Annotated in this window: 46 protein-coding genes, 3 tRNA genes, 4 pseudogenes and 1 CRISPR repeat array; of the genes and pseudogenes, 21 read left to right on the top strand and 32 right to left on the bottom strand. The window is 34.1% G+C overall.

Features of this window, described 5'->3' with window-relative positions:
* Positions 1-397: 397 nt before the first annotated feature.
* From EKM00_RS05735 to EKM00_RS05715, 5 genes are all read right to left on the bottom strand, one after another.
* A complete protein-coding gene (locus EKM00_RS05735; protein WP_126515543.1) occupies positions 398-1,300 on the bottom strand; it encodes an N-acetylmuramoyl-L-alanine amidase in 903 nt (300 codons plus the stop codon).
* Between the two features lie 35 nt (positions 1,301-1,335).
* Positions 1,336-1,815 carry a hypothetical protein gene (locus tag EKM00_RS05730; RefSeq protein ID WP_126515542.1) on the bottom strand — a complete coding sequence of 160 codons (480 nt, stop codon included), beginning with the start codon at positions 1,813-1,815 and terminating at the stop codon, positions 1,336-1,338.
* Positions 1,816-1,853: 38 nt separating this feature from the next.
* Positions 1,854-3,167 carry a 30S ribosomal protein S12 methylthiotransferase RimO gene (gene rimO, locus EKM00_RS05725; RefSeq protein WP_126455041.1) on the bottom strand — a complete coding sequence of 438 codons (1,314 nt, stop codon included), beginning with the start codon at positions 3,165-3,167 and terminating at the stop codon, positions 1,854-1,856.
* A gap of 253 nt (positions 3,168-3,420) precedes the next feature.
* Complete coding sequence (locus EKM00_RS05720; protein WP_126515541.1) at positions 3,421-5,001, bottom strand: OmpP1/FadL family transporter; 1,581 nt, start codon at positions 4,999-5,001, stop codon at positions 3,421-3,423.
* A 53-nt stretch (positions 5,002-5,054) separates the two neighbouring features.
* Positions 5,055-6,095, bottom strand: coding sequence for a hypothetical protein (locus EKM00_RS05715; protein WP_126515540.1), 1,041 nt, complete (start codon positions 6,093-6,095; stop codon positions 5,055-5,057).
* Between the two features lie 101 nt (positions 6,096-6,196).
* Here EKM00_RS05715 and proS point away from each other — a divergent pair, with 101 nt between their 5' ends.
* From proS to rpsT, 5 genes are all read left to right on the top strand, one after another.
* Entirely contained in the window at positions 6,197-7,675 is a 1,479-nt protein-coding gene (proS, locus tag EKM00_RS05710; RefSeq protein WP_126455034.1) for a proline--tRNA ligase, read from the top strand.
* A gap of 78 nt (positions 7,676-7,753) precedes the next feature.
* Positions 7,754-7,825 (top strand) — tRNA-Glu (locus EKM00_RS05705).
* A 45-nt stretch (positions 7,826-7,870) separates the two neighbouring features.
* Positions 7,871-7,942: transfer RNA gene (locus EKM00_RS05700), tRNA-Glu, on the top strand.
* 42 nt (positions 7,943-7,984) lie between these two features.
* Positions 7,985-8,056 (top strand) — tRNA-Glu (locus EKM00_RS05695).
* Positions 8,057-8,089: 33 nt separating this feature from the next.
* Positions 8,090-8,341 (top strand): 30S ribosomal protein S20, encoded by a 252-nt coding sequence (gene rpsT, locus EKM00_RS05690; protein WP_091166799.1) that lies wholly within the window; start codon positions 8,090-8,092, stop codon positions 8,339-8,341.
* Positions 8,342-8,411: 70 nt separating this feature from the next.
* Here rpsT and EKM00_RS05685 read toward each other — a convergent pair whose 3' ends face one another.
* Together EKM00_RS05685 and EKM00_RS05680 are read right to left on the bottom strand one after the other, a co-directional pair.
* Positions 8,412-8,813, bottom strand: coding sequence for a response regulator (locus EKM00_RS05685; RefSeq protein ID WP_126515539.1), 402 nt, complete (start codon positions 8,811-8,813; stop codon positions 8,412-8,414).
* 1 nt (position 8,814) lies between these two features.
* A complete protein-coding gene (locus EKM00_RS05680; RefSeq protein WP_126515538.1) occupies positions 8,815-10,527 on the bottom strand; it encodes a PAS domain-containing sensor histidine kinase in 1,713 nt (570 codons plus the stop codon).
* Between the two features lie 162 nt (positions 10,528-10,689).
* Here EKM00_RS05680 and typA point away from each other — a divergent pair, with 162 nt between their 5' ends.
* On the top strand, positions 10,690-12,486 hold the full coding sequence (gene typA, locus EKM00_RS05675) for a translational GTPase TypA (protein ID WP_126456299.1): 1,797 nt from the start codon (positions 10,690-10,692) through the stop codon (positions 12,484-12,486).
* A 350-nt stretch (positions 12,487-12,836) separates the two neighbouring features.
* Here the strand turns inward: typA and EKM00_RS05670 are convergent, their stop codons facing one another.
* From EKM00_RS05670 to EKM00_RS05655, 4 genes and pseudogenes are all read right to left on the bottom strand, one after another.
* Positions 12,837-17,783: a T9SS type B sorting domain-containing protein gene (locus EKM00_RS05670; protein ID WP_126515537.1), complete on the bottom strand. Its 4,947-nt coding sequence runs from the start codon at positions 17,781-17,783 to the stop codon at positions 12,837-12,839.
* A 72-nt stretch (positions 17,784-17,855) separates the two neighbouring features.
* Positions 17,856-18,200, bottom strand: a pseudogene (locus tag EKM00_RS05665) (ATP-binding cassette domain-containing protein); the annotation flags it as partial.
* A gap of 192 nt (positions 18,201-18,392) precedes the next feature.
* Positions 18,393-18,794: a response regulator gene (locus EKM00_RS05660; protein ID WP_126515536.1), complete on the bottom strand. Its 402-nt coding sequence runs from the start codon at positions 18,792-18,794 to the stop codon at positions 18,393-18,395.
* Positions 18,784-20,613, bottom strand: a complete 1,830-nt coding sequence (locus EKM00_RS05655; RefSeq protein WP_126515535.1) for a PAS domain-containing sensor histidine kinase — start codon at positions 20,611-20,613, stop codon at positions 18,784-18,786. The genes EKM00_RS05660 and EKM00_RS05655 overlap by 11 nt, the downstream gene beginning before the upstream one ends.
* Before the next feature lie 231 nt (positions 20,614-20,844).
* Between EKM00_RS05655 and EKM00_RS05650 the strand changes: the two genes are divergently transcribed.
* Positions 20,845-21,909 carry a hypothetical protein gene (locus EKM00_RS05650; RefSeq protein ID WP_126515534.1) on the top strand — a complete coding sequence of 355 codons (1,065 nt, stop codon included), beginning with the start codon at positions 20,845-20,847 and terminating at the stop codon, positions 21,907-21,909.
* A gap of 17 nt (positions 21,910-21,926) precedes the next feature.
* Here EKM00_RS05650 and EKM00_RS05645 read toward each other — a convergent pair whose 3' ends face one another.
* The 8 genes from EKM00_RS05645 to EKM00_RS05610 form a co-directional block, all read right to left on the bottom strand.
* A complete protein-coding gene (locus tag EKM00_RS05645; protein WP_126515533.1) occupies positions 21,927-22,121 on the bottom strand; it encodes a hypothetical protein in 195 nt (64 codons plus the stop codon).
* Between the two features lie 160 nt (positions 22,122-22,281).
* Positions 22,282-23,340, bottom strand: a complete 1,059-nt coding sequence (locus EKM00_RS05640) for a nucleoid-associated protein (RefSeq protein ID WP_126460403.1) — start codon at positions 23,338-23,340, stop codon at positions 22,282-22,284.
* Between the two features lie 47 nt (positions 23,341-23,387).
* Positions 23,388-23,645, bottom strand: coding sequence for a four helix bundle protein (locus tag EKM00_RS05635; protein WP_370453922.1), 258 nt, complete (start codon positions 23,643-23,645; stop codon positions 23,388-23,390).
* Between the two features lie 160 nt (positions 23,646-23,805).
* Positions 23,806-24,345, bottom strand: a complete 540-nt coding sequence (locus EKM00_RS05630) for an IS1096 element passenger TnpR family protein (RefSeq protein ID WP_126455183.1) — start codon at positions 24,343-24,345, stop codon at positions 23,806-23,808.
* Positions 24,346-24,526: 181 nt separating this feature from the next.
* The gene (locus tag EKM00_RS05625; RefSeq protein WP_126460409.1) at positions 24,527-25,132 is read right to left on the bottom strand and encodes an HPP family protein; all 606 of its coding nucleotides are present in this window, start codon (positions 25,130-25,132) and stop codon (positions 24,527-24,529) included.
* Positions 25,133-25,138: 6 nt separating this feature from the next.
* A complete protein-coding gene (locus EKM00_RS05620) occupies positions 25,139-26,419 on the bottom strand; it encodes a chloride channel protein (RefSeq protein ID WP_126455188.1) in 1,281 nt (426 codons plus the stop codon).
* A 158-nt stretch (positions 26,420-26,577) separates the two neighbouring features.
* The gene (gloA2, locus tag EKM00_RS05615) at positions 26,578-26,967 is read right to left on the bottom strand and encodes an SMU1112c/YaeR family gloxylase I-like metalloprotein (RefSeq protein WP_126515532.1); all 390 of its coding nucleotides are present in this window, start codon (positions 26,965-26,967) and stop codon (positions 26,578-26,580) included.
* Between the two features lies 1 nt (position 26,968).
* The gene (locus EKM00_RS05610) at positions 26,969-27,529 is read right to left on the bottom strand and encodes a sugar O-acetyltransferase (protein ID WP_126455241.1); all 561 of its coding nucleotides are present in this window, start codon (positions 27,527-27,529) and stop codon (positions 26,969-26,971) included.
* A 361-nt stretch (positions 27,530-27,890) separates the two neighbouring features.
* Here EKM00_RS05610 and EKM00_RS14900 point away from each other — a divergent pair, with 361 nt between their 5' ends.
* Positions 27,891-28,022, top strand: a complete 132-nt coding sequence (locus EKM00_RS14900; RefSeq protein WP_233592239.1) for a carboxypeptidase-like regulatory domain-containing protein — start codon at positions 27,891-27,893, stop codon at positions 28,020-28,022.
* 81 nt (positions 28,023-28,103) lie between these two features.
* A pseudogene (locus EKM00_RS05605) lies at positions 28,104-28,496 on the top strand (LytR/AlgR family response regulator transcription factor); the annotation flags it as partial.
* A gap of 93 nt (positions 28,497-28,589) precedes the next feature.
* Here the strand turns inward: EKM00_RS05605 and EKM00_RS05600 are convergent.
* From EKM00_RS05600 to EKM00_RS05580, 5 genes are read right to left on the bottom strand one after another with little or no spacing between them, the layout of a single operon-like run.
* Complete coding sequence (locus EKM00_RS05600) at positions 28,590-29,363, bottom strand: CDP-alcohol phosphatidyltransferase family protein (RefSeq protein ID WP_126455192.1); 774 nt, start codon at positions 29,361-29,363, stop codon at positions 28,590-28,592.
* Between the two features lie 54 nt (positions 29,364-29,417).
* Positions 29,418-30,437 carry a COX15/CtaA family protein gene (locus EKM00_RS05595; RefSeq protein ID WP_126515531.1) on the bottom strand — a complete coding sequence of 340 codons (1,020 nt, stop codon included), beginning with the start codon at positions 30,435-30,437 and terminating at the stop codon, positions 29,418-29,420.
* Between the two features lie 58 nt (positions 30,438-30,495).
* Positions 30,496-31,911, bottom strand: a complete 1,416-nt coding sequence (locus EKM00_RS05590; protein WP_126515530.1) for a CCA tRNA nucleotidyltransferase — start codon at positions 31,909-31,911, stop codon at positions 30,496-30,498.
* A gap of 24 nt (positions 31,912-31,935) precedes the next feature.
* Positions 31,936-32,319: a GxxExxY protein gene (locus tag EKM00_RS05585; protein ID WP_126515529.1), complete on the bottom strand. Its 384-nt coding sequence runs from the start codon at positions 32,317-32,319 to the stop codon at positions 31,936-31,938.
* A 39-nt stretch (positions 32,320-32,358) separates the two neighbouring features.
* Positions 32,359-32,952, bottom strand: coding sequence for an L-threonylcarbamoyladenylate synthase (locus EKM00_RS05580; protein ID WP_126515528.1), 594 nt, complete (start codon positions 32,950-32,952; stop codon positions 32,359-32,361).
* 254 nt (positions 32,953-33,206) lie between these two features.
* Here EKM00_RS05580 and EKM00_RS05575 point away from each other — a divergent pair, with 254 nt between their 5' ends.
* From EKM00_RS05575 to EKM00_RS05565, 3 genes are read left to right on the top strand one after another with little or no spacing between them, the layout of a single operon-like run.
* Positions 33,207-33,941 (top strand): glycosyltransferase, encoded by a 735-nt coding sequence (locus EKM00_RS05575; protein WP_158614745.1) that lies wholly within the window; start codon positions 33,207-33,209, stop codon positions 33,939-33,941.
* 49 nt (positions 33,942-33,990) lie between these two features.
* Positions 33,991-34,773: a DUF5672 family protein gene (locus EKM00_RS05570; RefSeq protein WP_126455204.1), complete on the top strand. Its 783-nt coding sequence runs from the start codon at positions 33,991-33,993 to the stop codon at positions 34,771-34,773.
* Between the two features lie 24 nt (positions 34,774-34,797).
* Positions 34,798-35,568 (top strand): lipopolysaccharide kinase InaA family protein, encoded by a 771-nt coding sequence (locus EKM00_RS05565; protein ID WP_233592238.1) that lies wholly within the window; start codon positions 34,798-34,800, stop codon positions 35,566-35,568.
* Here the strand turns inward: EKM00_RS05565 and EKM00_RS15145 are convergent.
* Together EKM00_RS15145 and EKM00_RS05550 are read right to left on the bottom strand one after the other, a co-directional pair.
* A complete protein-coding gene (locus tag EKM00_RS15145) occupies positions 35,565-37,415 on the bottom strand; it encodes a glycosyltransferase (protein ID WP_370453921.1) in 1,851 nt (616 codons plus the stop codon). The two genes, EKM00_RS05565 and EKM00_RS15145, sit on opposite strands and share 4 nt — an antisense overlap.
* A gap of 61 nt (positions 37,416-37,476) precedes the next feature.
* Positions 37,477-38,292: a 2,3,4,5-tetrahydropyridine-2,6-dicarboxylate N-succinyltransferase gene (locus EKM00_RS05550; protein WP_126455206.1), complete on the bottom strand. Its 816-nt coding sequence runs from the start codon at positions 38,290-38,292 to the stop codon at positions 37,477-37,479.
* 402 nt (positions 38,293-38,694) lie between these two features.
* On the opposite strand from EKM00_RS05550, the gene ruvX reads away from it, so the two are divergent.
* Complete coding sequence (gene ruvX / locus EKM00_RS05540; RefSeq protein ID WP_126515526.1) at positions 38,695-39,111, top strand: Holliday junction resolvase RuvX; 417 nt, start codon at positions 38,695-38,697, stop codon at positions 39,109-39,111.
* Between the two features lie 118 nt (positions 39,112-39,229).
* Positions 39,230-40,726, top strand: a complete 1,497-nt coding sequence (locus EKM00_RS05535; protein WP_126515525.1) for a malate:quinone oxidoreductase — start codon at positions 39,230-39,232, stop codon at positions 40,724-40,726.
* A 64-nt stretch (positions 40,727-40,790) separates the two neighbouring features.
* Here the strand turns inward: EKM00_RS05535 and EKM00_RS05530 are convergent, their stop codons facing one another.
* Entirely contained in the window at positions 40,791-43,004 is a 2,214-nt protein-coding gene (locus tag EKM00_RS05530; protein ID WP_126515524.1) for an FUSC family protein, read from the bottom strand.
* A gap of 195 nt (positions 43,005-43,199) precedes the next feature.
* Between EKM00_RS05530 and def the strand changes: the two genes are divergently transcribed.
* The 4 genes from def to EKM00_RS05510 all read left to right on the top strand — a co-directional run bounded on the left by def (position 43,200) and on the right by EKM00_RS05510 (position 46,769).
* Positions 43,200-43,787: a peptide deformylase gene (gene def, locus EKM00_RS05525; protein WP_126515523.1), complete on the top strand. Its 588-nt coding sequence runs from the start codon at positions 43,200-43,202 to the stop codon at positions 43,785-43,787.
* Positions 43,788-43,873: 86 nt separating this feature from the next.
* A complete protein-coding gene (locus tag EKM00_RS05520) occupies positions 43,874-44,356 on the top strand; it encodes a DUF5606 family protein (RefSeq protein WP_126515522.1) in 483 nt (160 codons plus the stop codon).
* An 81-nt stretch (positions 44,357-44,437) separates the two neighbouring features.
* Complete coding sequence (gene mazG / locus EKM00_RS05515; RefSeq protein ID WP_126515521.1) at positions 44,438-45,220, top strand: nucleoside triphosphate pyrophosphohydrolase; 783 nt, start codon at positions 44,438-44,440, stop codon at positions 45,218-45,220.
* Between the two features lie 100 nt (positions 45,221-45,320).
* Entirely contained in the window at positions 45,321-46,769 is a 1,449-nt protein-coding gene (locus tag EKM00_RS05510) for an APC family permease (protein ID WP_126515520.1), read from the top strand.
* A gap of 11 nt (positions 46,770-46,780) precedes the next feature.
* Here EKM00_RS05510 and EKM00_RS05505 read toward each other — a convergent pair.
* The 5 genes and pseudogenes from EKM00_RS05505 to EKM00_RS05485 form a co-directional block, all read right to left on the bottom strand.
* A pseudogene (locus EKM00_RS05505) lies at positions 46,781-47,318 on the bottom strand (Crp/Fnr family transcriptional regulator).
* A gap of 13 nt (positions 47,319-47,331) precedes the next feature.
* Positions 47,332-47,490, bottom strand: a pseudogene (locus tag EKM00_RS14895) (oxygen-independent coproporphyrinogen III oxidase); the annotation flags it as partial.
* A 130-nt stretch (positions 47,491-47,620) separates the two neighbouring features.
* A complete protein-coding gene (locus EKM00_RS05495; protein WP_126515519.1) occupies positions 47,621-48,097 on the bottom strand; it encodes a hypothetical protein in 477 nt (158 codons plus the stop codon).
* A gap of 116 nt (positions 48,098-48,213) precedes the next feature.
* Positions 48,214-48,561, bottom strand: a complete 348-nt coding sequence (locus EKM00_RS05490) for a hypothetical protein (RefSeq protein WP_126460509.1) — start codon at positions 48,559-48,561, stop codon at positions 48,214-48,216.
* 148 nt (positions 48,562-48,709) lie between these two features.
* Positions 48,710-50,698, bottom strand: coding sequence for a DUF349 domain-containing protein (locus EKM00_RS05485; protein ID WP_126460512.1), 1,989 nt, complete (start codon positions 50,696-50,698; stop codon positions 48,710-48,712).
* A gap of 443 nt (positions 50,699-51,141) precedes the next feature.
* Here EKM00_RS05485 and cas9 point away from each other — a divergent pair, with 443 nt between their 5' ends.
* The 3 genes from cas9 (at position 51,142) to EKM00_RS15070 (ending at position 55,071) form a co-directional block, all read left to right on the top strand.
* Positions 51,142-54,516 (top strand): type II CRISPR RNA-guided endonuclease Cas9, encoded by a 3,375-nt coding sequence (gene cas9, locus EKM00_RS05480; RefSeq protein WP_126515518.1) that lies wholly within the window; start codon positions 51,142-51,144, stop codon positions 54,514-54,516.
* A gap of 49 nt (positions 54,517-54,565) precedes the next feature.
* Positions 54,566-54,805, top strand: a complete 240-nt coding sequence (locus EKM00_RS05475) for a ribbon-helix-helix domain-containing protein (RefSeq protein WP_126515517.1) — start codon at positions 54,566-54,568, stop codon at positions 54,803-54,805.
* A 137-nt stretch (positions 54,806-54,942) separates the two neighbouring features.
* Complete coding sequence (locus tag EKM00_RS15070) at positions 54,943-55,071, top strand: hypothetical protein (RefSeq protein WP_255416623.1); 129 nt, start codon at positions 54,943-54,945, stop codon at positions 55,069-55,071.
* Between the two features lie 93 nt (positions 55,072-55,164).
* Positions 55,165-57,178: a CRISPR direct-repeat array (repeat unit 36 nt; unit sequence GTTGTGGTTTGATTAAAGATTAGAAAACACGATATT).
* Between the last annotated feature and the right edge of the window lie 493 nt (positions 57,179-57,671).

Raw genomic sequence — 57,671 nt, 5'->3', positions numbered from 1 at the left:
TTTGTTTAAAATTTCCTAAAGTACCCGTTGGGTGTAATTAGTTTTTGATGGAAATTTTCGTCAGTTCGAATGATCCCGCTTTTGGGCGGGATTATATCAAGAACTAGAAAATTAGTATTAAAAACGGTTCTCGATACACGTCACTTCAAGTGCGAAGGATATCGAGAAGCTTTGTTCCGTTTTACTCCACAAAAAACACTCGGACTGACGTTTTGAACAATTGCATCCAACGAGTGCCAATGTATGACTAAAAACTAATGCCGATTTTGGTTGTACTTCAGTACTCATTAATAATTTCGGCAGTGGTTTGGAGAAATATTAATTATTCAATTTTGGACACAAAAAACGGCTCTTTGAAAATTCAAAAAACCGTTTAGGATTGTTTTAGGGGCTTTTGCTATTGTTGTTTGTAAATAGAATAAATGGTATTTCTTGTTTTTTCATCTAAAATATCAGTAACTTCATCTTGAATATAATGAAGTTTAAAAGCAATAATAGCAGCAGATATGTTTTTAGTGTCATACCCAATAATTCGTAATCCCTGATCGACATTAAAATCAAAAGGAGCTGTTTGTAGAAATTCATCAGGCCAAATTCCAAAACCTTTTTCGGCTAAAATTTTCCAGGGAAATAAGGCGCTGGGATCTTTTTTTCTGGTTGGGGCAATATCCGCATGACCTAAAATGTTTTGAGCAGGAATGTTGTAATCTTTTTTTAACTTAGTTAGAAGGGCTAATAAGCTATTGATTTGTGATTCTGAAAACACTTCGGATCCGTTATTGTCGAGTTCAATTCCTATAGAAGCTGAATTAATATCCGTATTTTTTCCCCAAGAACCATTTCCGGCATGCCAGGCTCTTAGGTAGTCATTCAGCATTTGCACTACTTTACCATCATCTGAAATCACATAATGCGAACTTACCTGAGTTTCTGTTTTTGTAAATGTATTTATGGTTTGTTGCAATGAATCTTGCGCTGTATGATGAATAATGATGAAATTAGGCTTGCGTAAATTAAAATTGACAGTACCAATCCATTTCGTATTGATCCCATTTTCCAAAAACGTAGATCCCATTTTGAAAATAGTATCCTTATAGGTGCGTAATTGCTGCGTGTATAATGTATCTCTGTTTAATTCAACAGGGGGAACAACCGGAAGGGGTTTAGGATCCTTATTAGAAATCGTTTTTTTTAATGTTTTGAGTTTGGTGTCATATACCTTTTCAGTTTTCTTGTATGGATTTGTAGAGCAAGCAGCAATAGCAAGGGCGAAAAATAGGGCATAAAAAATATTTCTCATTAGGATTTGAGTTTTATAATGGAATAAAAAAACGATTATTTCGATTTCTTTTTAGACTTTGATTTTTTTGGATTTTTCTGCTCTTTTTTTAAAACAATGAATTTTTCCTTCTGATCTTCATTTAATAATGCCATTAATTTTCTATCGGTAACTTCAGATAGTGCCTCGATATTTTTAATTTTATCTTCCTGACTGGTTTCTGCATTTAGAAGCATTCCTTGAGTTCTGAAGCTTTCAATGAAGATATTAGACATTGCTACCACTTGTAGTTCATCCAGATTAAGTTCCGGTGTTATAGTTTCCATTATTTTAGCAACTGAAACTTCAACAGGAATTTCTTTAGGTTTTTCAGGAGTTCTGGCTTGATCCATTCCGCTATTCATCCTACGATTTCCTCCGTAACCGTTCCCGTTTCCATATCCATTATTATAACCACCGTTTCCGTATTGTGCTGAAATGGTGTGGACTGATAATAATACAAATGTGATCACTAGTACTGATTGAATTGTTTTCATGTGTAGCATTTTAAAATATTAAAAAATCGTTTAAAAAATTATACCGGTTCTCCGTACAAATCAAATTCCGTTGCTTCGATAATTTTGATCATCACAAACTCTCCTGTTTTTACATAATGTTTTGATGCATCTATTAAAACCTCATTGTCTACGTCTGGGCTGTCAAACTCAGTTCGGCCTACAAAATGGCCACCTTCTTTTCTGTCGATGATGCATCGGAACGTTTGACCTACTTTTTCCTGATTTAAATCCCATGAAATTTGTGATTGTAACTCCATAATCTCATTGGCGCGCTCTTGTTTTACAGTATCTGGAACATCATCTTCCAGTAAATAGGCATGTGTGTTTTCTTCATGGGAGTAAGCAAAACAGCCCATTCTATCAAATTTCATTTCCTGAACCCAGTCTTTTAATATATTGAAATCTTCTTGTGTTTCGCCGGGATATCCTACGATCAAAGTGGTGCGTATTGCAATTCCAGGTACTGCTTCGCGGAACTCTTTTAATAATTTTGTTGTTTTTGCTTGCGTTGTTCCGCGACGCATGGATTTCAAAATTGAATCTGAAATGTGTTGCAACGGAATATCAATGTAATTACAAATCTTAGTTTCGCGTTTCATGATTTCCAGCACATCCATAGGAAAACCGGTTGGGAAAGCATAATGCAAGCGAATCCACTCAATTCCTTCTACTTTAACTAAAGCTTCCAGTAGTTCTCCAAGCGCTCTTTTTTTGTAGATATCTAATCCGTAATACGTCAAATCCTGAGCAATCAAGATCAATTCTTTAACGCCATTTTTGGCTAGACCTTCGGATTCTTTTACCAGTTTTTCAATTGTTTGTGAAACGTTTTTTCCTCGCATTAAGGGTATTGCACAAAAACTGCATGGTCTGTCACAACCTTCGGAAATTTTTAGATAGGCATAATTTTTTGGAGTTGTAGTCAGTCGTTCTCCAAGCAACTCGTGCTTGTAGTCCGCTCCCAAGGCTTTTAATAATTGGGGTAGCTCTGTAGTTCCAAAAAATTGATCCACATTTGGAATCTCTTTTTCTAAATCAGGTCGGTAACGCTCGGACAGACATCCGGTAACAAATACTTTATCAACTAATCCTCTTTCTTTTTTGTCCGCATATTCCAGAATCATATTGACAGATTCGGCCTTGGCATTATCAATAAATCCACAGGTATTGATGACAATAATATTTCCCTCTTCGGCTTCCGGAGCTTCATGCGTAACGTCTTTGCCGCTTGCGCGTAGCTGACCCATAAGCACTTCACTATCATATACGTTTTTTGAACACCCAAGAGTGATTACGTTTATTTTATTCTTTTTTAAAGACTTCGTTCTCATAACATTAGAATCCCGATAATTTGGGAATTTTGCAAAATTACACTTTTTATTTCTAGGACCATAAATCTTTGTGTTTTTTATGGAGCCCTTCCTGCTGTACGCTACAAACAAAGTTCTCTGAACTCCTTAAAAATGACTACTAGGTGAAGAAATCTCCCGAGAAAAATCGGAAGGATTTTCACTGTCATCAGGGCTAAAAAAAAATCCGTTTCACGATCACGAAACGGATTTTTCTAATTCATTTTTCAGGACGTTACAACTCAAACAATAGTGTCAAAGAAACATTGTTGTTAATAGCATCTATACTTGCTCCATCAGTGAATCCTTGATTAAAAAATCCTTGTTGAGAATTTCTTTTGGCATAGGAATAGGCTAAATCCAGTTTGGTAGATCCAAAATTATATCCTAAACCTGCGGAATACCCAGTTAAATCACCCACGGTTACGGCATTTTTATACGGACTTTGTTCGTACCGGTATCCTGCTCTCAAACTTAATGCCTTAATTTTGTATTCGGCACCTATTCTTAGCTCTCCAGTAGTATCGAGCAATTCATTCACATCATTATTTAGGGTTCTAAAAAAGGCATCATTTTCAGGTTTAAATTTGATGTTGCTATAGTCTTTCAAGGCGTAATCAACACTGATCAAACCGGTTTTTCCAAATACGTAAGCCAAACTACCAGTTAACTTACTTGGTGTTTGCAATTTATAGGGCTCGTAAACATTAACCACTTGCGGGTCTACCACATCTTGTGGTAATTCACCGGTTGAATTGCCGCGTACCGTAATTAACCTTTGAGAAAGCTCGTCATTCAATGTATACCATGTAGAAGATTCATAGGCCATACCAAATCTAATTTCGTTAGTGATTTTTGCAATAGCACCTACTTGAAATGAGAATCCAGATCCGTAAGTATAAAGATCATTGTCAAATTGTACTCTTGTGATTTGATCATTAGTACCCAATGGGTTGCTATTGTCTTCGTAAAAGCTAGACGATTTATTAAAATCAGTAAAGTGAGAATTTAAATTTAGTCCAAAATAGAATTGGTCATTATAGGAAGTTGCTGCATTAAAGGATAATTTCCCGTTGTATCCCGTACTGTAAACGGAATTTTCTTGATAATAATTTCCTCCAGCAGGAACGTTAGATAAAAAAGTAGAGTTGTTATTGGACTCGTCTGCGGCATTTAAAACAAAGCCTTGATACCCCAAAAATGCTTGTTGAGCTGCGAAGCCACTTAAATTAGGATATTGACCATTTGGAAGATTGCTACCTAAGAAAGAATACAATTGGGATATAGATTCTCCTGGATTTGTGTTTACAAAATCCTGAGGAACAGGAGCACCGCCGTTCCCATTATTGGCATAGCTTAAAAAATAATTAGCTATAGAATTGTTTGGATTGGTTCCTGCTGAAAACAGCCCATTATCAAAATTATTGGCGTTTTCATAATTTATGGCCAAGGAAATTTTTCTCCACTTGCTGTTTGGGTTTCTGGTATTAAAAACAAATACAATTCCTGCTTGATTCAAATCAAAGGAGTTTTCTTTCTCTGTTGCTGTCCCGCCAAAGTAATTTGAATTGTTTTTAGTATCGAAGTTAGTCAATGTAACAGCCATTTGATTATTGGTAAACACCGCTGAACCAGCAGGGTTTACATTGATAGATGACAGGTCGCCCCCAAGTGCTCCAAAAGCACCGCTCATGGCTCTAAAACGGGCTGTTCCATTTAAATTGTTTTGTGAATACCGAAGTGCATCAGAGATTTCTTGTGATTGGGCTACGGTAAATGATAAGCCAGCGAGTAATAAATATAGATGTTTTTTCATTTTTTGTTGGGGTATTTAATTTTTATCAAAAAGGATGGTTCCGCACTATTTTTTTATCCTCTTCCGCCTCTTCCGCCACCGCCAGATGATCTACCACCACCACTACTACCACCGGATCTTCCGCCACCTGAATTATTAGATCTGGACATGTTTGAACTAGGGCTGTAAGACGACGGGCTGTTGTTGTCATTTCTTGTTGGTGTGAAAGATCGTGAAGGCGCATTGTTTTGGTTGCGCGCATTGTTTGTGTTGGATCTTCTTCTGGGCGTATTGTACGAACTGTTTTGCGGTTGACCTTGATTCCTAGAGAATGTAGGACTTGTTCGGTTGATGCTATTCGTTGCGTTTCGTCGCAAATCAGAAGTGTTGTTTCTAAAGTTGGCGTTATTAGTTCGTCTGCCAATAGTGGTATTGGTTTGGTTTTGGGAATATTCTCTGCTTGTTTGATTGGTGTTGTTTATCGCATTTGAATTGGAATACGAAGACCCTCGTCGGCCTGCATTAGAAGAATAATTGACATTGTTTTGACCATAGCCATAGTTTCCCCAGCCGTTACCGTACCAGTTGTTCCATCCCCAATTGTTTCCATACCAGTTGTTCCATCCCCAATTGTTGCCATACCAGTTATTCCACCCAAATCCCATGTTCATTCCCCATCCAAAACCACCGTTAAATCCCCAGTTGTTTCCGTACCAGTTATTCATGCCCCAATTGTTTCCGTACCAGTTATTCATACCCCATCCGTTGTCATAGACATTTACGGATTGCGCATTACCTCCCCATCCAGCATAAGTAGTGTAGTTTTCTTGAAGAGTATCGTTTTCTAAATCATAATTACTATAGGTATCTACATCTGTGAAAATTTCATTGGATCGGTAGTTGTTTTGAAGTGAATTGAAATACGCAGTATATTGGTTATTTGGATCATTTTGTGGTTCTCGTTCCGCAATTTGATAGGAAGTATTGCCATAGATTCCGTCAGAATCGTAATAGGAGCTATTTTGGTAAGAACCACAGGAAGTTAAAAGAATGCTCAAAAACCCTATTAAAGAAAAAAGGAAGGTATTTCGGTTGGAGATAATATTAGTTTTCATATGAATAGGGTTTTTTATTGTTGGACATTACAAAAATAGTTAGTTTTGCGTAATTATTAGTTAAATAAATATTAAACAAAATTTGTGCCAAAATATAAAACATGGGTAAGAACTTAACTACAAGAGCGGAAGATTATTCAAAATGGTATAACGAGTTGGTTGTCAAAGCTGACTTAGCCGAAAATTCAGGGGTGAGGGGGTGTATGGTTATCAAGCCTTACGGATATGCAATTTGGGAAAAAATGCAAGCAGAGTTGGATCGAATGTTTAAAGAAACCGGACATCAAAATGCATATTTTCCTCTATTTGTTCCTAAAAGCATGTTTGAAGCCGAAGAAAAAAATGCAGAAGGTTTTGCTAAGGAATGTGCTATTGTTACCCATTATCGATTAAAAAACGATCCTGACAGACCTGGTAAACTAATGGTGGATCCCAATGCAAAATTAGAAGAAGAATTAATTGTACGTCCTACAAGTGAAGCTATTATTTGGTCTACTTATAAAGGATGGGTACAATCGTATAGAGATTTGCCATTACTGATTAACCAATGGGCAAATGTGGTGCGCTGGGAAATGAGAACGAGATTGTTTTTGCGTACCGCAGAATTTTTATGGCAAGAAGGGCATACAGCGCACGCTACTAAAGCAGAAGCGGTAGAAGAATCAGAAAAAATGATGCACGTGTATGCTGATTTTGCTGAGAATTTTATGGCAATTCCAGTTATAAAAGGAATAAAAACGGAAACCGAGCGTTTTGCTGGAGCAGAAGAAACCTATTGTATCGAGGCGTTGATGCAGGATGGTAAAGCATTACAAGCGGGGACGTCACACTTTTTAGGGCAAAACTTTGCTAAAGCGTTTGATGTGAAATTTGCAAATGCCGAAGGAAAGCAAGAATATGTTTGGGGAACTTCGTGGGGTGTTTCTACTCGTTTGATGGGGGCATTAGTGATGACGCATTCAGACGACCAAGGCCTGGTATTGCCTCCTAGTTTAGCGCCTATTCAGGTCGTGATTGTTCCTATTTATAAAACAGAGGAGCAATTAGCGGCAATAACTGAAGCAGTAACTGTTTTGACTGTGGCTTTGCGAAAATTACAAATCGCTGTCAAATATGATAACAGAACGACTCAAAAGCCAGGTTTTAAATTTGCAGAATGGGAATTAAAAGGCGTGCCGGTTAGGATTGCTGTAGGTCCAAAAGATTTAGAAAATGGAACTTTTGAGGTTGCAAGAAGAGATACATTGACCAAAGAAGTCGTTTCTAAAGATGGAATTGAAACGTATATCAACGATTTACTAGCGCAAATTCAAAAAGAATTATTTGAAAAAGCATTACAGTACAGAAATACACATGTTACTGAAGTAAATAGTTTTGAAGAGTTCAAAGCGGTTTTAGACGCCAAAGGAGGTTTTGTATCAGCACATTGGGACGGAACTGCAGCGACTGAGGAAAAGATTAAGGACTTGACTAAAGCAACTATTAGATGCATACCCCTGGACAGGGTTTTAGCAGCGGGAAACTGCGTCTTTACTGGGAAAAGCTCGATAGGAAGAGTGTTATTTGCGAAGGCATATTAAAAAAAATATTTTTTTTTAGCACCAGCTATTGTGCGTTTCAAAAATAGTTGTATTTTTGCATCCGCATTAGAGAAGCAGGGCCCGTTCGTCTATCGGTTAGGACGCATGGTTTTCATCCATGTAAGAGCGGTTCGATTCCGCTACGGGCTACTATTTTTTTTGCAGGTTAAAGTGATCCCGAACTCAGAGGGAAATGGCCCGTTCGTCTATCGGTTAGGACGCATGGTTTTCATCCATGTAAGAGCGGTTCGATTCCGCTACGGGCTACAAATTCAATTTTTGATTAATTGATAAAACTTAGGGGATAATGGTCCGTTCGTCTAGGGGTTAGGACGCCAAGATTTCGTCTTGGTAACAGGGGTTCGATTCCCTTACGGACTACAAAAATTTAGTAAAAGATAAAAACATAATAAAATGGCAAATCATAAATCAGCTCTAAAAAGAATTAGAAGTAACGAAAAGAGAAGAGTATTAAATAGGTACCAACATAAAACTACCCGTAATGCAATAAAAGCATTAAGGATAGCGACTGATAAAGTAGATGCTACTTCTAAATTGTCAAACGTAATTTCTATGATTGATAAATTAGCGAAAAAGAATATCATTCATGACAACAAAGCGTCTAATTTAAAATCTAAATTAACGAAACTTGTTGCTAAATTGTAATTAAAGCAGTTTATCTTATATACATTAAAAGCTCTCATTCTTAGGATGAGAGCTTTTTTTATGGGTAGTATCAGCTAATCTTATTCTTTAAATATTCAAGCATAGATAAGGTTATTGGTTTTGATAAAAAGTCAATGACCATAGGGTATTTTTTTGCTTTTTCTAAGTCTTCCGGATCAATTGTAGAAGAAAGTACAATTACCTTAATAGCGCTAAAATCTGAAAACTCTGGGCTGTTAAAATAATCCAGAAATTCCCATCCTCCCATTACGGGCATGTTTAGATCCAAAAAAATTAATTGCGGATAGTGTTTTTTATCATTATTTTGTCTGATAGTATTGAAGTATTTTAGTGCTTCTTCGCCATTTTGAGAAGTAATTATTTCGTTAGAAAAGGATGATTTGTTGATTACTTTTTTACATAGCATAAGTGTTATTGGGTCATCATCAACACATAAAATTGTATCTAACATATTATTTATTTTTAAAAGTTAATGTAAATATAGTTCCTTTATTGACTTCACTTTCAATATTAATTGTTCCTCCCATGGTTTCAACTTGAGATTTTACTAAATAGAGCCCTAATCCTTTGCTGTCCGGATAATTATGAAATCTCTGGTAAAGACCAAAAATTTTATCTCTGTTTCTTTCCAGATCGATGCCTATTCCGTTGTCTTTGAAAATTAATACAATTGTGTCGTCAATTTCGCTGGTTGTGATTGTTATTTTTAGTTTTCTATTTTCGGATTTGTATTTTATGGCATTGGTTAATAGGTTTAGTAAAATGCTTTCTATGTACGCTTTATTGATGTTAATAATAGAAACTTTTTCAAAATTAATTTTTATAATGGGTTTGTATAATTCAATTTGAAAGTTGAGTTGATTGAACACATTTTCAAAAATATCTTGAAGAAGTACTGGTTCTTTTTTGATTGAAGGGTTGTCTTTGATGATGATTACTTTGACTAAGTCATTAATAGTTTCGTTTAATAAATGGGTAGATTTATTGAAGCCATATAAAATTTCTTTTAACTCTGGATTATCAATAGGAATGTCTTCAATTAAGTTCAAAAGTCCTGTCAAATTTGATAATGGAGCCCTAAGGTTGTGTGAAGTAATGTACGAAAACTGTTTTAGATCTTTGTTGTTTTGTGTTAGCTCTCGAATAAGCTGTTCTTTCTCCTTTTCTTGTTTTTTTTCATCAGTTATGTCTCTCTGGATGGAGATCCAATGTGATAGTTCGTTGTCAGTATTATAAATTGGTATCATGGAGAAGCGTACCCAGTATTCTTTTTTGTTTTTTGTGTAGCTGATGGTTTCAATAATGCACTCTTCCTTGTTTTGTATTGCAATCATTAGTTTTTTTAATTCCTCGTAATCTGAATTCGGACTATTAAAAATTTCTGGGGCCTTACCTATGCTTTCCTTGAAATTGTATCCTGACATTATTGAAAAAGCCGGGTTTACGTAGGTGATATTTGGGATATTTCCGTCGATCGAATTGGCTTCGGTGATGATGATGGAATCTTTTGATTGAGTAATAACGGTCTCTAGCAATTTTAGTCTTTGTTCTTCTTCTTTTTGCTTTGTGATATCTTGGATGGCTCCAATCATTCGGGTTGCTTTTCCGTTTTCATCTTTTAATAGAAAACCTCTGTCTAGTACATATTTATAGGAGTTATCAGCACATCTGAAACGGTATTGATCTTGCCAATTTTCAGTTTTTTGTTCTATGAAAGCGTATAATTTTATAGACATTTTGATGCTGTCTTCAGGATGAATTTTGTCAAACCACCATGTTGAATTGTGGCCTACTTCGTCTTGTTTATAGCCAAAAACAGTTTCAATTCCTTTGTTCCAGTAGAAATTGTCTCCTTCTATTTTCCAGTCCCAGATAGTGTCGCTGGTGGCTTTAGCTACTATGTCATATTTTTCGTTTGATTCCTTAATATCGTCATTTGAACTCTTTAATTTTTCAATAATGGCTGTATTTCTGGTGTCGTTTTTTGATAAAATAAGCTTAAAAATGATTCCTGTAAAAAATACAAACAGAAGATCTTTTGTAAAAGTATAAAAGGGCAGATTCTCGTCAGGAGCGTATTTTAGAACTTGTTTATGGCTAATAATAGCTATAAACAGAGCGATAAGAATGTAGATCAGGATTACTTGATTAGTTTTGCTTTTCATTACTCAAATGTAAATAATTATTGATGAATTACCGAGTATCATTCCTAACTTATTTTGTAAGCTCTTTTTTTTGTTTCTAATAGGTTAAGAATATGTAAACTATTGACTAAATATTTTTTATATCAAAAAAAAGTGTACCTTTGCACCCATTAAAAATCACAGATGGAATCTATTAGAAACATTGCAATTATTGCCCACGTCGATCACGGTAAAACAACTTTGGTTGATAAAATTATGTATCACTGTCAGTTATTTCGTGATAACGAAAACACAGGTGACTTAATCCTTGATAACAACGACTTAGAGCGTGAAAGAGGTATTACTATTACTTCTAAAAATGTTTCTGTAGTATACAAAGGAACAAAAATCAACATTATTGATACTCCTGGTCACGCCGATTTTGGCGGAGAGGTAGAGCGTGTATTGAATATGGCCGATGGAGTTTGTCTACTTGTAGATGCATTTGAAGGGCCTATGCCACAAACCCGTTTTGTATTACAGAAAGCATTAGACCTTGGTTTGAAACCATGTGTTGTTATTAATAAAGTAGATAAAGAAAACTGTACTCCTGAAGAAGTGCATGAAAAAGTTTTTGACTTAATGTTTGAATTAGGGGCAGAAGAGTGGCAGTTGGATTTCCCAACAGTTTACGGATCAGCTAAGAACAATTGGATGTCTGATCATTGGGAAAACGTAACTGATAATGTGGAAGCATTATTAGATATGGTTATTGCTAATGTACCGGCTCCTAAAGTATCAGAAGGAACTCCTCAAATGTTGATTACTTCATTAGACTTCTCTGCTTTTACAGGTCGTATCGCTATAGGTCGTTTAGAAAGAGGTGTTTTGAAAGAAGGAATGCAAATTTCTTTGTGCAAAAGAGATGGTGTAATCATGAAATCACGTATTAAAGAATTACATACTTTTGAAGGATTAGGTCGTAAAAAAGTGCAAGAAGTAATTGCTGGAGATATTTGTGCAATTATTGGAGTTGAAGGTTTTGAAATTGGAGATACTATCGCTGATTTTGAAAATCCGGAAGCCTTACAAACAATTACTATTGATGAGCCAACGATGAGTATGTTATTTACCATCAATGACTCTCCTTTCTTTGGAAAAGAAGGTAAATTTGTAACTTCTCGTCATATCAGAGATAGATTGAATAAAGAATTAGAAAAAAACTTAGCGATGAAATTGGGTGAAACTGATTCAGCGGATAAGTTCATGGTTTTTGGTCGTGGAGTACTTCACTTGTCTGTTCTTATTGAAACAATGAGAAGAGAAGGATATGAGCTACAAATTGGGCAACCACAAGTTATCATCAAAGAAATTGACGGTAAAAAATGTGAGCCAATCGAGGAATTGACAATCGACTTACCAGAGAATTTGTCTGGAAGAGCGGTAGAGTTTGTTTCTTTCCGTAAAGGAGAAATGTTGAGTATGGAAACTAAAGGGGAGCGTATGATTATAAAATTCAATATCCCGTCTCGTGGAATCATTGGATTGCGTAACCTATTGCTTACTGCTACAGCTGGTGAGGCTATTATGGCACACCGTTTTATAGGATATGAGCCTTACAAAGGAGAAATTTCTGGACGTAACAAAGGGTCATTGATTTCTATGGAAAAAGGAAAAGCGATTCCTTACTCTATCGATAAATTGCAAGATCGTGGTAGATTCTTCGTTAATCCTAATGATGAAATTTACGAAGGTCAAGTAATTGGAGAAAACTCACGTAGCGATGATATGTGTGTCAACGTAACTAAAGAGAAAAAACAATCTAACGTTCGTTCATCTGGAAATGATGATAAAGCTAGAATTATTCCTCCAGTTATTTTCTCTCTCGAAGAAGCTTTAGAGTACATTCAAAAAGATGAATATGTTGAGGTAACTCCAAAATCGATTCGTTTGAGAAAAATATATTTGACAGAAACAGATAGAAAAAGATTTAAAATCTAATTTTATATTTATAAAACTGAAAAGCCATTCGTTGATTCGAATGGCTTTTTTTTGGTGTTTAGATCCCTTTTATTGGTTTTAATTCGCTGTTTGCTACACAATTTTAATGGCCTCTTGTGAGGTGTAAATGTCAGTTGTTTTTTTGCGGCACATTTTAACTACGACGGTATTGTACCATAAAATTTAGATTAATTGATATTCATAAATAATATTATCCGGGATTTGCATAAGGGATAGCAGCAAGCTACCGAAGTAGCGCGGATAGCCCGACAGCATAAATAAAAAGGGCTAATTCCGCATAATGATAAGTAGGCCTTTTCTCTTTATGGTGGCATGCCCTATTAATTGTTTTATCGTTTCAAACTAAAATGACCTTTAGCTTCTCTTCCATCAGCTAATTTTATGGTATACCAATAATCATCAGAGGGTAATGGCTGCCCTGTAAAAGTACCGTCCCAGCCTTGACTGGAAGCTGTAATTTGTTTTAGTAATTTGCCGTATCTATCATAAATATAGATGGTCGAATTTGCATTAAAATCAGCATTTACTCCTTTTACATTCCAATAGTCATTTTGGCCGTCTCCATTTGGAGTGAAAAATTTAGGTACGCCAATTAAGGCTATTTTTTGGCTCACTGTTCCACAACCATTTTTGTCATTGATGTAAACTTCATGAATTCCCGCTGGTACATAATCAAAGAAATTTGAATCTTGAAAAGGTCCAAAAGGTTCGTCAAGACTGTATTCATAAATTCCTTTTCCGGATACATTAACGGTTACCGTATTTGTATCTGCTAAATCAACTACATCAATGCTGTTAATACTAGCAATATCGGAAGCTGTAACTTTTATAGTTCGAATTCTAGAACATCCTGAAACTGTTCTTACTTCTACAGTGTAGTTTCCTTCTTGATTTACATCTAGCGTGTAGTTGTTCTCATTTAGTATAAGAACGTTATCTTTAAACCATTTATAGGTGTAGTCAGTAGTTGGGGATCCATCTTGAATCCCTGCATTTAGTGTTACAAAAAAAGTAGGAAGATTAGAGCAGACCAATTCGTTTGCTGATCCATCAGAATTTAAGTTTATAGGTGGTAAACTATTTACTATGAAAGGTAAAATAATTGAAGCTTTACAAGTTGAGTTAGCAGGATTCTCCACAACGGCTGTAATGTTTTGGGTGCTGCTAATGAAAGGATTTGGCAATGGACTAGATAATGAAGCTCCATTTGCATCAAAATATTTGACAACCATTCCTGTTTGATTTCCTAAAATCGTATTCTGAAAAGTACTCGTGTCAAAACCAAACTTACCATCTTGTAGTAAAGGATCTATTTCATCATCACATACGGTTGTTAAATTTATATTTACTTGGAAGGCTTCTGGAAGATCATCCACTGTGAATGTTATCAAAGTTTCGTCAAAACATTTTAAAGTTGAATTATTAGTAATAATTGCTTTTATCGTTTGTGTGCCTGTAGTATAGGTTGAAGGAAATGGGCTTGATATCGAATTGTTATTTTGATCAAAATAAGTAACAGTAACATTAGTTTGTCCTTGTTTTAAATCAGATTCTAATGTTGATGTATTAAAAGTATATTTTCCATCTTGGTTGTCATCGCATTGTCTTTCGATAGACACAGCGTAAGCAAATGGAAGTTTTTCAACTGTAAGTGTTACGTAATGTCCCAAGCCATAACAAGCATTATCTGTATCACTGTCTACTCGGCCCCAGATTTCTTGAGTGTTTACGTAACCAATATTTCTGTAATTAGAGATATTGGTGATTGCATTTATTTCTGCTAACGCATCGGCTTGATTGCGATAAAATGTTATTGTGTAATTTCCCGCGGGTAATAAACTCTTTATATCCGTTTCTGCACTGCTAAAGTCAAAAGTACTTACACCATCTCTTTTATCATTGTTTGCATTGTTATTGCCGTTTATGTCTAATAAATCATCACATTGCACGAACTTTCTATTGAATGTACTTGGAATTTGTGTTGATAAAACTTTTAGGGTCAATTCAGCTACGCTAAAACAACTATTAGAATTAAGAACTCTTGCATATACTTTCATCATTACGGGTGTTGTATTCGTAAAAGTCTTAGGCGTACTAATTAGCTCTGAAGCGTTTGCCGTTGTAGCACCTGAAAATGAAGTGTAGTAAGAAAAGGTTTCATTTGCAAAATTGCTTGAAATCTCATCATTTTTTACCGTTAGATTAAATGTGGTTACCGCATCTAAATCATCGTCACATTGAATAATGGTTGTATTATTCACGGTTGGTAACGTATATACGATTAAAGTAGTGTCATTTGAAAGTAAGCCGCAAGAGTTTCCAATTTTATCTAATTTTACACGATATTTATAACCATTCATTGTGGTTTTTACACTGGTAACAGTCAATGAATTTGTATTTACTCCAGAATATGTTGCGTTATTAGTAATATTAGTCCAAAAGGTTCCATTAGTGGATACTTGCCATTGATAGGTGTTTCCGCCATTATCAGCTAGAGTAATTACCGCATTTTGTAGTTCACAAGTTGGTGAAACTGTTGGTTGTGTTGTTATAGTTATAGGAGCAGCAGTAGTGTAATTGCTATTTGGTGTAGTATATGCTACGCCGCTTATTACTTGACCATTTGTATTTACTGAAACTGGATTATTGCCCAATACTCCGTCATTGTTTGGGTCTAAGAATCCTGCTTCGATGACATCATTGCATAAATCACCATCAGCATCTAAATCGCGATAATTTTTTATTCCATCAGAATCAAGGTCATTTCCCGTTTCTATTGAATCTAAAATCCCATCGTTATCACTATCTAAATCCAAATAATCAGGGACACCATCGCTATCAGTATCCATCGGTATAAGTCCTGGCTCAAACGCATTATCAATTCCGTTTTTATTGGTATCGGTATTTGTTGGTACTACAGTAGCATTTATTTGTGCTTCAATGGTATCTGCAATTCCGTCATTATCGCTATCGTTGTCTAACTGATCTGCAATCCCATCATTGTCGCTGTCTTTAGGAACGCACACTGCACTGATCGCTAATGTTGATTTATTAGCGTTGACATCTGATAAGTTTTTGTGTGAAAAAGTAATAGATTTCGATAAATTGGTTAGAAACTGAAATGTTGCTGTTCCTGCAGCCAATGGAGTGATACTTTTTAATCTAAATCTGATTTCAAATGAGGAAAATTGTTTTACTCCACTTTCGTAAATACCATCATAGTTAGTATCAATTAATAGTTGGTCACTTGGATTTAGTACCGTGATGGTTTTATTAACATCTGAATTCATTATGTATTCAGCATCTGCATTCAATAAATCAGTTGCACTAGCTATATTTACATATTTCATTTCCAAACTGATTGGATTAGAAAAAGTCATTTTATAACTAACAAAGTTTCCTTTTCCTGCTGGTACATTGGAAATAAAACTTCCGTCACTGCTTCCAATAAATGGCGTTGTACTTGCAGTTGTTGACGTGGTAATTGTTCCAGTAAATGAATTGGAGTAAAGACCAACTGCTACTGATCCATTAGATGAATTGGAGATGTCTATAACTTGATTTCCATAAGATTCAGTGCAGTTTGTTATGCCGTCTTTATCATTATCAAGATCTATATTGTCATTTACGGTGTCAAGATCTACATCAGTTTCACAGGTACTAACAGGAATTAAATCAGATAAAACGGGAGGGGCACTACATCCTGAAATGCTTCCGCGAACTTGATAATAACCTGGTTGTGTAGGCGTATATGAATTGCTGTTCGTATTGGGTATTACCGCGTTATTAAAATACCATTCAAAGCTATCATATGATGAAAGTGAACTTACTTTTAGAATAACATTTGGGATGCAATTTGAATTAGATACTGTAATTTTATCAGTTACAATTTCTGGTTTTGTGTCAAAACCGGAATAATAACCGCCATAAGTAGCCGCGCCATTTGTCCCAAAGTAAGAAACATAGACTTGTCTGGTGGATTTTACTGATATATTGCCGAATAAACCATTACTTGTATATCTCACAAAACCTGAATTTCCTGTTACAGGAATAGCAGTGTTATTATTGAGCGTATTGTTGTTTACAGTCACGGTAGCTCCTGTTTCAGTAACGATATTCAATCCGCCATTATAAATTGTGCTTCCTATCAATTCAATAGAAGGTATATTATCAACAATGCTTGGCGTTGCACAATTTAAGGGCGGGACAAAAAATAAATTTTGATTGGCAGGAGAATTACTTCCCCCAATACTTTGATACGCAAATACGTTTTCAGATGTAGTTACGTATAAGTTTCCATTAGTAAATTTACTTCCATCAATATCAGCATATTCACCTTTATTTAATGTTTTAAAAAGAGTAACGCCGTCTAAAAATATTTTGGTATTATCTTCATTTGCTATCAATAACACACGTTCTAATTCATCGGTACCAAGACCTTTGACAAAAATATATTCTTTCCCAGTTTTTTCTGCTGAAACGATTTGGTCAAAACCAAGATCTCTCCCTGTTGGTTGCCCATTATTGAGAACTGTGCTATTACTACCGCCAAACGAACCTGAATTTACAACAACTGGTTTGTCGCTTACTACTAGCGCACCAATCATTTTTGAACTGTTTGAAGGTGTTGTGTTTGGGGAGTTATCCATAGCCAGCACGTAACTTTCATTTTTATCAAGAGTAACTACGATATCACCAGAAATAATAATTCCATTAGACAATACTGTTCCATTAAGTATATTAGAGATGGTTACTTTGGTACCATTTTCAGTGGATAAAATGGAGGCAAAATTCAGTAAGCTGCTGTCTAAAAGAGGGTTTAACATGGCGCCTAGCCTAAAAGTTTTACCTAATGCACTATTTCCTTTAGACACTAATCCTCCTGCATGTGCATACGATACTATTCCATTTTGTATATTTCTACCGGCATTGACTCTAACGCTTACATAAATTAAATCTTGAGCTTCAACAATGAAACCTTTATTAGCAATAACTCCTATTTGAGTTTTAGAAGTAAATAACTGTGTGTCGATTCCTTGTCCAATATCATGTCTGTAAGGATTACTGTTATTGACTGTTGCTGAAATAGTCGCTCCGCCAATTGCTGTAATTTCAAGTTTTACATTGGTAATACTAGGAGTAGAAATATATAAATAATGATCACCAGGTAAATTATTACTTGCCGCCGTAAGAGGCGGAATATAATGTGTTTTACTAAACTGCGAAAAACAACTTATGGAAAAAAGAATGATGAGTATAAGTAAAGTTTTTTTCATGTGTTAAAAATAACAAAATTTTTATTATCTTTTTAATGAAAAATCGCCTTTTATTACTTTGCCAGTATCAAATTCCAGCTTTTTACTGACTTTTGCAGATTGGATTCCTTTAATTTTGCTAACCAACTTTAAGTTTTACTTAGCCGTCATGTAGCGATAAAAGTTAGGTCTTTCAATAATGGCACCCACTTTTTTCAAGGCTTGATGAGTTTCCATTGTCCCGCCAAACCAGCTATATACACCGGAGGTTTTATTGACCACATTCAGCGCAATTCCTAAAGTAGTTGATTTCCCGCTGCCGTTAGGACCTAGAATCCCGTATATATTACCTTTTTGTATTTCGAAAGAAACGTTTTTTAAAGCTTGAAGTGTGCCATAACGTTTATGGAGATTTTTAATAAAGAGTATCGTTTCCAAAGGGGTCATCTTAATAATTTTAATTAGGACGTCCAAGGTATGTTTTTGTTACTCAAAGATTCATATTAAGTAAGTCGAAAGTTTAAAAGTCGTAAAGTCAAAAGAATTAACTTTAAGTAAAACAGCTTTAAATCAGATTGTTATGTAATTTTATTTTGATTTTAAAATACGACATTATACCATGGTTATTACTTAGTTTATTTCTTCAATCAATTTACGTAATAAATCTAATCTTTGTGCCGTAATAGGTTTGTCTATATAGTCTTTTACAACATGGTATTTTTTTGCCTTTTCAATATCATTAGGGTCAATTGAGGACGTCATGATGAAAATAGTAATTTTTTTTTCTGAGGCTATCAGCAAAAATTCATCTAAAAATTGCCAACCATCCATGACCGGCATATTTAAATCTAATAAAATAATGTCCGGCAGGTTTTCATTAGTATCAAAATAGTGTTTTAATTTATCTAAGGCTAATTGCGGGTTATGAAAAGATTCAATTTCGTCACAAAACTTGTTTTTAGAAATGAGAATGCTTATCAATTTTACAGTTAATTTATCATCGTCAATGATGTATGTTAATTTATTCTTCATATAAATAAATTTTAAAATTAGAACCTTGCCCCACTTCACTTTCTACTTCAATTTTTCCACTCATGGCTTCCAGCTGGTTTTTGGTTAAGAATAATCCAATTCCTTTCGCGTCTTCATTGCCGTGAAACGTTTTGTACATACCAAAAAGTTTATGTCCATTTTTTTCTAAATCTAAGCCCAGACCATTATCTTTGAAATTAATAACGCTATAATTGTCTTTAGTTTCGTAGCTTATTTCTAAAGTTGCAGTTCTATGGGGGGATTTGTATTTAATCGCATTGGTAAATAAATTGAGTAATATGCTGTCTAAATAAGCGGGAATAGCATTTACGATCAAATGGTCAGGAATGGTGTTAGTAATTACTATTTTACTCTCTTTGATTGCCTGACTCAAAGCCATTCTTGTTTTTTCAATTTCGTGCCTTAAGCGAATTCCTTTTTTTTCAATATTTATTTTTTGCTGAATGGTTATAATCTCATTCAAATATTCAATTGTTTCAGAGAGTTTTTGGGTGCCTTCTTTGAATAAATCAAAATAAGATAATTTTTCAGTAATATCATCGGTATGATCTATCACATCAATTACCATAGATAGATTGCTGGTGTGGGAGCGGATGTTGTGGGAAACAATATGTGTGAAATTATATAATTTATTATTTTGAATGTTGGTAATATCCAATAATTTTTTTAATTCTATTTCTTTTTCAATTCTTGAGGTTACATTTCGGCCTACACCTATGAAATGAATAAAGGTATTATGTCTGTCAAATACCGTTGTTATATTGAGTTCAAACCAATATTTTTCTTTGTTTTTAGTGTAATTAAGGATGGTGATTTTTATACTTTCCTGATTCTGAATTGCCTTTCGCAAAAATTCGCTGGCTTGTTCATCCGTTTCTGGACCTTTAGAGGCATAACCGGGTTTTTGGCCTATTACTTCTCCCATTTTCAACCCTGTAAGGTCTAAATAAGCCTGATTTGCCCATACTGCTTCACCGTTAGGATTTGCAATTACAATGGTGTCTGTAGTTTCTGAGGCTGCTAGGGAAAGCAAACTCAATTTTGCTTCAACATTTTTTCTTTCGCTGATATCTCTGATAAAACAGACTAAATAGGTAATGTTGTCGACCATGAATTTTTTGCCAGAAGCAATTTCAACAGCAATTGAATTTCCGGATTTAGTCTTTATGGATGTTTCGTTGACCTTATATTCATTCTTTGTTAAATTGTATTTTAAGAAGAAACGAAGCTCTTTTCCAAATGCGACAGGAAACAGTTTCGAATGATGTATTCCTTTAATTTCCGAATCATAATATCCGGTAAGTTCGGTGGATCTGGAATTACAGTCTGTAATAATACCATTAGAGGTGTCTATAATTAGGATGGCATCATTGGCACTGGAAAAAACGGAAGAGAATTTTTCAACACTGAGCTGAAGTTCATTGATTAGATTTTGCTCCTTTGTAATGTCTTGAAAAGTACCTAATAAATGTACCGCTTTTCCATCAATCACATCGACTTGACAAATACATTCTACATATTTGATATTGTTTTTTGCGGTTGTAATCTCAAATTTATCACTAAATGGAATCCCGTGGTTTATTGCACTATTAATAAGAACTTTGATCCGGTCTCTATTCTCGCCCATGGTGTAAAAATTAATTCCATTCCCAATTATGGGCTCAAAATTTTCAGGAACTTCCAGAATACATTTCGTAACCGCATCCCAAAAAATGTGATTCGTTTGCAAGTCCATTTTCCATATTCCAATCTTAGCAGATTGAGCCGCCCTGAAATAAAGTTCTAGTTTGTTCTTCATTAGTAGGTTTTAAATTGTTAAAAAGTTTTAGAAACTATCAAATGTAAACGTTATTTTTTTTTGTATCAAATGTTTTTAATATAAAATGATCGTTTTACTATTTATATCTTGTTTTATTGTCTAGTTAGTATTTATTTTATGAAAAATAATGAGAATTTATTAAAATATCTTTTAGAAACTAATCACAGGTAACGCCTTAATTTATCGTAATTTTGTATTAAATTTTTTTCAATGAGTGAGCCAGTAATGCTTTTTAAAAAACCATCCTATCCTGTAAATAAATCACTTTTAGAATACTTGGTACGGTTTGATCGCTTATCAAAAGTTTCTATTTTTTACGATGACTTATTGCGTTTTTCCGGATCAATAACGGTATATGATAAAAATGATCAGGATACCTTATGGATACGGGTATACTACAATGACTTTGAGCGGGAAGAAATTGATTTGAACCTGAAAAAAATCTATTCACTGCTCCATTCTGATGGTAACCTGGGGATTATTAAATTCTTGAATGTGGATTCTATTGATTACTGCACTTTTGGAAATTCGAAGCCTTTTCGAATAAAAGTCAGGAACATATTGAATGATAATTATACCCATTTTTATATTAAAAAAGCAGATGCTTCTCGTATTTACGGATTGGAATTAGAGCATATTCTTTCCCCGGACAAAATAAATTTTTTAGTATACGAAGACACTTTAATAGAAGAACATATTATGGGGATTCCTGGTGATGTGTTTATGAAAACATTGCTTGTTGATTGTACTGAAACCGAAAAAGCGCAAATAGCCAAAGAATTTGTCAAGTTCAATGAGCGCTGTATGATTCGATTATTAGGTGATATGCGTTCCTATAATTATGTAATTGTGCCAACCCATGATTTTGATCAAGTGGTCTATAAAATACGTGCGATTGATTTTGATCAGCAATGCTACGAAGGAAATTTCAAAGTGTACCGCCCTCAGTTTTTTAAAGAAAATTACCCCATGGTAAAATTAGTTAAAGAAAAGCTTCAAAATAGTTCGATCGAACAGTATAAGGATGAAGAAAGAGCTGTTCTCGCCAAAAGAATCCTTTCTGCCGAAAACAGAATCAAGCGGTTGTTGAAAATTATGCGAGAAGATGTAATCGCCCCGGAGGCGCATATTGAACAATTGCGATTAGAGCTTTATCGGTACACCAATGATTTGAATTTTAAAAGTGCAAAATCAATGGGAGGTATCATGAGTGCCGCTTTTCATTTTATTACCAGAAATTTCAAAACCAGTACTTTATTCAAAACAAAGGTGTAATTTTCCTGTTTTTCAGTTCAAGCAAGGTTTTGCCGTGTTTTAAAAAATTGCTTAGTTTGAACCGGAAAACGCTCAATTTCTTGAAGTAATGCTTTTGCATAATTCGCGCGATAATCAATATTGGTAAACGCAATTTCTTCTAAGGCTTCGATAAGCTTATGAAATGAAATCAAGGTTTTGAACGGACTTTCTTTAAAAAACGTATGCGCCATTTTATTAGTTTTTAGGAACCGTAAATTTACAAATAAACCAAATTTACTAGGTTGGTTTTTGCATTTATTTCTAAAAAAAAATCTCCAATTACATTTTCGTAAGTGGAGATTCATATCATTATTGGTGCTGTAAACGGCAATAGAACACTGTAAACTTAAACTAGCTCTTCTCTTCTTTGTTGAAATAAACGAGATAGTAGTACATTTGTTTTTCCTCGTCCCATCCTTTTTCAACATATTTTTCAGCGCTTTCAGGATTGATAAAGTCCATTTTAATTTGGATGTGTGTGTCTAAATTAATGATGTTTTTGATTGATTTTCTAGCATCAGAAACCGCTGCATTTGCAATAGGAAAAGAAGTAACATCTTCAATACTGTATTTTTCTCCTTTGTCCATTTTGTAGTTCTTGAATTCAGGAATAAGGTCTGGATTGTCTAAAACTTCGTTCAGGAAATTAGTTTCTTCAAACTGATCATTTTTGGCAAAATAGTTCACGGAACGGTTCATGAACATTACTTCTTCTTTCTTGTCCTCGGCAGGGAAAACAACATCCTTAGCAAAGTTCTGGCAAAATTTTAAATACTTTTTAGTGATAAAGTTTTCATCCTCAAAAGCATCTACGGATAAGAAATGTTCTAACCAGTATCTGGCATCATAGCGGTTGCTGTCAACAGTCAGGATTTTGTATCCTTCTTCTTTTTTATAATTAAAAATGATGCAGCCTTTGTCCAGTTTATTCAGACTCACACCTTGTTGTAAAATCATTTCTAAGTGTGTTGCTTTTTCTTCAAACTGCAAGAAATCCGCTTGTATTTCACTCTTGAAAATCCCTATCGCATCCACCACATTATTATCAATACTTACGTTAGATAAATATGTAACGTACACTTCGCCATTCTTGATATGCGGATGATTGGATTGCTCAAATAAGTGGGTTGTGATTTTTTTAGAAATCTCATGAACGCTACTTGGATTGTCAAAAACTTCTGTTGCAAACTTGAACATATCATTGTAATCCAAATCAATTTCATGGGCAAACTGAAAATAGTTTTCTTCTTTTTCTCTAAAGGGTTTAAAGAAAAATTCTTTCATCAAGGGAACAATTTCATCATTTAAATTAAAGGGCTGCTCTGATAAAAAAATGGCTTCGTTTCTGCTTTTATTACCCACTCTGTGAATGGATAAGTTCTCGATGTGTGTGTTATATAGGTTGATCATATTTTTTATAAGGTTCAAAGGAGCAAAGAGACAAAGATACTAAGGTTTTAAATTCGCTCTTTAATTTTTCGAGTGAATGAACTTAACATTCTTTCTATTTCTCTGCTTTCTCCGCATGTTTTGTTAAATTGAATTTCGTTGGTATGTTTTAAATTGAATGATATTTCAAGTTGTGTTTGCATTTTGAATAATGAAGCTATCGCAATATTCGAAAATTTTAAATAATCTTTGTTATCGTCTCTGCCATATCCTTCAGCAATATTACTTGGAATTGATATTGAACTTCTACTGATTTGCGAAGTCAAACCGTAAATTTATTCTTTTGGAAATGAATTTGTTAACTGGTGGAGATCCGTAACTAAAATCATAGATTTTTGCCAAATTAATAAGTCTCTAAATGTACTCATACCTCTTTATTTTAAAAGCCTTTGAATCTTTGTTACTTTGAATCTTTCTATCTGAAAATTAATTCCAATTTTCCTCAAATCCGTAGTCTTCAAAACTATCATCGCCTTCAAACATGTCCAGATCATCTTCGTCCAAGCCATCTTCAAATTCATCATTATAGTTATCGGCATTGTCAGATTCAAAGTTTTTCTCCATCGCTTCATCCGGCATTTCCCCATGAGAAAAAATAGTTTCCGGGTATAAATTACCCAGCACTTGGTCTTCTACAGCAGCAAGTTCTACAAGAAATGTCCACATATTGATAAAGTCATAGACATAAAGAATTTTGGTATTTTGTTTGTCTAAAATATCAGATAATTGATAGTCACTCATGATTTTTTGCTCACCGGGAACATCACCGGTATCAAAAAGTGAAATTTCCTCTTCTTGGTTCCAAGTCTCATCACAAGTATAAAAAGAAGCTACTTCCATCCCGTCAAAACCAAAAGAATTGAAAATAGCATTGTGTAAATCTTCTAAAGTATCTTCTTCAAGTATTGCAATGTCTCTAAAAACATCTTCTTCCGCGTCTAGAATCACTCTAAATTTATAAACCATAATCTTTATTTATATTAAAAGTCCAAAGGTAAAATATAATTTTAGATTTAGATTTCAGATTTCAGATTTGTTAATAAGATTTTTGCGTATGCACGAGAAAGAAATACATCAATGTCAAAGTCTTTTTGAAGAAAAGAAGGAAAGTAACTTTTGCTTTCAAATCACTTATTTGAATAAAAAGTTACAGTTTTTTTATTTTAAATACACGGGCTACTCTTTTTCGGTACTGGTGGTATTTTTTATGATTTGGGTATTGTCTTTTTGATGTCATGTTATTTACAATCAATGCAATAACAAGGAGTATGAGTGAGCCAGTTAGCACAGGATACAGCACATACCAGTATCCCAGTTCTTTAATTTTTGGGGAGCCAATTATGGCTATCAATGCTGTGGCACCTCCCGGCGGGTGAAGCGTCTTTGTCATTTGCATTAAAACTATAGACAAGGAAACTGCAAGCGGTGCGGATAACCATAGAATATCAGGGACAAATTTAGCAATTGTTACGCCTATAATTGCTGAAACCAGGTGGCCGCCAATAAGGTTTCTAGGCTGTGCTAATGGACTTTGAATCACACCATATACCAATACACTCGATGCGCCAAAGGATCCAATTAAATAAATAACATCAGATTCTGGTAAAGCTTTTGATTGCAAATAGGCTATTATTCCAATCCCAATAAAAGAACCCAAAAAAGCCCAGGAATGTTCTTTAAAATCAACCAAAGTCTCCTTGTAGAGGATGTATTTGGTTTTGCGATAACTCCTTTTTATTTTTTGAACGTGCATAGGAGATTATTTTATTAAACTTGGCGAATAGGAATAAACGGTAAAAGGGTAAATCATTTTTGCCGTATATTTTGATATTAAGCAAACCAACAAAATAGGAATAAACAAAGTGTAATCATTCGTTAGCCCACAAACTAAGAAAATAGCAGTAAAAGGGGCATGAATACTGGCGCTTAAAACGGCAGCCATCCCCATGATAATAAAGTTTATCGGAATTACATGAGCATTAAAATAAGTGTTTGAAACTAAAGCAAGAAGTAATCCTAAAAAAGCACCCATGAAAAGACTTGGTGCAAAAACACCTCCATCTCCTCCTGAAGCAAGTGTGGCTGATGTTACAATGGGTTTCAGGATGATGATGCCAATGATCGTTAGTGCCAGAGGGAAAGTCAATGACATTTCATTCGAACTAACAAATATAGTTTTAATAGCATGATAGCCTTCGCCATAAAGCTGTGGAAACAGGAATAAAGAGGAACTTAAAATCAGCGATCCTATTATAATTTTGAAATATGGAATTTTTATTCTCGTAAATTGGGCTTTGAAAAACAATACACTGCGCGTTAGATACACGGAATTCAATCCTGACAAAATGCCTAAAAGAATAAAGTAGGGAATGGCGTTGAGATGCCAAGTTGTAATATTTACTGCAAACAATGGTTTTTCGTCCAATAAAAATACCAGCCCAAAAGCAATGGCTACCGCAATCAAGTTACTGAGTAAGAATGCGCGAGTGACTTTTCTAGAAATAACTTCTATCGCAAAAAGAATTCCAGCGATCGGGCTGCTGAATATAGCGGTAATTCCAGCGGCAATTCCGGCACATATCAATTCAGTTTTGTATTGTCTAAACACATTTTGCTTTCTTTGCGCAACGGAGCCAATGGTTGCCGAAGCCACAACAGTTGAGACTTCTATCCCGGTGGAACCGCCAAAAACGACGGTTAATAATCCGTTAATGAAATGAGAAGGGATTTTATAACTGGGTAAATTTTTAGATTTAGAATTGGTGCTTTCAAAGATTTCTTTTATGCCTTTGTTTTCTTTTTTCTTAAATAAATATTCCCTAAGAAAATAAATAATTGACAATCCAAATATGGGGAAAATAACTAAGAATAGTGGATTGAGATCGGCTTGATGAAAAAATATTTCTTCATAATATTCTGTAACATTCTTTAAAATAACACCTAAAAAAGCAGAAAGAAAACCAATCAAAACGGAGACAATAACTAATTTTCGGAATTTAATAAAGTGATAATTTTTTTTTATTCTTGCAGTAGTGTTCATTTAAAAGGGGGATGGAATCTTTATTAGTGTAATAAAAAGAATTTAACTCAATGTTGCAAAGATAAAGAAACAAAACCAGATTAGAATTAAAAAAAGAAAGGCATGGTTTTCTTTTGCGATTCTGGTATTATTTTGTTCTTTTAAATTTAGGAAGCATCTTATTTTTCATAAAATTCTAAAGGTAATTCATCCGGATCGGCAATAAAGAAGAACTTTTTTTTGGTAAATTCATCGATACGTATTTCTTCGGAAGGGATGTTTTGATTCACAAAATACTCGCGTGTTTTCTGAATATCATCTACTTCAAAAGCTAAATGACGCATTCCTGCCGCTTCAGGAGCGGATGGACGTTTTGGCGGATTTGGAAAAGAAAATAATTCTATTACATATTCTCCGTTAAGTGCCAAATCAAGTTTATACGATCGTCTTTCCTCACGGTAAATTTCCTGAATAACGGTAAGTCCTAAAACAGTTGTATAGAACGTTTTTGATTTTTGATAATTGGCACAAATAATAGCAATATGGTGAATTTTGTTAAGTTGGATCATATTATTGTTGATTTAATTGCCGGATCACTTTTGCTGGATTTCCAACGGCTAACGAATTATCAGGAATGTCTTTAGTAACCACTGAACCTGCACCAATAACGCAGCCATTTCCAATAGTGATTCCAGGACAAATAACGGAATTTCCTCCAATCCAGCAATCATCACCAATGGTTATTGGTAAGGCATTTTCCAGCGTTTTTCTCAGTTCAGCATCCAGCGGATGTGTGGCGGTGTACAATTGAACTCCTGGTGCAAAAAACACATTGGAACCAATAGTGACCTTGGCACAGTCTAAAACAACACAGTTTACATTAAAATACACGTTTTCCCCACAACTGATATTGTAGCCGTAGTCGCAAAAGAATGGAGGTTCAATATATAGATTTGCTCCGGCATTGGGAATCAGTTCTTTTAGAATTTCCCGTGCTTTTTTAGTTATTCTGTATTCCACAACATTTAATCGGTGGAGCAAATTTTTAGATTTTCGCCTGTCTTTTACTAAAACAGGATCGCCTGCTAAATAATATTCTCCGGCAATCATTTTCTCTTTTTCGGTTTTTATTTCCATACTTAGTTTTTTTGTTTTTGGGCATGCCCTGCGCAAAAGCTCCGGTCGGGCTATTCGTTACAATCTTTCTTGTCTCGCTTTAACATCGAGCCAAGAAAGGATTTTCACTACTATCCCTCATGCTGATCCTGCTACTGTAGCGCAATAGTACGTTGTAAATATAATCTAAAATTAAAATTATTACAACTCATCCTCGTATTTCAACAGTTCAGTATTGTTTTGCCACCTTCTTTTCTAAAATACATTTGCTTTATAAAAAAATTAAATACGATGAAACTAACATGTATTAAACAGCCAAATCATTCCAAGGAAAGTCTTAATTCGATTTTTTTTATTTGTCTTTTTATTGTTTAGCTTGACTATTTTTTCACAAAATACAGTTTCCGGGAAAGTGGTAGATGAAAAAGGAAAACCCGTTTCCGGTGCTAATATTTTTATCGAAGGAACGTATGATGGTACTTCCAGTACTGAAATGGGGAAATTTTAGTTTTACGACTCAACAATTGGGAATCAAAGTTTGTAGATGATTTTTCTGATTTATCTAGTGCGTTTGCCGCAGCCGTAGCCAGTAGAATTAGATTTTGAACAAATCAAAAAAATGCTATCTAATCCATTTGAAAAAAAATACAAAAAAAGATTTTCTGTAAAAATAGGCCAACATTTAAAGGTGATTTCTGCCGATGAAATTGAGTGTTTTTTTAATGAAAATAAAGGAACGTATCTTCATACTTTTGACAACAGGAATTATTTAATAGAAACAACTTTAGAACTTTTGGAACAGGAATTAGATCCAAAGGATTTTTATCGGGTAAGCCGAAAATTAATAGTTCCTCTTAAAGCAATAAAAGAAATTGTAGTCTACAGCAACTCCCGATTAAAAGTTATTTTACCTTCTTACAAAGACGAAGAAGTAATTGTGAGTAGAGAAAAGGTTTCTGATTTCAAGAGTTGGATAGGCTGATAATGGTATTAAACAGATAAAGTATATAATTGGTATTAAATAACTCTTTTTTAGTTTATTATGTGTGTAGTATAGAATATGTCTATAATGCTTTTATACCTTTAAAAATGTTTTTCGGATACCAATTAAAACAAAAATGAGTGCCGTGTAAAGTATAAAAAACGGAATGATATATTCAATTAAATTCATAGGTAACATTACCGCAATTATCAATAGTTGGAAGCCCAAACCGTAGATAGAAAGTAGTGTCATAAACCAATTAGGGAACGTTTTTACTTTGTAAGCTTCTTTATCAAGTGTGTGAATGATCTTGTCGAATGTGCCATATACGAGGGTATAAACAAGGAACAGAATATCGACGGATTTTTGGGTTTCGCCAGGTAAAGCTCTGGGTGATTTGTACTCAAAAATTTTACTGGTAGTGTCTCCGCCAACGGATTTGTTTCTTAAAATCACATAGTAGTAATTGTATAAAGTGCCCTGTAATTGGATTCCAATAAAGGCTAAAATGGTCAGCCACAGCGTCGTTTTTGAAACATAACAAATCGTTATCAAAAAGAGAAAATTCAAAACGATATCGAACACACTGTCCAGGTATCTTCCGGTGTAAGAAGGCGTTTTTTTTAAGCGTGCTAATTCGCCATCGGCCGCATCGATTCCTGATTTCAGCAGGATGAAAAAACCAGCCAGAAAGTAGGATCCGTCAAGAATATAGTAAATGGCGATCAGGCCGGAAATGCCAAAAAGCATGGTGACGTGAATGGGAGTAAAACGCGTATTTTTTAATTGATTGGCTAGAAATTTCCCGAAGCTTCTTCCATAATCTGATAAATCTAAAAATTTATCTTGAGCGGCAAGTTTAGACATTTTTTTATTTCATAAACAAAAGTAAATGTGACAATATAGTCAGAGGTATTCATTTTATTGAATAACTGTTTTTGATTTAGACTCTAAAATAATATAAAATTGCACACCAAATAGTAGAGTCGCTATTACAATATGTATGGTTTGAGTTCCAAATGGGAAGTCAAAATAGTACATTAATATTCCTGAAATTATCTCTAAAGATAACAGAAAAATCACCCATTTTATCTTTGAAAAGCCTAACGCTAGTTTACTGTTTAACGTAAATAAATATAAATTAGTGACTAAGACTAGTATTGAAAAAGAACGATGAATATAAAAAACAATACTAGGATTTTCTAGCCACAATACCTCAGGCGCTCCAGTTTTAGCGATGATATCTACTTGTTCACGAACATCAGTACCTAAGACTATTTGGATGATTGTAAGAAGTAATGAAAGCATCAATATCCAATTAAATTTTGTGTTCAAAACGGTTGTCTTTCTATTTTTTTGTACGGCGTAAATAACTATTAATTGCATGGCGACGATCAATAAAGCGGCAAGCATGTGTACAGTAATTTTAAAAGGACTTAATACTGAATCTACGACGGTTTTGCCTAACCACGCTTGAAACGCCATTAAAATGCACACCAAGAAACTCAGTAAAATAATTTTTTTGTTTTCTTTCCAATAGCTGAATGATAGTATAAAAGTTACAATACAAGCAATCCCGGCCAGGGCACCAAATAAGCGATTGATGTATTCGATCCAAGTGTGTAAAGGATTGAAAATAGCGTAATCGTGTTTTGTATATTTTTCCCAGTTGGATGACTCAAAAGTTGCTTTTGATATAAAATCAGTTTTAGCGACTAGTAGTGATTCTTCTTTAATGATTACTTGACCTTTATCATATTCTTTTCCGGCGGTAAAAAGCAATTCTTTTTGCTCTGTTGGCGGAATGTAATATCCAAAGCATTTTGGCCAATCTGGGCATCCCATTCCTGAGCCTGTGAGTCGCACAAATGCACCCGCAAATATGACCAGATATACAAGTACTAAAGCTATTTTAGCTGAATTTAAAAAGTATTTTTGCACTGAAATAATATTTTTGTAAAATTATCTTTTTTTGGTCTAGAAATAAAATACACAAAAGTTAAACTTTGTTTAAACCCATTTTTGCACCTCTTTTCAAAACAAAATCATACGCTGCTTGATATTCATTAGGAATTTCTCCTTCGATAATCGCTTCTTTCACCGCTTCTTTCAAAACACCAATTTCACGTGATGGCTGCAAATTGAATAGTTCCATGATTTCCTCTCCTGAAATAGGCGGTTGGAAATTACGAACCTGATCTCGTTCTTCTACTTCTACAATTTTCTGGCGGACAATTTCAAAGTTATTGTGGTATTTCTTGAATTTATTTGGGTTTTTAGTAGTGATATCCGCTTCGCATAGCGTCATTAAATTCTCAACATCTTCGCCAGCGTCAAAAACCAAACGGCGCACGGCAGAATCCGTTACCGTATCCTGGGATAAAACAATCGGACGTGAACTCATCATGACCATTTTTTGCACAAATTTCATTTTTTGATTCAGCGGCATGTGCAAACGTTCAAATATCTTTTTGGCCATTTTGCCACCAAGAAATTCGTGTCCGTGAAAGGTCCAGCCTTGTTTTTTAGTAAAACGTTTCGTTGGTGCTTTGCCTATATCGTGTAACAACGCCGACCAGCGCAACCAAACGTCATCGGTATGTGGGCAAATATTATCAACAACTTCCAGCGTGTGATAAAAATTGTTTTTATGGGTGTGCCCCTCAATTTCTTCAACTTGGTTCAAAGCAGTCAATTCTGGAAGAATAATATCTAAAAGGCCTGTTTTGAACAAAAGTAAGAATCCGATAGACGGTTTGTCTGTCGAAAGTATTTTATTCAATTCATCTACAATGCGTTCTCCGGAAATAATTTTTATCCGTTCCGCATTTTTGGTTATCGAATTCAGCGAATCTTCTTCGATTTCAAATCCCAATTGGTTTGCAAAACGAATTCCTCTCAACATGCGTAATGGATCATCAGAGAAAGTAATATCTGGATCCAAAGGGGTTCTGATTATTTTGCGTTCTAAATCGGCTAATCCATTGAACGGATCAGAGAGTTCTCCAAAATTAGTGGTGTTCAAAGATAAAGCCAGTGCATTTATGGTGAAATCACGACGATTTTGGTCGTCTTCTAAAGTGCCGTTTTCTACAACTGGATTCCTGCTTTCAAAATGATAGGATTCTTTTCTGGCTCCAACAAATTCAATTTCGGTGTCTTCAAAACGCAGCATCGCTGTTCCGTAAGTTTTGAAAACCTGAACTTTTGGTTTGTTAGGAAGCAGTTGTGACACTTTTAAAGCCAATTCAATTCCGCTGCCCACGGCAACAATATCAATGTCTTTTTTAAAGTCTCTCTTCAAAAGTAAATCTCTTACGAAACCACCAATCACATAACTGTCAACGCTAAGTTCTTGAGAAGCTTGAGAGATGACTTCGAAAATTTTATTTTGTAATGCTGTTTTGTAGTTCATTTTTTATTACCGCGAATTCGCTAATTATTTTTTGGTATCAACGATACGTTTGTATTCTAAAAAGGTTAAGTTAAAATTAACCAATATTGCAAGTTTGTTTCCAGAAATTTTTAAATAATTTAAACACTGATTGTAATGACTATTGTTAAAACATTCGACAGTTTTTATTTCAAGAATTATTTTGTCTTGGATAATAAAATCGGCATAAAATTTATGTTTTAAAATTGAATTTTTATAATTAACTGAATATTCTTTTTCCCTCTCATAGTGAATATTCTTTTCGTTAAATTCAAATTCTAAGGCATCTTTATAAACTATTTCAGAGAAACCTTTACCAAGATTTTTGTGTACTTCATACAAGAGTCCAACAATTTTATAACATTCATCTTTATAAATTAAATCATCCATTTTTAAAATTGAATTAGCGAATTAGCGGTAAAAAAACAATTATTTCCGTATCACTTTTACCTGAGAATCACTTGTCAATTTTATGATTGTAGATGGTTTTCCGGCAATTTTTTCGCGATGCAAATTTACAACATAGTCCACGCCTTTTATAATTTCAGGACTGATTTCTTTGAAACTTTTTGGAGTAGGTTGTCCGGAGATATTTGCTGATGTGGAAACCAACGGTTTTTTCATTTTTTCCATCAATTTAAAACAAAAAGGTTCCTTTACAAGTCTAATTCCTAGTGAGTTGTCAGCTGCAATTAAATTGGGTGCTACGTTTCGTGGTTTGTCCAGAATTAAAGTGGTTGGGTTTTGATTTGCCTGTTCGCTATCGGTCAGGTCAGAGAAGTCCATAATTTGCCAGGCTACTTCCGGAATGTCTTTGAATACATTGTAAATCATTTTATCGCCATTCATCAAAACAATCATGCTTTGGGTTTCGGCTCTTTTCTTAAGTTTGTAAATTTTAGCAACAGCCTCTGGATTTGTGGCGTCACAACCAATTCCCCATACGGTATCAGTGGGGTAGAGGATGATTCCGCCTTCTTTTATGACTTCGTAAGCTTTTTGGATTTCTTCGTTGAGATTCATATGTATTATTTCTAGATAGATTCTGCCACAAAAATAATCTTTCTAATTGGTATAAATCTTAAATTTAATTCAGAATAGTGTAGTTTTTATTAATTATAAGATTATTTTTGTTTTCCTATTATAACAATTACATAACGAAATTGTATGTCAATTGATTCGCTTTTGAATATTAATTCATTCTTTTTTAAATGGTTCTGACAGTTTTAAAATATTTATATATTCGAATTTGTTTTTATTTCTACAAATTTTCAGGTTTGGATTACAAGGATTTGACATTAACCGAGTCTTATAAAATCCCAATTATTATTACAAGTTTTAATCAATTGGAGTATTTAAAAAAACTTATTGATTTTTTATTATCAAGAGGTTTTTCAAACCTTGTAATTATTGACAATAATTCTACCTATGAGCCATTATTGCGTTATTTTGATAAAATCGAAAAGAAAGTAACAATTCATCGATTAAAAAAAAATTATGGACATTTAGTTTTTTGGAAAAAGTATGATTTATTCATAAAATATGGTAATGGATATTATGTTGTTACTGATCCTGATATTGTGCCTTTAGCAGATTGTCCTGCGGATTTTTTGATAAAATTCCAATCGGCTTTAATTGAAAACAAGAAACGAATGAAAGTAGGTTTTGGATTAAAAATAGATGACATTCCATTAAGTAATCCTAATAGAGAAAAAGTTATTAATTGGGAATCTAAATTTTGGAAAAAAAAGATTTCCGAAGGAGTTTTTGATGCAGATATTGATACTACTTTTGCTTTATACAAACCTTTTTACCACAGGAAAAACAAGAAATTCAAAACAGCCTTGCGTACGGATTACCCATACGTTGCTTTGCATGGCGGTTGGTATATTGACATGGATAATCTTTCTGAAGAACAACTTTTTTATTTTAAAACAGCCAATGATTCAAGCTCTTGGAAGATAGATGAAACTGGAAAAATTGCCAATGCGGATTACGAAAAAAAGTATTAATAGATACAAATCAGTTTTATATTTTTTGACCTAAAAGTAACATAATAAAATGAAAAATTCAGTAAAAGTTGTCATCCCCATATACAAATCCTATTTTGGGGAACTTGAAGAGAAATCGTTTTTGCGATGTTTGAAAGTGCTTGTTAAATATGAAATTATTCTAGTTCAGCCAGAAGGTTTAGATAATTCGTATATTACAGCTAAGTATGATGCGATTTCTGTTGAGAATTTTCCAAAAAAGTATTTCCAAAATATTGAAGGATATAATGAATTACTATTGTCTTCTTCCTTTTATGAACGTTTTTTAGATTCTGAATATATTTTAATTTATCAATTGGATGCTTTTGTTTTTAAAGATGAATTAGCGTTTTGGTGTAATCAAGGTTATGATTACATAGGGGCGCCTTGGATTGCTAGTTTAAAGAAATCTATTTGGGCAAAATTTTTTAATTTGATTGCCAGAAAATTTAGATCTAAAAAGAAAAATGACAGAGAGCAAACTTTTTTTAAAGTAGGAAATGGGGGCTTTTCATTGCGTAAAACAGCTTCTCATTATGCCGTTGTGAAGCAAAACGAGCCATTTATTCTTGATTTTTTGCGTGCTGAAGAAAAAGAAATCTATGCTATTGAAGATGTTTTTTGGTCGCTGAAGGCAGCTGAATTCAATCCTGATTTTAGAATACCAGATTATATAGAAGCGTTGCGTTTTGCAATAGATCGAAAACCTAAAATTGCATTGATGCTAAATAACAATGAACTACCATTTGGATGTCACGGAATTAATAAACCGAAAGTGATGGAGTTTTGGGAACCAATATTAAATCAACATTAAGATAATTGTACAAAAAGAACAAAAATGACTATAAAATTTATGTTTTCTAAATCTGTTGGTAATTCCAATGAAGTCCTCCGTTTCATAAAAGAATTTAATTCTGATTTAGGAATTCTTTTTGGAGACGGTCAAAGAAACAAAATAAAACTTTTTGAATTAGAAAGGAAAATGATTAATATCAAATCCTTCAAAATTCCAAATATGATCAATAAAATAGCCTATAAATATTTTAGAAAATCTAAAGCCAGACGTTCTTTCGAATATGCAACTATTTTATTAGAAAAGGGAATTGGTACGCCACAACCTATAGCTTATTTCGAGAATTTTGATTTTTGGGGACTGAATGAAAGTTATTATGTAAGTGAACATCTTGAGAGCGACTTGACATTTAGAGAACTCGTTGAAATTCCAGATTATCCGGATCATGACGCTATTTTGAGACAGTTTACTAAATTTTCTTTCGATTTGCATGAAAAAGGAATTGAATTTTTAGACCACTCTCCCGGAAATACGTTGATCAAAAAGGTAGCGGACGCTCAGTTTAGTTTTTATTTAGTCGACTTGAACCGAATGACTTTTCATGATGAAATGGATTTTGATGCAAGAATGAAAAACTTAAGCAGGCTTACGCCAAAAAAGGAAATGATTGCGGTCATGAGCGATGAATATGCAAAGTATTATAGGGAGTCAAGCACTTCAATTTTTGATAAAATGTGGCAGGCAACAGGTGAATTTCAGGAGAAATTCGCAAAAAAGAAACGATTAAAAAAGAAATTAAAATTCTGGGAATCTTAATAGGAATTACGTTTTTTTAACTCCTGAAAACGCACATAGACACTAAGTGCATTTAAATAGCAAATTGTTATTCCTTTCTGGCCATCTAAAATCCCCAGCCTGATAATGTACTGGTACAGGAATTGATACAGAGGGCGAATGTAAAAGTGAAATAATGTTGGTTTGGTGCCTTTATTAAATTCTTCTTGGGCTTTTAATTGGCCATAATGAATCATTTTTTGTTTGTAACTGGAATAGTCTTTATAAGAGAAATGAATGAGTTTGTTTTTTAATTTGCCAATATTTCCGTGTACAATTAGTTTTTCATGAACAATTTTATGAGAGGCATAATGGGCTTTATCTTTTTGAAAAAGTCGGAATATCTTATCGGTTTGCCAACCACTAAAGCGTAGTTTTTTGTTTTGGAACATAAAGGTTCTGTCGAAAAAATAGGCTGATTGACTTTCTTTTTTAGAAACTGTTTCAATGATTTCATCTTTAAGTGCTTCACTAATTCTTTCGTCAGCATCAAGGAAAAGAATCCAATTATTTTGGGCTAAACGTATTGCGAAGTTGCGCTGTGCAGCATAATTTTCGAATGCATGTTGAACTACTTTTACATTTTTATAGGAGCTAGCTATGGCTGTTGTTTGGTCTGTACTAAAAGAATCAATTACCAGAATCTCCTCTGCAAAATCTAAATCGTTAATTACAGATTTAATATTTTCTGCTTCATTATAGGTTATGATTAAGGCACTTATCGGCGCTTTTTTTTGATGCACCGTTATATTTGGTTTAAGGATAGTGTTTAGATTTTGGTTTATAAACGACTCAATTTTATCGCCAAATAAATCAGGTGTAAATTCTTGGTACAAAGAAAGCGCTTCTTTCTTGAGTTCTTTTTCAGTTTTCGAATGCAATAATTGAGGTTTGAAATCATTTAGATGAACTGACATGTGTTGTTTTCCATCTTCAAAAGTAGCCCATATTTTTTTTTCTATCCAAGGCGAAAAAATAATAAAGGAGGGTTTGTGTAACGCTTTGGCCATATTTATTGCACCACCATCGTTTCCAATAATCAAATCACAATGGTTCATAATAGCAATAAAGCCTCTTAAATCATTGGCCAATAGGTCAAAATAAATATTTTCTTTAGTGGAGGGTTTACAGGCATCAAAAATTATTGTAGCATCATCAATTTGCTTTGGAAAATAATTAAAAAGGATATTTACATCCTGATTTTCAACAATCGCATCTACTACTTTTGCCATATATTCTAATGGATATGTTTTTAGTTTTTCGCTTCCCAAAAGACTAATCATAACCGTTTTTCTGTCTTTTCTAACATGATGGTTTTCAAAAAGGGTTATTGCTACTTGCTTTTCTTTTGCCGTAACAAATAATTTCGGAAACGGATCAATTTCAATGGGTAAATGCAAAGGTTTTAATAAGGATAAGCGCCTTTCGATGGCTAAACCCAAACTTGTTTTTGGAAATGATTCAAATGGGACAGTGGTTGTGTACAAAAAGTTTCGACCTTTTTTTCGGTAGGAAATTTTCCTTTTGGCTCCGCTCAATAATACAATGAGCCAACTCTCCAGTTTAGAGTAGGCATCAATAAGTAAATCATATTCATTTTCCCTAATTTGAAGGGCTAATTTGAAGAATTCCTTTTTGTTTTTACGATGTTTTTCTTTAAATAAAATAACAGTGTCAAGATTTGGGTTTCCTTGTAATACAGGTGTAGTTGATTCATAAACCAAATAATCGATTTGGGCTTCCGGATAGGCTACACGAAGATTGTTGCAGATTATACTACTAATCAAAACATCGCCAATCATTTTTTGTTGTATTACTAGTATCTTCATAACATAAAAAAACCTCCCGTTGAAGGGAGGAATATACACTTTTTTTTTGTTTTAAAACATATTAAACCGCAACATCATATTCACGTAACGCATTGTTCAATGATGTTTTCAAATCAGTGGATGGTTTACGAGTTCCAATGATCAAAGCACAAGGGACTTGAAAATCTCCAGCAGGAAATGTTTTTGTATAACTTCCAGGAATCACAACGGAACGGGCAGGAACATATCCCTTCATTTCAACGGGAGTTTCTCCGGTTACATCAATAATTTTTGTGGAGGCAGTCAGGCAAACATTGGCACCAAGTACAGCTTCTTTCCCAACATGTACCCCTTCAACTACGATACATCTGGAACCAATGAAAGCGCCGTCTTCAATAATTACAGGAGCCGCTTGCAAAGGTTCAAGTACGCCACCAATACCAACGCCACCGCTTAAGTGTACGTTTTTACCTATTTGAGCACAACTACCTACGGTTGCCCATGTGTCTACCATAGTTCCTTCGTCTACATAAGCACCAATGTTTACATAACTTGGCATCAAGATAACACCACTGGAAATATAAGCACCGTAACGCGCTACTGCGTTAGGAACAACACGAATTCCTTTCTCGGCATAGCCTCTTTTCAATAACATTTTGTCATGGTATTCGAAAATTCCAGACTCTAATGTTTCCATTTTTTGAATAGGGAAATACATTACTACTGCTTTTTTTACCCATTCGTTTACTTGCCATCCCGCTCCAACTGGTTCAGCAACACGTAATTTTCCGGTATCTAATAATTCAATAACTGCTCTGATAGCATCAGTTGTTGTAGTTTCTTGTAACAAAGCACGGTTTTCCCAAGCTTGTTCTATAATCGGCTGTAATGGATTCATTTTTGATAGATTTTTGACAAAGATAGGGTTTTTAACTAAAAGCAAAAAGTCAAATTAATTTGAAAATGTTATATATTTGTACTTTAAATTGTAGGTACTATGGAAACCATTAGATTAGAATTTCAACCCGAAATCAAAGCCAAAATTCTGGAGTTATTGAGTTTCTTTTCATCAGATGAACTCACAATAGTAAATAGTACAGGAAGATGAGGCGTTTACTAGAAATAAAAAAAAGTAGACGCTTCACTAGAAAAAAATCATAATGGTACGGCAAAACTTTATACAATATACTAAGTTGATGCCTATCTTGATAAAGTGATTTCAAAATATGAAAATTAATTATTCTGATTTTTTTATGGATTTAGCCGATTAAGCTCAATATGTTTGTAAAACTTCTTATAAATGCCTAGAATTCTCTCCATAGACTACGGTCAAAAACGAACCGGAATAGCGGTAACTGATGAAATGCAAATTATAGCTTCGGGTTTAACCACAATCCCATCGGCAACTGCAATTGCTTTTTTGAAGGATTATTTTTTCAAAGAAAAAGTAGAAGCCGTTCTTATTGGTGAACCCAAACAAATGAATGGCGAACCCTCAGAAAGTGCTTCGATCATTAAAGGATTTGTAACGCACTTTACCAATCATTTTCCGGAGATGAAAGTCATTCGGGTTGATGAACGGTTTACTTCAAAAATGGCTTTTCAATCCATGATAGATAGCGGCATGAGTAAGAAACAGCGTCAAAACAAAGCACTTATTGACGAAATATCGGCCACGATTATGCTTCAGGACTATTTGACCAGGAAAAAATTTTAAAATCAGTGTAAAAAAGCTATTTTTTTGCTAAAACGGTTTGATAAATGTAACTTTTGAGGTAAAATTTATGCTTTTTTTTGTGAATATATCATTTACCTTTGCACTTTAAAATCTAGTTATGCCTGACACAACCATACGTACAAATAGTGAAGTAGTTCTTATTGGAGCTGGAATTATGAGCGCCACGCTGGGCTTAATCCTAAAAGAACTGCAACCGGATATAAAAATTGAAATTTACGAACGATTAGATAGAGCGGCGGCTGAAAGCTCTGATGCATGGAATAATGCAGGAACTGGACATGCTGCTTTTTGTGAACTCAATTACACTCCCGTAGGACCTGATGGAAGCATCAGCCCAAAAAAAGCGATCAGTATCGCGGAGTCTTTCGAAGTTTCCAGACAGTTCTGGGCATATCTCGTTCAAGAAAACAGAGTTCCTTCTCCTGAAAATTTTATTAAAAGCATTCCCCACATAAGTTTTGTATGGGGAGAAAAAAATGTTGCTTATCTTAAAAAAAGATTTGACGCGTTGCATTTGAATCCTCTTTTTAAGCAAATGGTTTTTAGTACTGATTTTGCACAATTAAAAGAATGGATGCCGCTGGTTATGGAAGGGAGATCAGAAACCGAAAAAGTGGCCGCCAGTTCAATGGCAATTGGGACAGATGTAAATTTTGGAGAATTGACCCGAAGTATTTTTGGTTATTTAGCAAAACTAGATGGGGTTACCATTCATTATAACCACGAAGTTCAAAAATTAAAACAACGAGAAGATAAGTTATGGCGCATAAAAATCACTGATTTAGCTTCCGGTCAAAAGAGAAAAACATACTCTAAATTTGTTTTCATTGGTGCTGGGGGTGGTTCCTTGCCATTATTAGAAAAAGCAAATGTGCCCGAAGGCAAAGGCTATGGCGGCTTCCCAGTGAGCGGACAATGGCTAAAATGCACAAATCCGGAAGTGATTGCAAAACACCAGGCTAAAGTATATGGTAAGGCAAGCGTGGGAGCACCACCAATGTCTGTACCACATATTGATTCCCGAATGATAAATGGAGAAAAGCAATTGCTTTTTGGTCCTTTTGCGGGTTTTTCGACTAGGTTTTTAAAAAATGGCTCCTATTCAGATTTACCTTTATCGATAAAATCAGATAATATTATTCCAATGTTAGCCGCAGGTATTAAGAATATACCCCTTACCAAATATTTAATTGAGCAAGTGCGCCAATCCCCTAAAGACCGAATTAATGCGTTAAGAGAATATGTTCCCAAGGCACGATCCAAAGACTGGAAAATTGAACGTGCCGGACAACGGGTACAAGTGATAAAAAAAGACGAAAAAGAAGGAGGCATACTGGAGTTTGGTACCGAAGTAATTACCACTGCAGATGGATCTTTATCCGTTTTGCTGGGGGCTTCTCCAGGTGCTTCAACAGCAGTTTCTATAATGATAGATTTGATAGGAAGATGTTTCAAAGAGGAAATTAAAACGGCGGAGTGGCAGGAGAAATTAAAAATCATGATTCCTTCTTATGGTCAAAATCTCAATGAAGATCCAATTTTATTAGAGAAAATCAGAAAAGAAACGGCTGCCGTCCTAAAACTGAATAATTAGAAAGTCAGCACAAAAATAAAAAGCGTTTGAATTAGATAAGAATCTGGTTCAAGCGCTTTTCTTGTTAAGATTCCTTTAATGCTGTTGTGGTTTTTAAAATAGTTTCGGATAAACTGGTCAGCCAGATTAATTGTTCGATTACCAATTGTGCTTCTTGCATTTTCAATTGAAAAGCCTTTTCATCAATAGGAATTCCTGCTTTCAATTCTCGGGCACGTATATTTTTCAATTCGGTAAAACGTAGCGCTAAATCCTCTTTGGGAAGGTTTTCTTTTAGCTTGAAATCATTTTCCTTCAAAAGTGCAATAGCCTCATCCAGATTTCTAATCACAGTATCCACCACCACATTGAATGCTTCAGATGCGGAGGTTGTTTTATGGGATTGAATGTAAGTTCCTAGAGACGCTAATGAGGAGAGAAGAGAGTGATTTAATACCGTTAGTTTATAGACTTTAGGCAGCTGTTTTTGTTTTGATTTAGGCTCTTGTGCCATTCTCTGAAAAGAAGCCATTAAATTCCCAATCTCGATGAAAGCATTTTTACGAGCCAAGCGGTACGATGTAGAAACGGTTCCTTTTTTATTATAAAAAATTGAAATTTCCTTCAGGTAATTTTGATTGGCATTGATGGATTTTTCTAAATGCATGGGCATGTTTAAAAATTCCCAAGAAGGCCATAAAAAATGATTGGCCAAAAAAGCAAGACCGGCACCTACAATGGTGTCCAGTATTCTAAATTGAACAAGATCCCCTATGTTAGGAGTCACAATTCCATAAATAAAAACAACATACATGGTTACAAATGTGGCACTGACTTTGTAATTTGTTTGGGTAAAAGAGAATCCTAAAAGCAAGCAAAGAATAGAAAGAATACTGATTATAATGTTGTCTTTGACAAAGAAAAGAATTCCAAAGGCAATTAATCCACCTAAAACAGTACCTAGAATTCTATGAAAAGAACGTTGTTTAGTCAAGCCGTAACCGGGTCGCATGATAACGATAATAGTCAATAAAATCCAGTATACATTATGAAAAGGCAGTATTTTTCCAATAATAAAACCAACTAATAGCGCTATTGTTAATCGTAAGGAATGCCTGAAAATAGTGGAGGAAAAACTCAGATTCTCGGTCAGAGTGCGCCACGGATAATACTGCGGTGTTAAGAATTTTTCTAAATCGGTATCGATTCCTGTAAAATCCTGTAAATTAACAATTGAGGTAAAAGCACGTTCTACAATTTTTATTTTCTCGACTTGTTTTTCCGCATATTCCAGCATAGTGGTAAGCATAAAAACGCCTTCTGAGGCATAATTTTTTCCCAAATCCTTCTCATAATCAGTGATTGCCAGCTGTAAGGCGTTCAAATCGTTTAGCAATGTGTGTTTTGGAATATAATTCGTTCGTTTTTTTACACTTTTGGATAATTGCTTCAAACTTGCGGCCAAATTGTAGGCTAAGTTTTGATACGTCAGCAACACCTTCGGATGATTGTCGAATTTTTGGTGCAATTTTTCATGGTCAAATGCTGTAGACAATGCCACTTCAAGGATTTCTACCATTGCTATAAAAACAAGCAACATTTTTCGATTTTGATTTGAAGAACCAGCGCTTATATGGCTGTTAATTAATACTTCTCTTATGTTTTGATGAATGGTGTTCAACTCGACCTGAAGGTTTAACTGCTTTTCAATAATTGCTTTTTTATCGGCGTCTATGGTCCATAAATCTCCTCTTAGTTTCAAATATTTAGCCGTAAGTTTGATGCATTCAGCAATTTGTAATTCGATGTAGCGATGTGGTCTGATGTAGTGAAAAATAAGGGAAACAACGAGGTAGAATAATCCTCCTGCTAGAATCAAACCCGAATGTTGCACCATTGCCCAACCGGTATTTATATTAGAAAATGTCAAGGAGAGTGAAATCAGGGTGGAGAAAGAAACCATTGTAGCTCGTTGTCCGTAAACGGATAACATGGATGTCAGGAAAACTAACAGGGCTAAAAAAGGATAAAAAATCCAAGAATACGGATAAATTATATTTACTAGCAAATTCACACCAGCAACAAGAATGGTGGCTACAAGAATCCCGTTGACTTTATGTTTCAGACTACTTGGAATGTCACTGGGATAAGTAAAAAAGGCTCCAAGAGCTATTGTAAAACCTACTTCGAATTTGCCAAAAAAAGAAAACAGCATCACCGGAATTACAGTGGCGATAGTTACTTTTAGGGCATTAGTGAAATACGTCGTATCGGTAAATTTTTGGATTTTATGAATCATACAATTGCATTGCTTGCAAAGGTAAGGATTGTAAGAATTTTTAAAGGGAATACTATCGGTCTTTTAACCTAAATTTTAAATAGTGATGAATTATCATTAGAGCATTATTCATTGGCTATTTTTTTACTATTTTTGCAAACTGAATTAAAAGAGAACTTATTTCGATTTTAATAGCTAATATTTAATATACCACGAATGATTTTACCAATTATAGGATATGGTGATCCAGTTTTAAGAAAAACAGGGGAAGTTCTTTCACCAGAACATCCAAACTTGAAAGAAACGATTGCCAATATGTATGAAACGATGTATAATGCCTATGGTGTGGGTCTTGCTGCGCCACAAGTAGGATTAGCGCTTCGTTTATTTGTAATCGACACGACTCCTTTTAGCGACGATGAGGAATTAGAAGATGCAGAACAAAAAGAATTAAAAGGATTCAAAAAAACCTTTATCAATGCAAAAATGATAAAAGAAGAAGGTGAAGAATGGAGTTTCAATGAAGGCTGTCTGAGTATTCCGGATGTCAGAGAGGATGTATACAGAAATCCAACCATTACAATTGAGTATTGCGAAGAGGATTTTGTAATGAAAACCGAAGTTTTTGAGGGATTAATCGCCAGAGTAATCCAACATGAATACGATCATATTGAAGGAATTTTATTCACCGATAAAATTTCGTCATTAAAAAAACGATTGATTCAAAAGAAACTGAAAAACATTTTAGAGGGAAAAACATTCCAAGACTACCGAATGAAATTCTTTGCCAAAAAAGGAAGATAAAACAGCTTTTTAACTTCGCTTGGTATGATTTTTGGTTTCAAATAAAAATAAATAAGTCAAATTCTTAATAATAATTCCACAATAACATGAATTTAGAAAAAATATTAGCCATTTCTGGGAAACCAGGTTTATATGTATTGAAAGTGCAAACAAGAACCGGATTTGTAGCAGAATCATTAGCGGATGGAAAAAAAATCACCGTAAACTTGAAAAGCAATGTAAGCTTACTATCGGAAATTTCAATTTATACCTATGAAGGCGAAAAACCTTTAGCTGAAATCATGCAAAAAATTGCTGATAAAGAAAGCAAAGGTGCGGCAATATCCCATAAAGAAGACAACACTACATTGATGGCTTATTTCAAAGAAGTTTTACCTGATTATGATGAAGAAAGAGTATATCCTTCTGATATCAAAAAAGTGCTGAACTGGTATAATATGCTTCAAGCAAAAGGACTTGTTACTGATGAAGCTCCTGCTGCTGCAGTGACAGAAGAGGTTTCAGCCGAAGAAACTCCAGTAGCGGAAGTTAACGCTCCTGCTAAAAAAGCAAAAGCTAAAAAAGAATAATCATATTTTAAAATACTATTTAATCCTGTTCAGTTGTTTTTCTGAACAGGATTTTTTTATTTTTACCAAAAACTATCCCTAATGAATTCAAGACAAAACCAACTGCAAGCTTTCGAACGAGTATTAGATATTATGGATGATTTGCGTGAAAGATGTCCTTGGGACAAAAAGCAAACTATGCAAACCTTGCGCCATCTTACCATTGAAGAAACCTATGAATTAGGCGATGCTATTTTAGACAATGATTTGAACGAAGTCAAAAAAGAATTGGGTGATTTGTTGTTGCATATTGTTTTTTATGCCAAAATAGGAAGCGAGACGAACGATTTTGACATTGCTGATGTGTGTAATGAAATTTGTGAAAAGCTAATTCACCGTCATCCCCATATTTACAGTGATGTGGTGGTAAAAGACGAGGAAGAAGTGAAACAAAACTGGGAAAAACTAAAACTCAAAGAAGGCAGAAAGTCCGTTCTGGAAGGTGTTCCAAGAAGTTTACCCGCATTAGTAAAAGCAAGCCGAATCCAGGAGAAAGTAAAAGGAGTGGGTTTTGATTGGGAAGAATCGCATCAGGTTTGGGATAAGGTTCAAGAAGAATTAGACGAATTACACGTTGAGGTTGAAGCAGGAGATCAGGATAAAATTGAAGCCGAATTTGGGGATGTTTTATTTTCAATGATCAATTATGCCCGATTTTTAAATGTAAATCCAGAAGATGCTTTGGAACGAACCAATAAAAAATTTATCAAGCGCTTTCAATATTTGGAAAGTAAAGCAGGAGAATTGGGAAAACCTTTAATGGATATGACACTTGCTGAAATGGATGTTTTTTGGGAAGAAGCGAAGCGTCTTCCTAACAAATAGGAATTGGAAATCTATGATTTCCAAACACCTCAATTTTGGGAAGAAGCGAAGAAATTATAGTGTTCAGATTTTTAATATCCAATAAACAATTAAAATACCAATGTCAGAAATTAAAACCGAGTTAAAACGTTCTTTAGGATTAATCGATGCCACGAGTTTAGTTGCCGGTTCTATGATAGGATCCGGAATTTTCATTGTAACATCAGCCATGGCAAGAGATATTGGTTCTGCTGCCTGGTTATTAGTTATTTGGTTGGTAACGGGATTAATCACGGTCGCCGCTGCATTGAGTTATGGAGAATTGGCAGGAATGATGCCTAATGCGGGCGGACAATTTGTGTATATTCAACGCGCTTATGGGCGATTGGTTTCTTTCCTGTATGGTTGGACTGTTTTTACAGTAATTCAAACGGGAGTTATTGCGGCTATAGCGGTTACTTTTGCGAATTATACCGCTATATTCTTTCCTGTTTTAGATCAAACTCTTTTTACAGTCGGTACTGATTTTATTTTTTCGTATCAAAAAGTATTGGCTATTTTTAGTATAATCCTGTTAACCTACATCAATACCAAAGGAGTAGAAAGCGGAAAAACAGTTCAGTTGCTCTTTACTTCGGCAAAATTAATAGCGCTTTTTGCCTTGATAATTTTAGGATTATACGTGGGTCTGCAAACGGATGTTTTGTCCAATAATTTCGCAACTATGTGGGAAGCCAGCAAAACGGTAGTCAATCCTGACGGAACAATTACAGTAACAAAATTAGCAGGAATGGCTATTTTGGGAGCAGCAGGAGCTACCATTATTAATTCCTTGTTTTCTAGTGATGCATGGAATAATGTCACTTTCATTGCAGGGGAAATTAAAGAACCTAAAAAGAATATCCCCCGTAGTTTGTTTCTTGGAACCTTAATTGTTACTGTTATTTATGTTTTAGCAAATCTGGCGTATTTGGCTTTATTGCCAATGCAGGGAGCTCCAAACGCTGCTGATATTGCCAGTAACGGAATCATGTTTGCCAGTAATGATAGAGTAGGAGCGGCCGCAGCAAGTATGATTATGGGAAATGTAGGCGTTTTTGTAATGGGTGCATTGATTATGGTTTCTACTTTTGGATGCAACAGCGGATTGATTCTTTCGGGAGGACGATTATTTTTTGCTATGGCAAAAGACGGACTTTTTTTTAAACAGGCTACAGAACTGAATAAAAACCAGGTTCCGGCCAAAGCATTGTGGGTGCAATGCATTTGGGCTTGTATGCTTTGTATTTCAGGAAAATTTGGGGACTTATTAACCTATGCTACTTTTGCGTCATTGTTGTTTTATATCCTGACTATTCTGGGAGTTTTCATTCTTAGAAAAAAAGAACCCAATGCCGATAGGCCTTATAAAGCGTTTGGATATCCGGTTGTACCCGCACTTTATATTGTGGTGACATCAGCCATTTGTCTGACTTTACTGATTTATGATACCTTCAATACGGGATTGGGATTGTGCATTGTGGCGTTAGGAATTCCGGTGTATTATTTTGTAATGAACAAGAAAGAGTAAAGCAAATGGAATTAATTAGCTAATTTTTTGAGTGAATTGATGTCTTTTTAAAACGATTTTTTTACCGGATAATTCAATCAATCCTAGTTTTTTTAAATCCGAAAGTAAACGGATACAGCTTTCAATGGCTGTTCCAATCATGCTGGCTAGTTCATTTCTCTAAAGTTGTACTTTTAAGGAGTTATCTTCGTTTTTCCCAAAGGTGTCATGCAAATAGAGAAGCGTCCCGGCTAATCTTCTCTTGACTGTTTTTTTGGCTAAATGCACCATGTGATCGTCGGCTTCTTTTAGATCACCGCAAATGCTTTTCATCACATTCATCGAAAACTGATTGTTCTTGCCAAAGCATCCCATCACTTCTGATTTTGGAATACAAATACCATCTTTTAGATAGTAAATACCATTTACATTATCTCCCTCTTCAAATGTAACCGCTCCTTTTTTACTACTATGGGAGGTTTTACAATAAGAAAGTTTTAGTAATTCGTCTTTTGTTAAGGTTTTTAAAGAGCTAAATTCTCTAACGATACATTGTTCGCATTTGCTCATATTCTTTGGTATTAAAAGGCAAATGGATATGCAAACTGATACCTTCAGAACGATTGCTCTCTGTGAAAGATTTCTTCAAAATTTCTTCTGAAAAATCCATTTCATCCTAATTAGGATAACTGGTGTATTTTGGTTCCGAAACATTGTATTTTTGTATTAAGGAATTTTTCATGGCAAAATCATTTATAGTTAGTCAAAAGTAAAGCGACTGCTCACATATTAAAATGACAATTATCATATTGAAAAAAAACTTTTACAAAAAAAAGAGGCTTCAAAAGCCTCTTCACAAAGAAATTTGTTCTTTAAATAGTAATGCAATCCTGAATCATTTTTATCCATTTTTTAGCTATTTGATGATCTTCATGCAAACAAACCTGACCTATTTGATCATTCTCAATTGTGTAAAATGGAATGGTGTCTGTTTTTTCACCTTCTTTGTAATGAAATTGAAATTCAATTTTTACTATCGTATCGCTGTTATTCTCCGTTGTTGGAATCAGTTTACAGGACTGAATTGTATTTAAATCTACAAAAGAAACAACTTCTTTTTTGGCATTAAAATCCATCAAAAGAAACCCTTTGTTTTTTTGGTCTAAAGCCAATACTTTTTTGTTTTGTGTTTCCATTAACTCAAAATTAAAGCGATTGTTTTGACTGAATTTCTGTTTTATTGATTTAATTTTTGTTTTATTTAGTGAACTATACCGAATGGAATAGAAAATGGGGATGGCGATTATTAACGTTAGTACCAGGCCAATTATAGTTACGGATGTATCCATTTTTTTTATTTTTTTTAGATTTATAATGCAGGATTAATTGAACTGAAAACTAAAAAGGAATCAATTCAAAATAGAAGATAAATATATTCTTCTAATTAGGGTTTCAGTGCTTTAAATTACCAGAAAAAATGAAAAGGAAAGAGTAAGAGCGAAACCATTTCACAACGGTTGATGTCTTGTTTTGCAAAATGAATAATGTACTTAGAGGCTTTAAAATTTGGAACAGCTACCAAGTAATTTTCGTAAAAATTACTAACGTTAGGATCAATAGAACGATCATGTAAAGCAAATACAGTATGTACCTGTGGTTGAATAAAAGCTGAAGAATGAATGCTGTCAGCAGAAAAGAATGAATGTGACTTTTCTGTTTGAATTGAATCCAATGAAATAGCATTTGCATTAAAAGCAAATAACAGAGCTATTGAAAAGCCAATAAAAAAGACAGTTTTCTGAATCCATTTCATTTTGTAAACATAAAAAAGGAGACTGACTTTATGAAATTTTTTTTAATAAATGAACGTTAAATGTTAAAATCAGCTAAGTCGTGTCTCCCCATAAAAAAACCTCGAGCAGTTTATTCTCGAGGTTTTGATCACCAGTATGTGCTGAAATTTATTCGGTTTTTAAGTTTCGTAATTGTTTGAGTTTTTCTTTCCAAACATCAAGACTCTCTTTATGAATAGCAATGTTTTTACGAACTTCTAATACGATGGAATTTTCTTTTTTTGCATTTCTGGTATTGGTAAAAAACTGAATGTTATTTTCCAATTGAAAAATTTCATTTTGAACTTCATCAATTTTACGCATTACAAAAATCTTTTCATTATCTAATTTGCGCGTATCATGGCTTTCTGACAAATGATCCATTCTGTTTGAGAAACGCAACATATCAGTGTCTTTTTTACTCAAACTTAATTTTTCAAAAAGGGCATCCAGTATTTTGTTGAATTTTCCCTCAATATGTCTTCTTGTGAACGGTACTTTACCAAAGTTTTTCCAGGTTTCAATATGCAATTTTATGGAGTCTAAATCTGTTTTATGGTCTCCGATCAATTGGAACTCTCTTAAGGTTTCCAAGTAGGTTTTTTTAGCATCAAAAGCGGCTACTTCTTCCCCATTTTCCTCATTTTTTTGCTCTTTTAATTTGTCAAAATAATGATTGCAGGCATCCTTAAACTCTTTCCATATTTTATCCGAATATTTTCTTGGTACATGCCCTATTTGTTTCCATTCATCCTGAATTTGTTTCATGATAGGAGTTGTAGCATCAAAATCAGTGCTTTCCTGCAATTCTTTGGCTTTAGCTACAAGAGCTGTTTTCTTGCTTAAATTGTCGTTTTGGTCTTTCTTAATGTCTTTATAAAATGAATTTTTGAAAGAATTGAAATTTCTTACAGCAGTTTTAAAACTGGCCCAAGTATCCTCATTTACCTCCGATGGCACTTTTCCGGCAGAGAAGAAAGCAGTTCTCAAGGCTTCTACCTTTTCTATTTGAGCCAGCCATTGAGAATGTGCATTCACTTTCTCGGTCGCCAAAACTTCAATTTGAGCAATAATTTCTTTTTTCTTTTCTAAATTCTCTTGTTCAGTTCCTCTTTGATTTTCGAATAAAACTTCTCGTTTATCATGCATTTGCTTGGTCAAATCACTGAATTTATTCCAAATATCATCTCGATGTTCTCTAGATACCGGTCCAATATCCTCCTTCCAGATTCGATGTAAATCCTGTAGTTCTCTGAAGGCTTTGTTAATATCAGCTTCAGTAACCAATTCTTCAACACGCGCTACAATTTTTTGTTTTTGTTCTAAGTTGTGTTTGAAATCCAAATCTCTCGCTTCCCGGTCTAAATGCAGATAATCATAGAAATTTTCCACATGAAAATGGAAGTTATTCCACACGTGGTTGTATTTGTCCTTCGGAATTGGCCCGGCAGTTTTCCATCGTTCTCTTAAATCATTAAAATGTTTTAAGGTGTCTTTGATGTTTTCCTGAGGGTTAATCAACTCTTTTAATTCCTCAACAATGGCCAAACGATTTTCTAAATTTGTTTTTAGATTCGTTTGCAAGCTCTTGAAATGGGTATTTTTAGTATCTCTAAAAAGAGAGTAATAAGTATCAAATTGAGATTTCAACGGAGAATGATATTGAAATTCTTCGTTAGGGTCTTGATTTTCTGCTAGAAATTCTTCTTTTTTTTCTTCGAGGAGGTGGTTGTATTTAGCTAAAAATGCTTTTTTAATTTCTTCAATATGCTGCTTAAAAGTCAAAATTTTGTCGCTGGAAACTAAATTTTTCAGTTCGTTGACCAATACTTCAAGTGATAAGGTATCATAATCCTGCATCGGAATATCGTGACTTTCTTTGAGTGTTTCGTCTTCACTTTCAGCTGCATTTGTTTGTGTAATGGCATGAAGCGCAGTTGTATTTGCTGTTTCTGGCGCTATTACATTCTCTTCGGCGGGAACAGCAGCTTCGGGTTCATTTGTTGGATCAGTGGCGTGAGTTGCTAAAACGTTTGATTCTAATGAATTAGATTCAATAGTATTTTTGTCTAATTTTCCGTCTGCTTCAGGCAGGTTATCATTCTTTTCTTCTAACATTTTTTCAATGTGTAAGGTTTCTAAATAGATTCAACTCGAAAGATACTAAAGCAGTATGAAAATACAAAACAAAAACTTAATTTATAGTCATTTTAGGTTAAATGGCTTTTTTTTTGGAGCTATTTCCTGCTGTCCGCTGTATTCCCAATTAATAAAAACTACGGCTGAAAAGCCTTGTTTTTCTAAATCGGGAGATGCCGCTTCCATCAGGGCTAGGCATTTGGGTTAAAATTATGAATTGTTTTCAAAAAAAAAGTCCCACCGAAGCAGGACTTAAGATTTTCATCTACGGCATATAGCCTTATTGTGATAAGATTAAAGATTAGAAATTTTAATCAGTTGTAAATATACATATAAATTAATTAGGTTGCAATGAGGGAAACCGTAAAGCAGGTAATTATTTTCTCCGTAGCTTTAAAAATTCTTACAAAATACAGATTGTTATGGCAAAAATATTAGGATTGGATTTAGGGACAAATAGCATTGGGTGGGCTTTGATTGATGATAAATTAAATAAAATTATAGGAATTGGAAGTAGAATATTTCCAATGGGTGTTGAGAATTTGGGAGATGGAGATAATGAAATTTCCAAAAATGCAAGTAGAACAGGTGCAAGAGGTGTACGACGCCAATTTTTTAGAAGGAGATTAAGGAAGAGAATATTGTTAAGATCACTCTCGGAAAATAATATGTGTCCTATGGTTGCGCATGATTTTGAAGATTGGAAAATAACCAAACAATTTCCATCTGAAAAATTAGCTGTCTGGTTTGCGTTAAATCCTTATGAATTAAGACAGAAAGCATTGACTAATAAATTATCATTGGAAGAAATTGGTCGAATTTTTTATCACTTAATTCAAAGAAGAGGTTTTTTAAGCAATAGTAGAAAAGGAGGAAGCGATGATGGAGCTATTTTTAAAGGAAACGCCAAAGAGGGAAAAATTGGAATTGATGATACATTAGAAAGTATTGAAGGCAAATCTTTAGGTTCTTATTTGTTTGAAATTTATCCAAAAGAAAACCAGCCTTTTCAGGATGGATTAGAAAGAATCCGAAATAGATATACAACTCGAAAAATGTATATTGATGAATTTGAGCTAATTTGGGATACACAAGCCAAATTTCATTTCGTTTTAAATAATGATTTGAAAACTCTTTTTGGGGGTAGAAAACAAGACAATTACAAAGAAGATGGTATTCTATTTCATCAACGACCATTGCGTTCCCAAAAGCATTTGGTTGGGAATTGTTCGTTCGAAACTTCAAAAACCAAATGCCCTATAAGTGCTATTCCTGTTGAAATATTTAGAATTTGGCAGTGGGTGAATACCGTTGAATACAACGGAACTAAAATTTCTAAACACGAAAAGGACAAACTAATTGACCTATTGCTTTTATCTGATAAAATTGAGTTTAAGAAATTACGAAAAGTAATTGGCAAAGAAAGTGCCGAATTCAAATTCAATTATAAAGACGATGATCAAATAGTTGGAACACATACTATTTCTAATTTATCTAACAAAAAATTCTTTGGTAAAAAATGGTTTGAGTTTTCTGAGAAAGAGCAAGAAGATATTTGGCACGTTTTGTATTTTTTTGACAGTAAATCGAATCTTAAAGACTACGCCATCAAGAATTGGTATTTTAATGAAGAACAGGCAATCGCCATTTCAAAATTTAATGTAAAAGATGGCTATGCAAGTTTGAGCCGAAAAGCAATTGGAAATATTTTGCCATTTCTTCAGCTAGGATACACCTATGATGTGGCTGTTGTTATGGGTGGAATTAAAAATACTTTTGGAGACAAATGGCAAAATGATTCATCAGAAAATAATCAAATACAACTAGATTTAATTGATAATGTTGAAGGAATTGTTCGGTCTAAAATTTCGGGTGGTTTTATAGATACTATTAAAGAGTTACTTCGGAAGGACTTTTTATTAAATGAAAAACAATTAAAAAAACTATATCACCACTCTGCAACAATTGATGTTACAGCATTATTAGATAAACTACCAGTTGGCAAAGATGCCGACAAGGAAATTCAAGCAATCAGAAATCCTATTGTAATAACAGCTTTGTTTGAATTGCGAAAATTAGTCAATGAATTAATTGAAGAGCATGGGGAATTGGACGAGATAAAAGTTGAAATGGCTCGTGATTTGAAAATATCTAAATCGCAACGAAATAAAATTCGTAGAGATCAAAAACGCTTAGAACGAGAAAATGATAGAGTAAAAAGCGAAGTAGAAAAATACACAAGAGTTTCACATGATAACATTTTGAAATTTAAACTTTGGGAAGAATGTAAGCAAACTTGTCCTTATACTGGCGTTACAATTCCGGTTAGTAAGCTGTTTACTGGCGAAGTCCAAATAGAGCATATCCATCCGTGGAGTCGTTCGCTAAACGACAGTTTCAATAATAAAACATTGTGTTATGCTGATGAAAACAGACGAAAAGGAGATAAAACACCTTTTGAATTTTATGGAAATGATGAATTAGATTGGATTTCCAGAAAAGAACGAGCTTTAAAATTGTTTTCCGATACCAAGGAATATCCAAATGCTTACCAAAAATTCAAGCGATTTGTACAAACAAAATTTGATGATGATTTTTCATCAAGACAATTAAATGACACTCGATTTATAAGCAAAGAAGCTTCAACGTATTTGAAACAAATTTGTAAAAAAGTAAATGTTTCTCCTGGACAAATGACCGCTAACTTGCGACAAAAATGGGGTTTGAATACTGTTTTGAATGATGAAAATGCTAAAACTCGTGAAGACCATCGTCATCACGCCATTGACGCTTTGGTTATGGCTTGTGGCAAGACTAGTTATTTGCAGGAATTATCAAAATGGAATCGTTACAATAGAAACTACGATTTAAAAGATTTTCCAATGCCTTGGGAAACGTTCCGATTTGATGCAGAAAAAGCAGTAGATAAAATCTTGATTTCGCACAAACGTATTGCTAAAGACATAACTGTTAGATATACAAAAGTGGAGAAAAACGGCGTAACTCATATCAATAAAGGGGTTGCAGCAAGAGGACAATTGCATAAAGAAACTGTTTTTGGAAAACGAAACTTTAATGGAGACGAAGCCTTTCATGTTAGGAAATCAATAGATAGTTTAACAACAGAAAAGCAATTAGAAAAAGTAGTTGATGAAGCTATTAGAAAGTTAATTCATAAAAGGATTCAAGAATTAGGCGGATTTGTTAAAGGCACAATTCCTGCAAATATTTTTTTTATTGTTGATGAAAACGGAGTAAAGCAACCACAAATTTTCTTGCCTAATAGAAATGGTGCGCCAGTTCCTATTTTAAAAATAAGAATGAAAGAAAATATTGGTGGAGCAGAAAAATTAAAGGACAATGTAAACCAATGGGTAAATCCTAGAAATAATCATCATGTTTTAATTTATAAAGATGAAAAAGGAAATCTAAAAGAAGAGGTAGTAACTTTTTGGACAGTTGTGGAAAGAAAGAGAACTGGACAAACAGCATATCAATTACCTCCTGATGGAAAAGAAATAGTTGCAACGTTGCATATTAATGATATGTTTTTACTGGGTTTGAAAGAAGAAGAAATTGATTGGAAAAATCCAGATTGTGATATTTTGAAAGAATGTTTATATCGAGTTCAAAAGCTTACCGCTGGAGATTATTTTTTCAGAAAACATAAATCTTCAACAATAACTGACGATGATTATAAACAAATTAGAGGGTTTGGAGAAGGCAAAACTGGATGGTTTTCTTTTATTCCTATAAAAGTAAAAATTTCAGTTTCGGGAAAAATTTCAAAAATTTAATTCTAGTACAAAAAGTTGGTGTAAATTTACACCAACTAAAACTAGTATTATGGCAAGACAAAGTATCACTTTAGCCAATCAGAATGATGAGTGGTTAAAACAGCAAGTAACAAATGAAGAGTTTACTAGCAAAAGTGAAGCGGTAAATTATCTAATCAAGCAAGCACGTGAGCGGGAAGAATATCACAACTATGTACAAATGAAAATCGATAGAGGTTTGAAAAGTGGTTTTAGCACCAAAACCAAAGAGGAACTTTTGGCAGAAATTAAAAGTAGGCTAAATGTATAAGTATCATTTATCTTACGAAGCTGAAGAGGATATTGTAAGAATTTTTGAGTACGGTTTAGGAAGATTTGGTTTGTAACAAGCAAATAAATATTACGATATATTGTTTGAATGTTTTAAAAACTGCATCAAATCCGTTTATGTTTCCAGTTGTTACAAAATACATGGATGTAAAACGTTTCTGTGTTTGTGGAATTGATTCCATTTATTACAATATCAAAGGTGTTGAAATTGAAATCATTACAATCATCGGAAGACAAGATTTTTAAAGGTTCTTTGACATACAGTTTTTCATTGTCTTAAACAGCCAAACCACAACTGAAAGGTATGGCATCCGCCCAGCAGGGATGCAGTAGCTTTCAGTTGTGGTTTGATTAAAGATTAGAAAACACGATATTTTATAAAATATAACTACTTATGCCTGACATGTTGTGGTTTGATTAAAGATTAGAAAACACGATATTTTGGTAAGATTAGAAGCCGTTAGCGTGACGGTTGTGGTTTGATTAAAGATTAGAAAACACGATATTACCGCCTCGATAACAGGGGCGGTTTTAAACGTTGTGGTTTGATTAAAGATTAGAAAACACGATATTACACGGAAAAGAATTATCAATGACTAATGAGTTGTGGTTTGATTAAAGATTAGAAAACACGATATTTGGTGTGTCTTCTTCGGTTTTCATCCATTTGTTGTGGTTTGATTAAAGATTAGAAAACACGATATTTTTGAATTCTTTTTCAATAAGATCCAATCCGTTGTGGTTTGATTAAAGATTAGAAAACACGATATTAAATGCTAGTAATAAAACTATAGAAAAATGGTTGTGGTTTGATTAAAGATTAGAAAACACGATATTAAAGAAATCGCAAAACATTTAAACACAATAGTTGTGGTTTGATTAAAGATTAGAAAACACGATATTCAAAAGCTTACAGCGAGGATGTGACTGAAGGTTGTGGTTTGATTAAAGATTAGAAAACACGATATTGTATTGCTACAATTTTGGCGTGGCAGGACAGTTGTGGTTTGATTAAAGATTAGAAAACACGATATTTTAATTAATTTAGCACCAAAGCCAGCGTTGGTTGTGGTTTGATTAAAGATTAGAAAACACGATATTTTTTTTGATTGCGTTTTCTGATTAAGAATTGTTGTGGTTTGATTAAAGATTAGAAAACACGATATTAAGGGCAAAGTAATATCCAGAATGCCACCGGTTGTGGTTTGATTAAAGATTAGAAAACACGATATTATTCCCCCCAACTGCATTTCTATCGTCGTAGTTGTGGTTTGATTAAAGATTAGAAAACACGATATTAAATGTATATTGAAAACATTAGTGAATTTGGTTGTGGTTTGATTAAAGATTAGAAAACACGATATTACTTTTGCTATTCGCATCATGCGGAACTCGGTTGTGGTTTGATTAAAGATTAGAAAACACGATATTTTGGAACTTTTAGAAGTTTGACAGGAAGCGGTTGTGGTTTGATTAAAGATTAGAAAACACGATATTACACTTCCGGAACTTCACAACCTTCAACTAGTTGTGGTTTGATTAAAGATTAGAAAACACGATATTGCTTTGCTATACACTTGCCACGGGAGGCGGGTTGTGGTTTGATTAAAGATTAGAAAACACGATATTCGCTTGTGCCATTTGAATGATTGTGTTTGTGTTGTGGTTTGATTAAAGATTAGAAAACACGATATTGCTGGATTCGAATATTCTTTTGATGGATCCGTTGTGGTTTGATTAAAGATTAGAAAACACGATATTATTTTTATTTTTAACAACCTTAACGTTTTGTTGTGGTTTGATTAAAGATTAGAAAACACGATATTTTTATTTATTTCAAGCCGAAATCATACTAGGTTGTGGTTTGATTAAAGATTAGAAAACACGATATTGAAAGCCTTATAATCAAGTAAGCGAGGAAGGTTGTGGTTTGATTAAAGATTAGAAAACACGATATTGAGCAACTCCATGCAACGTACATCCTCCACGTTGTGGTTTGATTAAAGATTAGAAAACACGATATTGAATGTGCATTCATGTTGAAAGAAAAGATCGTTGTGGTTTGATTAAAGATTAGAAAACACGATATTCTTTTCCGTATCGGCAGTTTTTAACGGATAGTTGTGGTTTGATTAAAGATTAGAAAACACGATATTATTTTTAACCTCGTCTAAAGTTTCTAATACGTTGTGGTTTGATTAAAGATTAGAAAACACGATATTATTCTTTCAACAAAGAAGATTGTTGCTGTGTTGTGGTTTGATTAAAGATTAGAAAACACGATATTAGTAAAAACAAATACAAAAAATTATAACCTGTTGTGGTTTGATTAAAGATTAGAAAACACGATATTAGTTGGCTTGTTACCTTCTAATTATCAAAGGAATATGGATGAATGTCGTATAAAAAAATGCCTCTTTTTTGGATTGATATCCCAATATTGAGGCATTTTTTTATTTCTATCAATAAAAATTCGATAAATGGTAGTAGAATCATAGTAAGAGGCAAGATTCAATGATTAATTTTTAGTGCAATCTGCAGGGACAGATCGCGACCTGTCCGTACGTTATCCAGATGCAATAGGTATTGGGGATTTTCCGCAAAATAATTTATATTTTTTACGATTTGTGTGCAAGATAGGAAATGTTGTTTTGGGAATGTGAATAGGGCAGGAATAGGGCAGGAATAGGGCAGGGACAGGTCGCGACCTGTCCGTATGTTAGAGATTAGTCGCAAAATAATTTATATTTTTTACGATTTGTGTGTAGGATAGGAAATGTTGTTTTGGGAATGTGAATAGGGCAGGAATAGGGCAGGGACAGGTCGCGACCTGTCCGTACGTTAGT

The sequence above is a fragment of the Flavobacterium sp. RSP15 genome, from assembly GCF_003968755.1.
Lineage (GTDB): Bacteria > Bacteroidota > Bacteroidia > Flavobacteriales > Flavobacteriaceae > Flavobacterium.
The sequence above is the reverse complement of the archived record's forward strand: the minus strand, read 5'-3'. Positions and strand labels throughout refer to the sequence as shown.

Coding starts and splice junctions, on each gene's coding strand:
- EKM00_RS05735 (WP_126515543.1), bottom strand. CDS start 1,300: ATGAGAAATATTTTTTATGCCCTATTTTTCGCCCTTGCTATTGCTGCT.
- EKM00_RS05730 (WP_126515542.1), bottom strand. CDS start 1,815: ATGAAAACAATTCAATCAGTACTAGTGATCACATTTGTATTATTATCA.
- rimO (WP_126455041.1), bottom strand. CDS start 3,167: ATGAGAACGAAGTCTTTAAAAAAGAATAAAATAAACGTAATCACTCTT.
- EKM00_RS05720 (WP_126515541.1), bottom strand. CDS start 5,001: ATGAAAAAACATCTATATTTATTACTCGCTGGCTTATCATTTACCGTA.
- EKM00_RS05715 (WP_126515540.1), bottom strand. CDS start 6,095: ATGAAAACTAATATTATCTCCAACCGAAATACCTTCCTTTTTTCTTTA.
- proS (WP_126455034.1), top strand. CDS start 6,197: ATGGGTAAGAACTTAACTACAAGAGCGGAAGATTATTCAAAATGGTAT.
- rpsT (WP_091166799.1), top strand. CDS start 8,090: ATGGCAAATCATAAATCAGCTCTAAAAAGAATTAGAAGTAACGAAAAG.
- EKM00_RS05685 (WP_126515539.1), bottom strand. CDS start 8,813: ATGTTAGATACAATTTTATGTGTTGATGATGACCCAATAACACTTATG.
- EKM00_RS05680 (WP_126515538.1), bottom strand. CDS start 10,527: ATGAAAAGCAAAACTAATCAAGTAATCCTGATCTACATTCTTATCGCT.
- typA (WP_126456299.1), top strand. CDS start 10,690: ATGGAATCTATTAGAAACATTGCAATTATTGCCCACGTCGATCACGGT.
- EKM00_RS05670 (WP_126515537.1), bottom strand. CDS start 17,783: ATGAAAAAAACTTTACTTATACTCATCATTCTTTTTTCCATAAGTTGT.
- EKM00_RS05660 (WP_126515536.1), bottom strand. CDS start 18,794: ATGAAGAATAAATTAACATACATCATTGACGATGATAAATTAACTGTA.
- EKM00_RS05655 (WP_126515535.1), bottom strand. CDS start 20,613: ATGAAGAACAAACTAGAACTTTATTTCAGGGCGGCTCAATCTGCTAAG.
- EKM00_RS05650 (WP_126515534.1), top strand. CDS start 20,845: ATGAGTGAGCCAGTAATGCTTTTTAAAAAACCATCCTATCCTGTAAAT.
- EKM00_RS05645 (WP_126515533.1), bottom strand. CDS start 22,121: ATGGCGCATACGTTTTTTAAAGAAAGTCCGTTCAAAACCTTGATTTCA.
- EKM00_RS05640 (WP_126460403.1), bottom strand. CDS start 23,340: ATGATCAACCTATATAACACACACATCGAGAACTTATCCATTCACAGA.
- EKM00_RS05630 (WP_126455183.1), bottom strand. CDS start 24,345: ATGGTTTATAAATTTAGAGTGATTCTAGACGCGGAAGAAGATGTTTTT.
- EKM00_RS05625 (WP_126460409.1), bottom strand. CDS start 25,132: ATGCACGTTCAAAAAATAAAAAGGAGTTATCGCAAAACCAAATACATC.
- EKM00_RS05620 (WP_126455188.1), bottom strand. CDS start 26,419: ATGAACACTACTGCAAGAATAAAAAAAAATTATCACTTTATTAAATTC.
- gloA2 (WP_126515532.1), bottom strand. CDS start 26,967: ATGATCCAACTTAACAAAATTCACCATATTGCTATTATTTGTGCCAAT.
- EKM00_RS05600 (WP_126455192.1), bottom strand. CDS start 29,363: ATGTCTAAACTTGCCGCTCAAGATAAATTTTTAGATTTATCAGATTAT.
- EKM00_RS05590 (WP_126515530.1), bottom strand. CDS start 31,911: ATGAACTACAAAACAGCATTACAAAATAAAATTTTCGAAGTCATCTCT.
- EKM00_RS05585 (WP_126515529.1), bottom strand. CDS start 32,319: ATGGATGATTTAATTTATAAAGATGAATGTTATAAAATTGTTGGACTC.
- EKM00_RS05580 (WP_126515528.1), bottom strand. CDS start 32,952: ATGAATCTCAACGAAGAAATCCAAAAAGCTTACGAAGTCATAAAAGAA.
- EKM00_RS05570 (WP_126455204.1), top strand. CDS start 33,991: ATGAAAAATTCAGTAAAAGTTGTCATCCCCATATACAAATCCTATTTT.
- EKM00_RS05565 (WP_233592238.1), top strand. CDS start 34,798: ATGACTATAAAATTTATGTTTTCTAAATCTGTTGGTAATTCCAATGAA.
- EKM00_RS15145 (WP_370453921.1), bottom strand. CDS start 37,415: ATGAAGATACTAGTAATACAACAAAAAATGATTGGCGATGTTTTGATT.
- EKM00_RS05550 (WP_126455206.1), bottom strand. CDS start 38,292: ATGAATCCATTACAGCCGATTATAGAACAAGCTTGGGAAAACCGTGCT.
- ruvX (WP_126515526.1), top strand. CDS start 38,695: ATGCCTAGAATTCTCTCCATAGACTACGGTCAAAAACGAACCGGAATA.
- EKM00_RS05535 (WP_126515525.1), top strand. CDS start 39,230: ATGCCTGACACAACCATACGTACAAATAGTGAAGTAGTTCTTATTGGA.
- EKM00_RS05530 (WP_126515524.1), bottom strand. CDS start 43,004: ATGATTCATAAAATCCAAAAATTTACCGATACGACGTATTTCACTAAT.
- def (WP_126515523.1), top strand. CDS start 43,200: ATGATTTTACCAATTATAGGATATGGTGATCCAGTTTTAAGAAAAACA.
- EKM00_RS05520 (WP_126515522.1), top strand. CDS start 43,874: ATGAATTTAGAAAAAATATTAGCCATTTCTGGGAAACCAGGTTTATAT.
- mazG (WP_126515521.1), top strand. CDS start 44,438: ATGAATTCAAGACAAAACCAACTGCAAGCTTTCGAACGAGTATTAGAT.
- EKM00_RS05510 (WP_126515520.1), top strand. CDS start 45,321: ATGTCAGAAATTAAAACCGAGTTAAAACGTTCTTTAGGATTAATCGAT.
- EKM00_RS05495 (WP_126515519.1), bottom strand. CDS start 48,097: ATGGATACATCCGTAACTATAATTGGCCTGGTACTAACGTTAATAATC.
- EKM00_RS05490 (WP_126460509.1), bottom strand. CDS start 48,561: ATGAAATGGATTCAGAAAACTGTCTTTTTTATTGGCTTTTCAATAGCT.
- EKM00_RS05485 (WP_126460512.1), bottom strand. CDS start 50,698: ATGTTAGAAGAAAAGAATGATAACCTGCCTGAAGCAGACGGAAAATTA.
- cas9 (WP_126515518.1), top strand. CDS start 51,142: ATGGCAAAAATATTAGGATTGGATTTAGGGACAAATAGCATTGGGTGG.
- EKM00_RS05475 (WP_126515517.1), top strand. CDS start 54,566: ATGGCAAGACAAAGTATCACTTTAGCCAATCAGAATGATGAGTGGTTA.
- EKM00_RS15070 (WP_255416623.1), top strand. CDS start 54,943: ATGTTTCCAGTTGTTACAAAATACATGGATGTAAAACGTTTCTGTGTT.